The following is a 55021-nucleotide window of genomic DNA, read 5'->3' as shown; positions in this document are numbered from 1 at the left end:
ATGAGCTCTCAGGGTGCTGAAAATTGGTTAAGATGAAATTGCATAGGCTGAACAATGGATTTTTCGCTCCCTTGACTTGGGAATATTCTAGGGATGATAGAAAGCTATTAGGGTGCAATTGTTGAGAATAGCCCAATGCTTTTCTCCTTTTGGTATCAGAATTGCATCTCCTTCGCCTACATGAAATTCCTCTCCCTCTATTGTTATCTTAGCTATTCCTTTCTGCACATAGGCTATCTCATCCACCTCATGTGTGTGCTCAGGTATTGTCTCCTCTCCCTCTGATTCCACTCTTACTACCCTCACATTGCCCTTTTCTAGTATAGGAGTCCTTCTCATAACCCACGTTCGTGCCTAAAAATTATAAAGCTTTCCTTCATGAGATCCTACTTTTTCATTCCAATTCTAGATTAGATTTCTTTTCAAAGATTCTTCAATTTCTAGCCATTATCTTGTACACATTAATTTGTTTACATATAATTATAGAATACTTACTTTGGCAGTTTCGATAATAAGCCTCGTTCTGGGGCAGAAGTTGACTTCTGGGGTAGAAGCACCATTCAACGGGAGGATAAAAGGAGAAAGAACCTGTATAATACAGAAAGAGAGCTTATGAAATAAGGAAGGAGTATTAGAAGACCTCCTGTCCCAATAATTGGTATAAGAATGATCCTCTGCTTTTGATCTCAGTAATGCAGAAAATTTAAAAACAATGTTTATAACTAACGAGGGGGGTTAGTAACTAACGAGGGGGGTTAGTAATGTACTTCGATGTCAACCCGAAGGAGAGAAAAGAGGATCTTTTTAACAGGGAGAAGGAGCTAAAAAGCATTATAGAGGCATTAAATCTGAGAGAGAGGCTGATTGTGGTCTATGGAATAAGAAGGATCGGGAAGACAAGCGTAATAAGGGTTTCCCTGAGGGATTTTCCCCATGTCCTTCTGGACATAAGGCAGCTGTACTTCAGTGAGAACATTGTGACAATGCCTCTCTTAGTAAAATATGTTCTAGAGGGATTTAGGGCACGCATGAAGACAAGTGAAAAGCTTTATCTTGGCCTAAGAGATGTTATGAGCAGGATAAGAGGGCTGAGAATTGGAGAGATTGGGATTGAGATCGAGCCAAGTGCCAAGATATCCCTTACAGATATCCTCTCCAGAGTTGATGAGTGGTGCGAGGAGAAAGGAGAGAGGTTTGTCTTTGCATTCGATGAAGCACAGTATCTGAGGTTCTCAAATGTCAGATATGATGGTATAATTGCATGGGCAGTTGATAACCTGAGAAATCTGAGCTTTATGCTTTCTGGAAGCGAGGTTGGGGTGCTGAAGGAATTTCTCAGGGTTGATGAGCCGAGCTCACCTCTTTATGGGAGGTACATGAGGGAGGTCTATGTCGACAGGTTCACCGATGAGGAGAGCAGAAAATTCCTTTATGCTGGCTTCAGGGAGCTTGGAATGGAGCCAGATTCAAGTGAGATAGAGGATACTTTGAAAGCCCTTGATGGAGTAGTTGGATGGCTCACCCTGTATGGCTACATTAGGGCTGTGAGGAAATTCCCACATGAGGATGCGCTGGCCAAGGTGTTCGAGGAGGGATCAAGGCTTGTGATGGAGGAGCTGGATAAGGTGATCTCCCCATCCAGAAAAAGATATTTAGCAATAATGAAAGCTGTTGCCCATGGCTCAAATTCCTGGAGCGATATAAAGGCATATGTAACAGTTAAAACAGGGCCCATTCCTGATAGCAGGCTCAACGAGCTCATAAAGAACTTGGTAAGATATGGCTATCTGGAGAAAGAGGATGACAAATACAGAATACCGGATCCTGTTGTGAAGCGGGCTGTCATGCAGTAGTTGCATCACAGCGCTAACAAGGATTCGGTTTAAACTAGATCACTTGAAAAGCCTTTAGTTATTCAAAGAGGGAGCCAAGAATACTTATTTCAATAGAAGAACAGATGCAAAAATCTTGTTGATAAGTCCATAAAATTTAAATTTTCCACGAATATCTATCAGCAGGTGTCTTCTGTGAGTATGAAGACAACAAGAAAAGGTGTTCTCATCCCAGAGGAACTTTTCAAAGAGATGATAGGCGTATTCACTAGGATAGAGCAAATTCTAGCTACATTGGAAACGCTTGCAGATGAAGATACTCTGGAGATCATAAAGAGGAGCAGAGAGGAGATTGCTAAAGGGAGATACGTAGAGTGCTCTATAGAGGATCTTGAGAGAGTTTTGAGGTAGGATCTGCAGAGTTTTATTTCAAGGACTTCCTATAAAGCTTAAAGAACTTTTTATAGCACCTTATCTCAGTTCAGCTGTGGAGAGAGGGTACGATCCAATTGCTCTTGCTGAGACCACAAGGAAAATTGTGGAAAGAGACGGAAAAAGGAAGTACTACAGGTTCAGAGGAGGCAGGTGGTATGGAGGAATAGCAACTGCTGATTGTGTTGGCTGCAACCTTAGGTGCATCTTCTGCTGGAGCAATGTGCCGAGGGACAATCCGACAATGAGCTGGAAGTTCTACAGCCCTGAGGAGGTATATCGCAATCTAGTAAAAATAGCTGAGAGAAGAAAGTACAGGCTGATCAGGATATCGGGGAATGAACCAACGATATGCTGGGATCACCTAATAAAAATTCTGGAGCTTGTTGAGCAGGATGGCCGCTTCAAGTTCATCCTTGAGACAAACGGGATCCTGATAGATAAATCAAAAGCTGAAGATTTATCCAAGTTTAGAAGAGTTCATGTGAGAGTATCGCTAAAGGGGACATGTGAGGAAGAATTCAGTCTTCTCACAGGGGCAAGGCCTGAGGCATTTGAGCTTCAGCTTAACGCACTGAAGCATTTGGCAGATCACAGTGTCCCAGCCCATCCAGCCGCAATGCTCTCCTTCTCAAGCAGGGAGAACATAAGCAAGCTTATAAAGAGGCTTGATGAGATAGATCCTGTTTATGTAAGGGAGTTCGAGGAGGAATATGTGTTTCTGTATCCCCATGTTAAGGATAGATTGAGAAGAGCTGGAATCACACCAAAAGTGGCGTATGAGCCGGATAGAGTGCCCGAGGATCTTGTTTAGTTTCTGAAATTTTTGTCAATAGACGAGCTGAATATCGTCATTCCAAAAAAAAGTAAATAAAGAAAAAAGGATTTTATTACAGGATCAGATATGAGGGGCAGGTTGGGCCTGTGCCTTGTGGTTTTCCTTCTGGCCATCGGGATCTCGACAATCCTCATAAATGCCCAGTACTCCGACCCAGCTGCACCCACATGGGAGCGCTACAGACCCCTGATAGGGGGAATTCAGTATTATGCAGATAAAGGCGCATGCACATTAAGTTATGCTGCAAGAGATTCAACCGGTAGAGTAGGTATGGTGACAGCCAGACATTGTGCCTCACAGTCTTCGCCTCTCTATCAGCCTGATGATAGCTCTATCAGCTACTATATAGGGACACCAGCTATTTGGACCTATGATATCGACGCGATGTTTGTCCGTTTCAGTAACTCAGTTCCATATGTTCTTCATATAAATAACTTCTATGGTACATATTATCCAACCAAATGGAATGTATATGACTATGTTCCAGTACAGGACATTGGATACTTTTTCGGTGTACCTGTTTTCAAGACTGGCAGGACGACTGGCACAACACAGGGTACAATTGATCAAGTTTATTATACGTACATTATCGGAGCTAATCTATCTGCAGAGCGGGGGGATAGTGGTTCTCCTCTTTATGCTATCTCGCCACATGGAGATGGAGCTTTACTATTCGGACATCTGGTAGGGGGAAGCTCAGATTATACACTTTATATATCGGTCTCAGGAGTTATCGATTACTTGGGAATAAAACCTCTAACATATCCGTAGAGAGGTGATATCAATGAGATTTATCTATCTTGTTCTGCTCACGCTTCTTCTGATCCCCCTGAATTACTATGTTGCCGATCCAGAAAGGGAGATGCAGCTCTCAGTAGGGGAGGAGAATGGCATCTACTATTTGGTGTTCAACCCAAGGGCATATGACTACGTTTACAGGAACTGCTACGTATGTATTGAAAGAGGGCATGGAAGAAGTTGCATCTACGATCTAGGAGGAGACGGGTACAAGATTTATAAGAGGCTGGGGATCATAGAGACAGACACAAATACCCCAGATTACAGAATATATGTCAGTGAAAAGCCGAATAAGAGCTATTTAGAGCCCATTCCTGATGAGATCGCTGAATATTTGTCAAAGCTGAACTTAAAGATCGATTATATTACGTCATTTAGAAATGCATTGATAATATATGCCTTTAAGGATTCATCTATAAAACTGCCCAAGAATCTCATCAGCAAGCTTGAAGAACTTCCTCCCAGAGCTGAGTTAAGGAGAAAGATAGCTGTTGTTGTGATACAGCCAGTTACAGAGGAGCAAGGTAAGAGGGCATTTGATATCATGAATAAAATAGGAAGGGAAGCTACCAATGGCAGCTTGAGGTCTTTCTGCGTCGTAACTTCCATGTTACAATTTGTTCCAGAGCTTGTTGGTGCATATGTAGATGGGAGATGCCTAGAGGAGAAGGGCATATCGGAGAGACAGGCAATAGATGCCATAAGGAATGTGGTTGATGAAAGCTATCCTCTTAAGGTGATAATAGACTACAATTCCACATTTAGTAAGATTTCTCCACTTCCGCTGGAGAGGAGAAACAACTCCACGCCAACCACTTCTTCAAACCATAATGAGATTTACATTATACCAGTACTGCTTTCCCTTGTGGCAATAGCAATTCTCGCCAGAAGGAAGAGGGCTATCTGAAACCTCAGGTAATCCCCTCTTTTTATTTTATTCTCAGATCTAGTTTATTAGAAACGGCTCTGTGGAAAATTCTTCTTGTTAATCTGCCTTCACCTCGGTTACAAGGAGTTAAAAACTGCTTCCACTTAGCGTAAAGTTTAATAACCTCAGTGATGTGATCAGTACTGTTAAGTTTAAATATAATCTCCCATTTTTTGAGCCGTGCCCGGTATGTGGGGAAAAAGCCCGAATGGGCACAGGCAGAGAAGATAGATGTGGGGGGCTTCATCCGTTCACCCCGAAGGCCCTCAAAAGGGGGAAGGGATGAAAGTATATAGACTAGAACGGTTATTAACTACCTGAAGGTGTATCCTGCGACATATCCTTGAGGTGATGAGATATCTAGTAAAAGTTGTCTAATTCTCCTTGTTCTGCTGGCAATTCTTATGATTCCACTGAATTATTATGCTGCTGATCCGGAGAGGGAGAAGAACTTCTTAATAAAGGAGGAGAATGGCATCTACTATTTGGTGTTCAACCCAAGGGCATATGACTACGTTTACAGGAACTGCTACGTATGCATCCAGAGAGGGAAGGACTTTAGATGCACTGATCTAATGCTCGATATATACAGAGCTCTTGAAGGGATAGGAGCTCTTAAGAACGATACATCCGATATTCCGGAGGAATCCAGAATATATGTCACCAGCGGAAATACAAGTCTTGAGCCTCTGCCCGAAAAAGTTGCCGGATATGCACTGAAGCTTGGCCTGAAAATTTATCAGATTACATCATCTAGAAATGCCCTGATAATACACGTTTTTAAGGACTCATCGATGGAAATTCCGGGGGATTTTGTCGCAATGCTCGAGAAATTACCTCCTAATGCCATGAATAGGAAAGTAGTTGTAGTGATACATCCAGTTACAGAGGAACAGGGAAGAAAGGGAGTTGAGGTAATGAGCAGGATATATAGGGAAGCTGTTAACGGGAGCCTCAGATCTTTCTGTGTTGCCACTTCCATGCTTCATGTCTCACAGTTAGTTAATGTATACGTGGATGGGAAATGTTTGATTGAGAAAAACCTCTCTGAAAAGCAGGTCATCGATAAGATAAGGGATTCTTTAGCTGATGAAAGTTATCCCCTCGAGATCTTTATAGATTACGACTTCTCGCCTGAGAAAATGAGAATTGTGCCGCTGGAACCTAAACCTGCTGATGACTACAGAAAGGAGGCAATTTTCATCCTAATCCTGCTCTCGCTTGTTGCCATAGTGATGCTGAGAAGGATCAGAAGATAACCTGCCCTCTCTTTTTTAATATAAACCTTTATACAGCTTTCCAAAAAGAATGACGCTTATCAGTGTCCGGCAGGATGCATGTACAGGATCATCCTTAAATATCTGTATTATGTCAGTTATATGATGGATCCCCAGCTTGTTGTGAAGAGGCTTCTTGAGTACGACCCGAACATAGTGGAGATAGTCCAGTTCGGCTCCTCAGTATACGCACCTGAGCATGCTAGGGATCTGGATCTCCTCGTGATAACAGAGAAGATGAAGGAGTACAGCGGCTATCTGGATGCAGTAGCTGATTTTAACGCCGATATCCTCGTCTTTGAGGTGGGAAAAATCCCAAAAGAGGATCTTCTCAGGGGAGTACTCGGGTCATTCAGGCTTCTTCATGGGGATGGAAGGTTTCTTCTTGAGTACGCAAGACAACTAGGTGATCCCTCATTCGAGGAGGCAAGGGCATCTTTAAGGGCTGCACTGGATTATTTTGAGCTCTCAAAAAGGACAGATAACAATTTAGTAAAGGAAAGACATATAAAGGAGGCGTTTGATGCACCTTTCCATGCAGCAAGGATTGCATCCATGGTCTATCTTTCAACAGAGGTGGGAAGATGGGGACTTATCAGAAGGGAGCTTGAGGAGCCCTACAGGACTGCTTTTAATAGTTTTGTGGAAATACTTCACATAAAGTACTTTTATAACGGGGAGTATCCAAGGGAAGGGCTTGAGGAGGAGTTCAATAAATGGTTTAAGAAGGTTGAAGAATATATCTCAAGCTTGGAGTCAAGGGTCAGATCAAGATGACATTCTATAGGGGGATCCCATGAAGCGAGCAATCAGGGAAGTTAGGCGTATATTTCTTGTATTTACCTATTTCCTTCTTGTCTTCCTCATCTCATACACTGACATTATAAGAGCGAACAGGATACCCCATATAAGACCCTGAAGTGCACTGTCCGCGATAGGACGAGGTTCCCCTAAAAGTTTTATATAATTAGGAATTATACTAAATATAGAAATATAAACTATAATACCAACTAAAATGGAAGCTATAAGATATGGTATTAAAAAGAAGAGAAAGGTATGTGATTTTTCCTTCATTTCACCACCTTGCCCATTCTGGTAGCCACTTCAAGAAGCATGAGACAGCTCCTTTTAGTTTCGAGCCTACAGGTCCAAGAGCTGCTCCAACAGCAACAGATATTCCAAAATCTCTCCAGCTCCATTTGCTCCTATCACATCCAGTTGTTATAGCCCATTTTATGGTATAGCTTAGGGCTCCCATAGCCGCTCCGACAAGCATTGATATAACAAAATCTGTTACTAGAGCATATCCTTTTATTACTCTTAGATTGTATCCTAGAGGTATGTTCTTAGATAGTATATTTAGGTATTTAGCTATTTGTGGATATGATGTAGGAACATATCCAGGGCTGGAGCCCTTGTAAACATCATTGTACAGGAACTGAACCGCATTCGCCACCATCTCATAGTACTGGTCCAAACTGTCAGCTCCTTCCGGTAAAATTATCCAGTCGCCGAAGAATGTGTTCTTGTCCTTAAACCAGTACATTGCCTCTGTGTACACATAGCTGTAGCTCGTGTCGTTCAGCTTCTCCCCTATAGTAGTTATATATACTTTGTGAGTATCACTTATATTTGCTATTAATTGTATCAAATTGTACTCGATAAGCTGCCCGCTGAAGTTTGCTTTTACACTTCTCCAATAGATCATAGTATTGTTATTCAGACTTGTGTTATATAGGGGTCCAAGCTCCATATCCCAAGATCCATTGTTAACGAAGAGCAGCGCATCTGATATAGTGCCGTTGTAAGCCACATAGATTCCAGTTTCATTCTTGAATGTAGTGAGAGTTCCATTCTCCATCATCCTTCTTGTCTCCAATGCATAGTTGAGCGGTTGTTCGAGCTCCTCGCCTGAGATATAAGGAGAATTAACGAGATTCAGCGTGCCATTTCTGTACATGTATACCGTGTGAAATAGCTCGTACTTCGCTGATGTATTGAGAGGAGTAGTGGAAAGGGCTACTCCGAGCATGTAGAGCATTATAACCCTGTTTCTGTCATCTAAGCTGGGAACAGCTATCTCTATATCCTCTGCTCTTACTAAGACAGGCTGTATTGAGGATGCTAGGATCAAACCAATGAGAAATGAGACCATAACATGCTTGAAAATTCCTGAGGCCCTCATTTCTTCTTCACCAAGAGTCGACGTGACCCCCTCTTATTATCTTTTTTTTAATTGTCGATTTTATTTTCGGCAATAGACGATCTCATCAAGATTTCCTGACTCATGAATGTTACAACAAACCTATAGGAGAGGCCAGAAGAGTGGGAATAATAAATTAAGTATTTTTTATAATTTTATTGCTTGTTTAACATTCTCCAGTAGGTTCTCACAGCATGCATCCCGTTTACAGCTCTTTCTGGAGTTGGAAACACGGGGAATCCTGCATTTCTGAACTTCTCCACCTCCTCTTTTTCCACATTCCCTCCCCCAAGATATGAGACGAAAATGGTCTTGTCCCTGTGCTTTTTAACGACATCAAAAGCCCCTGGTATTGGATCGCCGAATATCAACAGGTATGCATCCGCCTGTCCGATTATCTCCATCGCCTTATCATAAAGCTCAGCGTAAGCGCTTCCTGTCAGATCTAATGGATTTCTTAAGACAACAAAATCGGGCATCTCCTTCTTAAGCCTCTCTATCTTGTCATCTATTCTCTTCAATTTCATCCCTCTTGTCTCTATCGCATCGGATGCGAGTATTCCGCATCCTCCCGAGCTCGTTATCACAACAACCTCCTCAATCTTTCTTGGACCGTAGAAGGACAAAGCCAACGTGAAGTCCAGGAATTCCTCCAGACTGGATGCCCTTATAGCCCCAGCTTTCCTGAAGGCTGCATCATAAACCTCATCCCTTCCTGCCAGTGTCCCAGTGTGGGATTTTATCGATTCCCTTCCAGCCTCTGTCGTGCCACCCTTCAGTATGACGACGGGCTTCCTTCTTGAGCACTTTTCGACAGCATCCATGAACCTCCTCCCATCTCTAGTCCCTTCCATGTAAAGAGACACAACTCCTGTCTCATCATCCTCAGCTAGATATTCAAGAAGGTCTATCTCATCAACATCTGCCTTGTTTCCCAGGGCGATAAACTTGCTTATCCCCAAGAACTCACAGTTCATCTCCATGTATGCTCCTATTGTCCCGCTCTGCGATATCACAGCTACAGGACCTGACTTTCTTATCAGGGGCCAGCTAGCGCACAATCCAGCATGAGGGTTGTTTATTCCCTGGCAATTCGGCCCTATTAGCCTTCCTCCAGCTTTTCTAACTTCATGGACAAGCTCTCTTTCAAGATCCTCCCTTCCGGCTTCCCTGAACCCTCCTGATATGACGACAAAGCCCCTTGCCCCTTTCTTGATGCACTCCTTAACTACATCTATTACAGAGGAATATGGGACCAAGATGACAGCTAGGTCTATTCTATCAGGTATCTCCTCAACGGAGCTGTAGCATTTAAGGCCAAGGATCTCATCTGCCCTAGGATTTACAGGATATATTTTTCCCCTTAAATCCCTCCTTTATGTTCTTCAGCACTGTATATCCAAGCTTTCCCTCCGTCCTTGAGGCTCCAACAACCGCAACGGAATTGGGCCTGAATATGAAGTCCATATCCCTGCTCAGAAGGGGAAATTTTAAAAATATTGCAGAAGCTGATTTTTGTGTCCGCAAGATATCTGACAATTATATCCGGACTATCTGCCTTAATTCTCGCATGGGTGGTTATATTTCTGTCAATACAGTATAATCCTTGGTTCTCCATCACAAAAAATGCGTTTAGCGACCTAGGAGGACCTAATGCAAATATGCCATGGATATTCAACTATGGGCTAGTGGCAACAGGAGTTTTATCCGCTGTCTTCTCCACTTGTATCATAAATAGCTCGAGGAACAAGCTCGAGTGTGTGGCAGGCGCTTTTATGTTTATAGCAAGCATTTTCCTCATGCTGATAGGGATTTTTCCCAAGGGCATAAGACATCATCTCTTTGTATCCTTGTGGTTCTTTATCCAAGCAGATATATCAATAATAACATGGGGAGCAAGTTTTAGAGGAAAAGAAGGTGTTTTCTCCCTTTTAGCTGGGATAATAAGCCCTATAATAGCTGCTGTAGTAAAATGGCCTTCAACAGCGACTGTGGAGGCATTTGGAATAACAGTGATAGACTTATGGGTTATATTATACATAAACTCAATAAGACGTTATAAATAAATTTACCTCTATAAAAGAACCATGAAACTTATTAAGCACACAAGCACGAAAATACGATGGATCCCATATACTACGTGATCAGCATTTCGCTCACGATAGTAGGAATGCTTGCAGGAGTGACCTACTGGCTGGGGAGGAAGTTTTCTAAAATAGATTATAGGTTCGAGAACATTGAGAGAGAGATCTCTGGGTTAAGAGGGGAGATATCGAGAGCTTTTGATGGGATGAAATCAGCTACTATAACAATAAACTCCCTTATGCTGGACTTCCTCAGCCTTAAGGGCTTGATAAGGGATGATGAGGCAAGGATGCTCGGATCTGAGATGCAGAGGGTTTTCTCCATCGTGAAGCTAAATCCCATAGCAAAGGAGGACCTTGAGTATCTGAAGAAGATCTTTTCGAAGGATGTGGATGAGATAACGATAGAGGAGGCTGAGAAAGTGGCTGAGATAGGAAAGAAATGGTGGTATGAGGATGGAAGCGAGATAGCCTACAAGACTTTCTTAGCAGGACTCGTGATAAGAGGTTATCACATATCGAAGATGGTGAAGGAGGGAAAGAAACCGTGGCTTGAGCCTCCGTTCAGGATAAAAGAGAGCTAATTCAGAAATTCAGCTTATTTAAAAGTCAAGAAATTCTGAAAAATCACCCACGGAGTGGAAATCTATTTTACCTATCTATATAGAAAATTTAGGGTCAATATAGAATGTAGATAATGGTTATATACCAGCGTTGATATTATTAACCAAGAGGTGGCATGATGAGACCTGGAATATCCAAAGTAGTTGCAGGAGTAATAGTACTAGTGGTGGTAGTAGCCCTAGTACTGCTGATGTTCTCACCAATATCAGGGAGCAAACAGACAACACCAAAAGTCGTTCGTGTTAAATGGGCTGGTGCATCTTTTCCCTACCCTCTCTACTTGACATGGATAAAGGAGTACTCTAAGATAAACCCTAATGTTATAATAGACTATCAATCTGTGGGAAGTGGGGCTGGAATAAGGCTTTTAAACGAGAGTAGTATAGATTTCGCTGCATCTGACATGCCTCTCTATGATGAACGCTATGTTGTTATTCCATCGGTCACAGGAGCTGTTGTCTTGGCTTACAACCTTCCATGTGATGAGCTGAAGCTAACCCCAGATATTATAGCGGACATATTCCTTGGAAAGATAAAGAGATGGGATGATCCCAGGATAGCAAAGCTTAATCCTGGATTGAGCGGGGATATAACAGTGGTGCACAGGTCCGACGGAAGCGGAACTACTTATATCTTTACATCATACCTTTCTATAATTTCTGAAGAGTGGAATAAAACTGTTGGCAGAGGCCTTGTTGTTCAATGGCCTGTTGGAATTGGGGGAAAGGGAAATGAAGGTGTAGCTGCCACGATAAAACAGACCCCGGGATCAATAGGATATGTGGAGTACACCTATGCAGTTCAAGCAGGGATTAAATCAGCTATAATAAGGAACAAAGCCGGAAACTTTGTGAAAGCAAATGAGACCACTGTGAAAGCTGCCGTTGCATCCTTCTTGGAGAAGCTCAAAGCTGATCCAAGAGCCCCAATGCTGAACTCAGCGGATGCAAAAGCATATCCAATTGTCTCAAACACATACATAGTGATACCAAAGAAATTGAAAGGAGATACCGGTAAGGCTATATTGGACTTTCTAAAGTGGGCACTTAAATATGGACAGGCATATGCCACACCGCTGGGATATGTTCCTCTTCCGAATGAAGTTGTTGAGATCGATGAGAGGCTTTTGGAAGGGATAGAATGGATCCCGTAAAATTAATATCACTGTTCTCCTCTATCTTCATCCTTCTCTTCATTTTTACGACTTTCTCATCTCTCTTGCTTGCATCAAATGAGTCCATATCTAAGTTTGGATTCAGCTTCCTCATATCAGCTGATTGGGATCCAGTTGAAGGGAGGTTCGGGGCTCTTCCTGCAATAGCTGGAACTGCTATCACAACAGCAATATCCGTGCTTATCGCATCAGCAATAGGAATAGGGACAGCTGTCTACATCTCAGGAGGCTACTCACCATACTGGGTGAGAAGAATAATAGCTCCTCTTATAGACTCCCTTGCCGCTGTTCCAAGCGTTGTCATAGGGCTCTTCGGCCTTCTGTTTCTCTCCCCATTGCTGGAGAATGTGTATTCACTCATATCCTCCCATCTCTATTTTATCCCGATTTTCGGAGGACCTGTCAGGGGGATAAGCATCATGACAGCTTCCCTCATTCTATCAATGATGATAATCCCAACAATAGCCTCCCTCTCATCTTCTGCGATTGAGATGGTGCCAGTCGAGCTTAAAGAGGGAGCCAGAGCTCTTGGAGCAACCAGATGGGAGACCTTGAGGATTATCACGCTTCCCTATGCATCCAGCTACATAATCTCCTCTATCCTGCTGGCAACTGCTAGGGCATTGGGGGAGACCATGGCAGTGACCATGGTGATAGGAAACTCCCATGACATGCCGAAAAGCCTCTTTCAGCCTGGATGCACAATAACAAGCGTGATAGCATCAGAGTTTCTTGAGGCAACCTCCTCTCTCTATATCTCATCCTTAATGGAGCTAGGCTTGATTCTTCTGCTCATATCCCTTTTGGTGAATATCACAGCTATTTTTATGAGGAGGGGATTTTATGCGAGAGCTTAAGGATAGAATAGCGGCATCTGCATCTTTTATAGCGATGATATTGGCTGTACTTCCTATATTGAGCATAATAGCTGTTACCTTTGCCAAGGGAGCCTGGAGGATATCTCTACCATTTCTGATAAATGAGCCAGCACCTCCCGGACAGGGGGGAGGAATAGGAAATGCGATTATAGGGACGTTCATGATGATGGTGGTTGCATCTGCTCTAGGGATATCAATTGGAGTGCTCTCAGGCATATACATGGCTGAGTACTCGCAAAAAGCCCATATATTTGAGTTATTCACCGATGTGATGGCAGGAGTTCCCACCATAATACTCGGCCTTGTCGTGTATTTGATCCTCGTGAGGTTCATTGGTTTCTCGGCTTTAGCTGGAGGAGTTGCTCTTTCCCTTATAATGATGCCAATAATTGCTAGATCAACAGAGGAAGCGTTGAAGGAGGTTCCAAATGAGGTAAGAGAGGCAGCTGCTGCCCTGGGGATACCTAAGTGGAAGGCAGTGCTGCACATAAACCTCAGGGCTGCTGAAGAGGGGATAAAATCAGGTCTCCTTCTCTCGACAGCTAGGGCATTGGGAGAAGCTGCCCCTCTTCTTTTCACCGCATTTGGAAGCCAGTTCTACTCTGGGCTTAACCTCCTCCAACCTGCCTCCTCAATGTCTCTTGTTGTCTACACATATGGAGCCTCACCTTGGGAGGATTGGAGGGGTATTGCTTGGGGCACAGCCCTACTTCTTCTCCTTATAACTGCTTTTATGTCCGCTTTTGCGAGGCGATCAAGATGAAGCTGAGGTTGGAGAATGTGAATGCTTGGATAGGGAGGAAGCAAATTCTGTACGATGTGAACCTAGGGATAGAGGAGGGAAAGGTAACTGCTGTGATGGGACCGAGCGGATGCGGAAAAACAACACTTCTCAGGGTGATAAACAGGATGCATGAGGAGGTGAGAGGAGCTAGGGTATCCGGGACAGTTCTCCTAGATGGGGAGGATGTCTACAAGATGCCTGCATCTGTAGTGAGGAGGAGGATAGGCATGATATTCCAGAAGCCAAATCCGTTCCCAAACATGAGCATATTTGAGAACGTGGCAATAGGCCTCAAGCTCTCGGGGATCAAGGATAAGGAGCTCATAAGGAGGAAAGTTAGAGAGGCTCTTGAGGCCGCTGCCCTTTGGGATGAGGTTAAAGATGAGCTAGATAAACCGGGAACTGCGCTGAGCGGAGGACAGCAACAGAGATTGTGCATAGCAAGAGCTCTGGCTGTTGAGCCTGAGGTTATACTGATGGACGAGCCCACAAGTGCATTGGATCCAATAGCTACCAGCAAACTGGAAGAGCTTATAAGGAAGCTGAGCAAAAATTACACAGTGGTCATTGTGACCCATAATGTAAGACAAGCAGCTAGAGTATCCGATTATGCTGCCTTCATTTATGAGGGCAGAATACTTGAGTTCAACAGCACTGCTGAGCTTTTGAAGAATCCTAGGAACAAGCTAACGGAGAGCTTCATAACAGGGAGGTTTGAGATGCTCAGGGAGGTGGCATGATGTTCATTGAGGAGGGAATTGAGGATCTGATGGAGAGATTGAGAAAATCCTTCTCAACAGTAATCCTAACAATAGATCTAGCAGTAAAATCATATCTGGAGAATAATCCAAGAGTGGATGATGTCATGGAGATGAGCAGGGAGCTGGAGAGAGTCCACAACGAGATTGCCGACAGAACGTTTGAGCTAATCGTCAGATATCAACCAGTTGCCTCGGATCTGAGGAGGATAAGATCCTGCATGGAGATCTCATATGGCTTTATGAGGTTCGGCAGGTATGCAAAGGACATAGTTGAGGTCTTGAGGGATTTCGGGGAGCTTAACTGCAGCAGGGAGCCTGTTGAAAAAGCATGGAAAATAACAAGAGAGATGATGGAGAAAGCGTTCAGATCCTTTGAGGAGGTTAACGAGGATATTGCAAAAGAAGTAGCCAAGATGGACAATGATGTGGATGAGATATACTCCTCCTACTTGAGAAAGGCTATTTCCGGAGAGGAGTCAACTAAATGCGCTCTTGCCGTCACTCTGATATTGAGATATCTGGAGAGAATGGCCGATCATGCTGTTCAAATAGCTGATAAGACTATTTACATGAAAACAGGGGAATATGGAACCCTGAAATAGATTAAAGAAACTCATCAAGTCTTCCAATTCCTCTTGGGATCTCTATCCTTATTCTTGATCTCAACCCGGATAGGATAGAGCTTAAAGCTTCTCTCAGGCTATCGTATCTCTCCGGCTCTGATAAAAATGCTTTTCTCAACGACTCCCTTATCTGCCAGTTACCGACAGGTATGAAGTAGCCGGGACCAATTTCCCTTATGGCAATGCATGTCGCCTGTCTCCTCATTCTGATTAGATGCTCGAGAACAGGAAGCCTCATGGCATAATGACCCCCATCCATTAGCTCAAATCCCCTGACTGGATTCTCATAGTTCGTGATTACCTCTTCTTTATCTGATGTCCAGAGGCCTCTGGGAAGCCATACTTCGGCTATCTTAAGCTGATACACACCTGGAAGCAGGAGCACCATGTATCTGTTGTCGTTGAATTCATATTTGTATAGTAGTATATCTCCTGAGTATTCAGGAAGCTCAAGTACTTTTCTCTTCAGGAAATCCCCCAGCATTGAGTCGACAGCTGTTATGCTCCACCTAGTTGGAACAAGCCTCCTTCTTTCCCTTGTTCCCAGCATGCCCAAGCTTAGAAGCCTTGTTGAATGATATACGTCTATTCCTGAGAGATAAAGCTCTTTGACAGCATCAACTGCCCTCAGATCCGTGTCATAAACCACCTTCTCTATTTTTGATGGAACCTTCGGCTCCTCCGATAGCTTCACCGATTTTGCATCAGCAACAGGACCTACAGGCGGGACTATGCTGTCAAAGAAGGATTTTCTCCTAAGTTTCTCTATCTCAACCTCCAGCTGCACAGGTCTCTCGCTCATAGATGAAAGCCTGATCTCCTCCAGATCCCTTTCCCTGCTCAGCTTGGCTATTATGTGAGATGTCCTTATTCTAGCTATTTCAAGCAGATTTCTCTCTAGGAGAAATCTGTGATCCTCTGCTTTCACAGCAAGCTCTGGGTCTCCAGCAACAGCTGGTCCAACTCTCACATTGGGATAGTTGTACTCGCCAACTAAAACAAACGGCGGTGTTGCACCGAGAAAGCTTTTCTCCGCCTTTGTCCCAAATCTCTCCATTATATCTGAGATTATGGGGCATCTATCAAGCCCGCAAAGCCTCTTATATCCCTTACAGATTACACACTCAGATCTTGGTAAGTCCCTCAACTGTCCTCTCATCAAGCCTCATCACTAGCCCCATGAGAAGCCTGATCGTGTTCTCCAGATCATCAAGGCTCATTACCGATGTGTGCGAGTGTATATGTCTTGTCGGTATCCCTATCACGAGGCTTGGACACCCAGCTTTGTACAGATGAAATCTTCCAGCATCCGTGCCTCCTGATACTGTGGAGAGCTGATATTTTATCCCAAGAGATTCAGCTACCTCTATAGCCAGCTCCTTAAGCCTTTGATTTGGTATCATGCTCATGTCAAATGTTATTATCGAGGGTCCTTTTCCTATTGCTGAAACAGCCTCAGAGGGCTGTATTCCGGGCACATCTCCGGCTATATCAACGTCAACAGCTATTGCCACATCCGGTTCAACTACAAAGGCTGAGGTCTGAGCTCCCCTTAGGCCAACTTCTTCCTGAACTGTTGCAACCCCATATATTGTTCCCGGAAAGTCAGATATATTTCTCATAGTTTCCAAAACTGCGAAAAGACCAGCTCTATCATCGAATGCCTTTCCGAATGCTATTTTTCCGTTAAGGGTGAAAGGGGACCAAGGAGCAGCTGGATCTCCTATCCTCACTCCCATGGACTCAGCTTCCTCCTTGCTAGTGGCACCTATATCTATATACATCTTATCCTTTGTTATCAGCTTGTTTCTCTCCTCAGGGCTGAGGAGATGGGGAGGTTTTGAAGCTATAACCCCATGGATATAGCCCTTCTTCGTCCTTATCATCACTCTCTGTGCTAGGAGAACTTGATCAGCCCATCCACCTATGGTCCTGAATGTGAGAAATCCCTCCTTCGTTATGCTGGATATCACAAATCCTATCTCATCCGCATGCCCTGCTATCAGTATCCTAGGTCTCTCACTTCTCCCCCTTTTCACTATAACCAAGGAGCCCAATTTGTCCATTTTTATCTCATCCGCAAAGCTGGCATTGTTTTTTACAGTTAAAAGAACCTCATCCTCGAATCCAGATGGACCGAATTTCTCGGATAACTCCTTTAATAGATCCAAGTTTGATAGTGTGTACATACGCTATCTAGAGCGAATCTTATTTTAACTTTGTGATTGATTCTGAAAGCTTATCTTTAAATTTTTCCTCTCATTGATTTATGGTAAGGGTGAGGGGATGAAGTGGTTTGGAATAGGCCTGGGCGGGGCTGGAGGAAATATAATGGACTCCACATACAGTGCTATGAGGGATGACTTTGTCGGAGCTGTTGTCTTCAATACAGCTGAAGCTGATAAGGCAAAGCTCAGCTTCTTGAAGGACAGGTTTTATGTGTTTGGGGATTTTGGAGGGGCTGGAGTTGGATCTAAATGGAGAGATGCGAGGGATTCTATAAGCTCGGAGAAGTGGAAAAGCTTGGTTATCAAGACAATAGAGGAGCAGGGAATAAAGAACAGCCAAGTCTTGCTTCTGACAAGCTCTTCTGGAGGAGGAACTGGGAGTGGATCCATACCTGTTGTCGCCTCCTATGCAAAGGAGCTTCTCTCCTCCGATGGCAGGGTTGTTCAGCCTGTTATAGCTGCTATGGTGCTTCCATTCAGATACCCGATGGAGACAATGAGGTTCAGCTATAACTCTGCAATAGGCTTGGCAAACCTTCTGGACAAGGTGGACTCAATAATACTCTTCGACAACGGCTATATGAGGGAGAAGATAGTGAAGGAGAATCCTGAGATAAGCGATGTTGAGCTGCTGGACAGGATAAATCACAGCATAGCTGAAGCCATAAGGGTTATCTCTGCTGCCTCCGAGACCCCGATGAAGGGTGGGTTTAAGACCACATTTGACTCTCAAGATCTCAAGAATGTTCTGAGCATGTTTGAGGCATCTTACGTTGTTCCCTGCTATTTCAGGACAAGAGTCGATGTTCTAGGGGGAAGTTTAGAGTTTCTAGTGGAGATAGCCTTGGAGGAGGGAAAGTTCGTTGATGTAGATCCAAAAACAGCCCTAAAAGCTGCTTTTGTTGTAAGGGGACCGGAAGATCTCATGAAGACGGATAACATATTCAGTGCTAAGAGCTTACTGGCTGAGAGAATAGCAGGAGTTGATGTAAGGGAGGGAATTGCCATAACTCCTCCTGACTCGAAGTATGTCGAGATAACGATACTTCTGATAGAGCCGGAGGTACCGAGAATAAAGGAGCTAGCAGAACAGGCTTCTGTTTACTATGACCTGTTTGAGGAGGATCTTAAGACAAAGGAAAATACTCCAAGAGAGGAATTCGAGGGATATCTGAGGAAGCTGGAGGATCATGCTAAGAAAATAGCTGAGAGAAAGGAGAAGATCAAGAAGACTGCTTAATGCAGTTCAGTATTTGGAAAACTCATGCCCGCATCTAGGACATTTTATCAGGTTACATGACAGGTTATTTGATAGAACAGGACAACCTGAACAGGATTTCATCCTGCTGTAGGATACATCAAATCTGAAGCCACAGTTGGGGCATGTGACTAGCATAAGAAGAGAAAGCCCTGAGGAATATATCTCTTTCTAATGTTAGTCTCTAAGCTATTATCTGTTGAGCTTTTGTCGAGCAAACTACTAAAAGGTTATTTATGAATTTGTCCTCAATGGAGAACTTAGCTCTACCGATTGTAATAGCTCTCATGGCTACTCAGGGCCTTCAAGTGAATGTAATATGCCCGCAGGAGATCTATGCTGGCTCTCAGGCATCCCTATATATAATAGCATATAATCCGTTCAGCACAAATGTTTCCATAGAGATGCTTGAGGTCTCGACGCCCAACAGAACCTATTTTTGGATCATTGAGGGGAATAAAGTGGGAGTTGTGAGGGCAGGACAGCAGACGGGAATTGCCCAGTACACGATAATTGTCCCGAAGGAGGCTCCCTCTGGAACATATTTGATAAACATCTTGATGGAGTACAGAGCGGAAGGACAGGTGCAGTGGTATCAGCAGAACATTAAGGTAAAGGTAATCGGGTACTATGGGGACACAAGCATATTGATAATGAGAGCTGAGTCCCTCCTCTACAATACATCGATGAACCTCAGCATTCTAGAGAGGGAAAGGGATTTCCTCAAGGGAATAGGAGCAAATACATCATCTATTGACCTGATTATATCGGGGATAAGGGAGAATATAACATCAGCAGGAGAGCTTATTTCATCATCTAAAAACGAGCTCAACAGAGGAAATTATGGAGAGGCATCCTATCTAGCTGAAAAAGCCATTTCCATCCTAAACTCCACCTTGAATTCAATTAATATTGCCAAAGACGAGCTTAAAAATATATCCTCAGCTAGAAAAGCTGAAATAAAGAAAGAGGCAGAGAGCAGCATAATAGCAGCTAGATCAAGAGTTTATACAATCTGGAACGAGGCAGAGAAGCTGAAGAAGGAGAATATTATCTCAAATGACAAAGTTCTGAACAGCACGATGATGAAGCTATGGGGCATCATGTCAAACATAACCGCTATGATGGAGAGGGCAAATAGTGCATACTCAAGCGGAAATTACTCTCTCTCAATAGAGCTGTCTGAGGAAGTAATTTCTATGGTGGAAAGAGCGGAAAAGCTGATATCCGATATCTACGACAGGATAAACCTCTTAAATGTCAAGAACAAAGTTGAGGCCCAAGTAAATAGGACGGAGAGCCTAATTGCTTACTGCAGGGAGAGCTTGAGATCAATTTATCCGACCATTTCTTGGAATAAAACTGCTGTTTCAGCAATGGAAGAGATAAACAGAACGCTTGATGAAGCTGAGGCTGAGCTGAGAAAGGCTAGGTCCCTGATTGAGTCAGGGGATTATTACAGTGCATATTCAATAGCATCAGAACTGAGCAACAGGATATCCTCTGTTTTAAGTAGCCTTGATTCGCTTAAGAATATAGAAAGAGCTAAAGTTGAGACTGAAAGCCCTAGTCCATGGGGATATATAGCTGCTATATCTGCTCTATCTGCTTTTCTTGCCATTGTAGCAGTCCTCCTGAGGATCAGGAGATGAGGCTGCTTAGATGTCATGCTGATTTCAGAGAGGTTGAGGAAGTTATCAGAGGAAGGAAGGCAATACATCTAGGCGTTGGAGATTCCACTCCAGAGCTTATCTGGAGCAGCAGGTTCTTTGAGGAAATTCTGATGACTGATATAAATGAGAAGTTCCTCTCCAAGCTCAGAAATATTGCTGAAAAACACCTGAACGTTGAGACATATGGAGTTCCTGCATCAGATGAGGATGACTATGATGAGTCACTCTCTTGGCTTATGACCATCAGGAGGGAGATGGGATTAACAGATCTTCCACCAGCTAGGGCTAAAAGAATAGGGTTTCTTGTAATGAATGCGTTTGAGCCGAATGCGTGCTGCTTTGATATAGCTCTGGCGTTCGGCTTCACCGACATATTGAAAAAAGCAGGAGGTATAGGGAATCTAGGTCTTTTAATAAGAGGAGCCAAGCGTGTTTTGAAGCCGGGAGGAATTCTTGTCATGTCTGACATGAATCCACTGATTGATTTCAACCTTCTCGAGCTTTTCGGCTTGAGAAGAATAGGAGATCACACCTTCATTCTAAGATTATGACCTTACAGGATGCAAGCTCCTTGAACCTCTCCGCATCTCTCCTGCTCCCGACTATGGAGCCATAGTGCATTGGTATGGCAATCTTTACCCTCATGACCTTTGTTGCCTCTGCTGCATCCTCCGCTGTCATTACATAGGTTCCGCTCACTGGGAGAAATGCTATATCCACATCTATGCCTGACATCTCCGGTATCAGATCCGTGTCTCCCGCAAAATACAGCTTTTTCCCGAGGAAATCCACAATATACCCAAGCCCACCATAATCCTTGGGATGAAATCTCAATCTGGATTTCTCAACGTTATAAGCTGGAACTGCTTTTATCTTCACATCATCAATTACCTTCTCATCTCCTGATCTCATGAAAACAGTTTTAAGCCCTTTTAAGCATGATTTACAGTTCTCCGGAGCCACTACCACAGTTCCCTCATGAGATACCTTTTTCACATCCTCCGGACTGCAGTGATCATAGTGATTGTGGGATATCAGAACTATATCTGCCTTTGTCCTCTCCTTAATATCGAATGGATCTGTAATCAGGACCTTTCCATCTGATATTAGGAAGGTATCATGACCTAGCCACCTTATCTCCAGTCCTTCTACCTGCATACTATTTTCATGTTACAAGAAGAATATAAATACTGCTGAAGGATTTATATATAGAGGGATCCCCTTCTCTATGGCATTCGATCCATCTGCCCTTGTCCTCTCAGCAGTTGCTGAGATAAGATCATTAGTTGGAGGGGAAAGGATAATATCAGCTGTATCAGGTGGAGTGGACAGTGCTACAGCAACTGCAATAGCGTGGAGGGCTGTTGGAAATTCCCTTCATGCTGTCTTTTTGGACACTGGATTCATGAGAGAAGGAGAGCCCGAGGAGGTTGTGTCGGAGTTTAGAAAAATTGGCATAAACGTGGAGATTGTAAGAGTATCTGATAGATTTTACAGGAGCTTATCAGGAATATCTGATCCAGAGGAAAAGAGGAAGGTGTTTAGGAGGGAGTTTTACTCAGTATTGTCCTCTTTAGCTAGAGAGAGAGGATGCAAATTCCTCCTCCAAGGTACGATAGCACCGGATTGGATAGAGACAAAAGGAGGCATAAAGACTCAGCACAATGTCCTAGAGCAGATAGGGATAGATCCAGAGAGGGAATTTGGTTTCAGGGTTTTGGAGCCCCTGAAAGATCTGTACAAGGATCAGGTCAGGGTTGTTGCCCACTATCTGGGACTTGATTACTTCGCAAGAAGACAGCCCTTCCCCGGGCCGGGTCTCCTTGTGAGAGTTCCTGGAGCGCTTGATCTGGACAGATTGAGAGTTTTGAGAAGAGCAACCTCTTTAGTGGAGCGGTATTTACAGGCATATTCAACTCAGTGCCTAGCATCTGTGTTCTCTGGCATAAAGGGATCTGCGAAGACTCCGATTGGGGATGGACAGATTCTCTCAGAAGGAGCCACTGGCGTAATGGGGGATTCAAGAGCATTTGGTGCTGTCATAAGCCTGCCATTAGAGGCTTATAGGAGAGAAACTGTCCAAGAGCTGTCCCCTTTTATGGCAGATAATGGAATAACAAGAGTTCTTGTCAAGCTTATCGAAAAAGGGGAGGGGTATGCTGTCGTCATAAGAGCAGTGCTAACAGAGGACTTCATGACAGCGGATGTTCCCATGATAGAGAGGGATGTACTCATGGATCTTGCCAATAAAATAGCTGAGATAGATGGAGTTGGCTCCGTCCATTATGACATAACTCCAAAGCCCCCTGCAACAATAGAGTTCGAGTGATTGATATGATAGTAGTTCTGGGGCCCGGAGGACAGTACAACCACTTGATAGCAAGGAGAGTTTCTGAGCTGGGATTCAGCGTGAAGCTTCTTCATCTAGGCTCTCCAGTTGAGGATGCTGATGGCATCATAATAGGGGGAGGGCCCGGAAGCACTGTGGAATCTGCACCTTGCATAAAGTTGCCTGATGTGCCTCTGCTTGGTATATGCTACGGGCACCAGCTAATAGCAAAGCTCATGGGAGGAGTTGTTGAGAGAGCAAAAAGACCTGAGTTCGGCCCGTTTGAGATAACAGTATTGGAGAAGGATGTCATATTCCAAGGAATTCCTGAAAGATTCACGGCATGGCTGAGCCATAAAGATGAGGTTTCTGTCATTCCTCCAGGATTTTTAAGGCTTGCTAGCTCAGAAAACTGCAGATATCAGGCTATAAGACATGAGAAAAGGGATATATTCGGCGTCCAGTTCCATCCGGAGGTATCCCACACTCAGCATGGGATGATGATTCTGAAGAACTTCCTTGAGATCACCAAGAGGTAACAACGATATTTTTTCCTAGATGAAATAGAGGGAAGTTTTCGCTACCTTTATAAGTGCGATATGATTCAGAAGAGAGCTGCTATTATTATTCCGGAGACTATCATCAATGCTCCTATAACGCTTCTCCTATCAGGTCTCTCTCCCATCAAAAATGAGACAAGCTGGTTCACTAAAGGACTTATGGACGTGGATAGAGTGGGGAAGAATATTCCTATCTCCCCGATAGAGGTGAAGAAGAGGAGAACCCCTAGGCCGACCCCCATCATCCCGCCGAAAAATGACAAAGATGCTGCTTCTCTGCTCATATTTCTCCTCAGAAGGGATGCCACCAGAAAGAAGGGCATTGGGATGAGGGAGTTTAGGAGAAGCATCTCCACAACAGTCGATATCGAAAGAGCCCTCTGAATAACTAATGGGGAAAAGGAGAAGAGAAACATCGATATAACAGCTGATAGAACCCCTATTTTATCTATGCTTCCCTTTCTCCAGAGCATGACCCACACACCCATTATGGAAAGGGCTGCGCCGAGCACGACAGCTCTGCTCGGTTGTCTACCCTGTAGAGCTGAGCTCCATATATAGGAAAATGCTATGTATGTATATGATATGGGGACAGCCCTGTAGGCAGAGAGTCTGTCTATTGCCACAAAGTAGAGGTAATCTCCCAGCCCACTTGCTAACAGCGAGTTAAGGGCCATGAGAAGGACCAGTTCAGCGGATATATTGAGCTTGGATCCGGAGAACAGGATTATCACAAGGGCAAAAATGATAGCTCCTACGCTCTTGAAGAGGTTTGAGAAGTAGGAGTTCGATCTTCTCACTGCTCTTTCATAGAAAAGGGGGGTGAGGCCCCATATTATCCCGGTTGCGACAGCTTCGAGCTCAGCAAGCATCCGAAGCCAGATCCCCTCCCTTTAAAAAGATTCTGAGAGCATCTAGAATATAAATCAATTTTATGAAGATTTATTGTAATATTAGAAGAAAAAGTTTATTTTTTAAACGAAATCGTACGAATTATGCCGTTTAAGATAGATATCGATAAGGAGCTCTGCAAGGGATGCGGTATATGCACATCCATCTGCGGAAGATCCGCTATAAGGATGGAGAGTGGATTTCCAAGACTTGTTGGAGAATGTGTTGGATGCAGACTCTGCGAGTTTTACTGTCCTGATTTCGCCATATCAGTTGAGGTGATTGTATGAGGGAGTTTATCTCGGGGAATGAGGCTGTTGCAGAAGGAGCTCTTCTTGCTGGATGCAACTTCTACGCAGGTTATCCTATAACGCCCTCAAGCGAGATAATGCACATAATGGCTAGGGAGCTGCCAAGAAGAGGAGGAAACTTCATACAGACTGAGGATGAGCTTGCAGCAATAAACATGGCTGTTGGAGCATCTATAGCTGGGGCTATTGCAATGACTGCAACAAGTGGTCCAGGCTTCTCCCTAATGCAAGAGGGCATAGGATATGCCATAATGACAGAAGTTCCTGTGGTTGTGGTAAATGTGATGAGAGTTGGTCCCTCCACAGGTCAAGCAACAAAGCCAGCTCAAGGAGATCTGATGCAGGCAAGATGGGGGAGACATGGAGACCAAGCTCTTGTTATTTATGCCCCATCCTCCCCTCAGGAGGCGTTATACATCACTTACAGGGCATTTGAGACAGCGGAATGGCTTAGAACACCAGTTATAGTGCTTACAGACGAGTTTATAGCACATGGAAGGGAGGTTGTTGAGTATGATGATCTAAAGCCTGTTAAGAGGAGGCTTCAGACAAAGCCAGAACCTCCCTTTGGATCTGAGGATCCAACAAAGGTTCCACCTCTCCCCCCTCTAGGAGAGGGATTCAACGTGATGTTCACAGGCTCAACCCATGATGAGTGGGGCTACAGAGATGTCCACAGGCAGGATGTTCATTTCAGGCTTGTTAAGAGAATATGGGACAAGATCTGGATGAACTGCAAGGATCTATTTCTCTATGAAGTATATGGAGATGAGAAAGCTGATGTCACTTTTGTCTGCTATGGATCCGTTTCGAGAGCTGTCAAAAGTGCTGTCGACATGCTGAGGTCCAGAGAAGTTAGGGCAAAGCTTCTCAGGCTGATAACAGTGTGGCCTGTGGACTGGGATGTCCTAGAAAAGGAGATAGAAGGACATGTATTTGTGCCTGAGATGAGCTTGGGACAGCTTTCATTCGATATTGAAAGGTTTTCCAAAGTTAGGAAGATAAACAAGGTTGGAGGAGGGGTTCCAATATATCCCTCTGAGATTGTAAACGCTGTGATGGAGGTGTTAAGATGAGCAAGCACTTTGCCAGGAAATACCTTAGAGAGGAAGTTCTTCCGTCGACTTTCTGTCCTGGATGCTTCAATGGAATAGTGATAAATGCATTTCTCAAGGCAGTAGAGGAGCTGAATGCCAATCTGAGAAAAGTCGTTTTCGTTAGTGGAATAGGCTGCTCCTCCTGGATACCAAGCCCTCATATAAAGGCTGATTCAATACATACACTTCATGGCAGAGCCATAGCTGTTGCGACAGGTGTTAAGATAGTAAGGCCTGATCTGAACGTTGTTGTCATATCGGGAGATGGGGATCTGGCATCAATAGGGGGAAATCACCTCATCCATGCAGCTAGAAGAAATATGGATCTCCTCGTTATAATGGTGAACAACTTGGTTTACGGGATGACAAGGGGTCAGGCATCTCCCACAACCCCAATTGGTCTCAGGACAACCACAACTCCATATGGAAACTTTGAGCTGCCCATGGATGTGTGCAGGATCTTGGAGCAGACAAATGCAAATTATGTGGCAAGATGGTGCATATCAAACTTCTTCAAACTGAAGGACAGCATAAAGGAGGCATTTTTCATGAGGGGATTCAGGTTCATAGAGGTATATGCTCCCTGTGTCACATATGTAGTGAGATATGAAGGAAAAACAGCTGGGGAGAAGATAAAAGAGCTATTCTCAACATGCATCCCAAGGGAGTTGGTAGATAAGGCTCCCCAAGGTAAAAAAGTGATTGAAGTGGGAGTGTTCAAGAAGGAGGACAAGCCCGGATATATTGAGATGTACTCAGATTACAGGAGGTCGATAGCATGAAATCAGTATGTTTTATAGGAAGGGGAGGTCAGGGTATTGTTTTTTCAGCTGAAGTTTTGGCAAGAGCCGCTTTTCTTGAGGGAAAATATGTAGCACAACTGCAAAGCTATGGAGCTGAGGTAAGGGGAGGCTCTGTAATGGCCTATGCTGTTATCGATGAGAAGCCCATAGATAACCCGTTCATAGAGGATTTCGATCTCATAGTTCTGCTCAGCCATCCTGAGGAGTGGATGTACATCGTGAGCAAGGGAAAGCATGTGATATCAGATGAACCTGTGGGAATTGGCATGGCCTTCCCCTTCTCAAGACTTTCAAGGAATCAGAACCTCAAGGAGAACTCTCTTGCTTTAGGGCTTGTCTCTGCATTGGGCTATGCTAGCCTTGACTCCATTGAAAAAGCTCTTCCAAAAGGAAAAGATTTTGAAGAAAACATGAGAGCTGTTAGAATAGGATTTGAGGAGGCAAAAAAGTTATATAAGAGCTCTTTTCAGGGAATCTAAGTATAATTTTGCGATAAAGCAATCTCTCATGACCTTTATTCAGGAGCTTCATGGCTAACAACATGTTTTTATGTGTTCAGCATAGGAATGCATGGTGATGATACTTGGAGGAGCTTCTCAAAAGAATAGTTGTTGATCCACAGGTCATGACAGGTAAGCCGGTGATACGCGGCACTAGAATAACAGTTGATCTTGTGCTGGAGCTATTGGCTGCTGGAATGAGTCCAGAGGAAATTGCTCAAGACTACAGAATTAGCATTGAGGATATACGTGCTGTACTGCTGTATGCTGCAAGAGTGCTTGGAAGAGAGGAGGTTCTTGTTGTCGGAAGATCTTAAGCTCCTCTTGGATGAGAGCTTAGGAATCAAGGTTTATGAGAAGCTGAAAAGCATGAATTTCAATGTGCAAAGTGTTATAGCGGAGAGAAGAGGGATAAAGGATATGGAAGTTGTCACGATGGCTAAGCTTCACAACAAAGTGATAGCCACAATGGACAAGGATTTCGGCTACTTAGCACTCTCTTATAGTCCACCTGGAGTGATTCTCCTAAGGCTTAGGGATCCCAGAGTGTCAAATAGAATCAGGGTTCTTCTGAGGGTAATGGAGCTGAGGGAGAAACTTTACGGATTCTTAACAGTTGCAACAGATACTGAGATCAGAAGAAGACCTCTAGAATTTGATTTAAAAGAATGAGAAAATTTGCTGCTTACTTTCGAGAAAACTATATAAGAGCTCTTTTCAGGGAATCTAGGTCAAATCTCGTGAGAGAGCAACCATTCTTCACAAGGGGGATGCCCTGTGCAGGAATGTTGCTGAGAAATTTAGAGGCAAGCTTCAGCTCCATCCCGCATGCAACTCCTACAACAGCATCATATCCTCCTCTCTCCAGAATTTTAGGTATGCACGAGCCTCCGGGAACTACATAGACATCGTACCCTCTCTCCTCAGCTATCTCAATAGCCCTTCTTATGAGGCAGTCAGAGGAGCATTTCTGACACAGATATGAGGGTATGCTCTCATCAAAGATGGCCTTGCATCTGCTGTCCATGTACTTTCTTGAGCAGTGAGGGAGGAAAAGCGCTTTTCTTTTCGCATTTCCGAATTTCCTTCTTCCCATCTCGCTCATTATGCATATCTCAAGCATGTCCTCCACTACTGTTATAGCGTTTTGGAGGTCCAATCCGGTTAGCTCATCCAGCTTAAACATCCTGACAAGGTACATCGCTTTATTTGCCATTCTTTTGTGAATTCCCCTCTCATAAGATGCCCTCAGAATCTCCTCAAAGAACTGCCTTGGCACAGCTGATAGATCAAAGTTGAACCTGTAGGGCACCTGTTTTCTGTTAAGCTTTTTCTTAAAAGATTTTACTTTCAAATTAATAAATAGGAAAGTTTGTCAGATTTTCAGGAGGTCAGTCCTCACTGAAATTCTAATAAAAGAGATCGTCAAAATCAAAAATACGATCTTTCTACTTTTTCCTTTTAACTCAATTCTAACGCATATCCGTGCAACCTCCATTTCTGAGCTTATTCCTCTTTTTTATAGCTAAAGCCTTGACAATCTAAGCTGCCATACCTAAAACTTTTTCTAACATTCATAGTCCTTTTGACAGGAGATCTTTTTCCTCGAAAAGTATATTAATTAAAGGTCTTCATGTTGAATGGTGATGTTATGAGCGAGAGGAAGTTGTTCTCAGCAACAACTCTCGTTGCCATGGGGATAGGAACTGCGCTATATGCAGCATTTAATGTGTTCTTCAATATATTACAGATTCCCGGAACTCAGCTAGTTGCTGTTAGACCGAGTGTCTCCATACCGATGTTTTTCGGTTATATCTTCGGCCCAGTAGTTGGATTCGTATCTGGATTTCTGGGGAACGTGATAAGCGATGCAATAAGTTGGGGAGGATTCTGGTGGAACTGGGATGTTGGAAACGGTCTGCTCGGGCTCATTCCTGGACTGGCATCTTATCTTATCTCAAAGGAGGATATCTTCAAGAAGAAAGGCTACATAACATGTATATTACTTGTAGTGATAAGCTCGATAGTTGGGATGGGCTTCGCTGCATACACAGACTACATATTTGGCTATGGAATCTCCACGATAGAGGAAGCTACTTATGCTCTCTTCCTGCCAGCAGCAGTGACTGATGCAATAAACGGAGCGATAATAACTCCAATACTCGTAGCTGCGTACGCCTCAGCTGCTAAGGGAAGGGCTAGAAGGGTTTAAGATGTCAACTAGGTTCATAAAATACGTGGAGGGAGATAGCACAGTACACAAGCTAGATCCCAGAGCCAAGCTCACATTCCTCTTTTTTCTTGTATCGAGCCTGACAGTCTCATATCATATATTCTTGGTAATTCCACTTCTCCTGATATCCCTTTTATTTTACTTCCTAGCAAAGCTTCCCTGGAACAAGACTAAGGGGACTTGGAAATTTATACTTACAATAATACTAGTTCTTTCACTACTAAATTATCTAACAATAGTCCTGCTGTACAGTAAGGGGCCCTTAACGGAGGTGCTGACATCCCCGGATGCTTTAAGGAGAGCTCTCACTCCGGTGCTGAAACTTCTTGCTCTAGCAGTAGCCACAGTCACTGTGGTCTTCACGACTCCACCCAATCTCTATGCTCCAGCTCTTGGACAAATGGGTTTCCCTTACAAGGCTGCTTATATAATACAGCTTGCTCTCAGGTATATACCTGAGTTCATAGCTGAGATGAACAAAACTCTCGAAGCCCAGATGGCGAGGGGCTTCAGGCCAAGAGGAGGAAGAAATCCCCTAGCCAAACTTTTCTCGATAATACCTCTCGTGGTCCCAGTAACGATCTCTGCAACACTTTCCATATATGATATAGCTGATTCAATGGAGCTGAGGGGATTTGGGGAGGAAAGCTGCCACACTTGGTACAGGGAGCTCAAGCTAACTGGAAAGGATAAATTCCTAGTGATAGCATCCTATTTTCTGGGAGCCGTATATATAACCCTCTTCATACTGAATCTAATTTCCTCTCCTTCGTGAAGGACTTTCCCGTAGGAAGTCGCTTGTTCTATCTTAGAGCAGATTCTATTTTTATGAGCAGATCTCCAGAATCTCCTTAAGGCTCAACACCATCTTACCACTGGTTATTCTTTTTCCTGTTTTTATCAAGCTCGTCTCCCTTATCCTCCCGGAACTCAAATAATCCTCATTCGCTAGAACATACCTAGTTGGGCCATCAGCAATAACACGACCGCCGGATAGTATTACAGTCCTATCTGTGTACTCAATAGCAAGATCTGTATCGTGAGTTATCAATATAAGGGTCTTTACATCGCCGAAAAGTCCCATTATGAAGTCCATGAACTGTCTGCAACTTGCATAATCCTGACCCGCTGATGGCTCATCTAGTATCAGGATCTTAGGTCTCATCGTTAGGATTGATCCGACAGAGATTCTCTTCTTCTCCCCATGACTTGTTGCGAAAGGGGAGTACTTGAGCAGATGATGTATCCCGCATTTGAGCGATGTTTCCTCAACTCTCTTAGTTATCTCAGCAATATGGACTCCAAGATTTCTTGGACCGTATGAAAGCTCTTCTTCAACACTCCTAGCAAAGATCATGCTGGATGGATCCTGAAAGACAAGACCAACATAGTTTGCGAGCTCGTATACCTCCTTCTCCTTCGTGTCCATCCCATATACCAGCACTCTCCCCTCCTTTGGCTTCAATATACCAAGGATTAGCTTCGCTAAGGTGCTCTTTCCAGCTCCGTTGTTGCCGAGAAGGGCAACCCTCTCCCCTTCTCTTATCTCCAGATTAACATCTTTAAGCGCTTGCTTCCCATCATAATCAAAGCTAACATTCTCTATCTTTACAGAAACCGACCCAAGTTCCCTCTTCTTGCTCTCCACATGGAATTCTCTGCATTCTTTTACCATTACTGTTAATGGGACTTTTATTATTCCAAATAAACTCTTAAGCTCATCTTCCCCCTTAATCTCCCTCAAGATCCTCCCATCTTCCATGTAAAGGATCCTATCAACTCCAATCTCTAGTATTTCTTCGGTTCTGTGCTCAGCAATAATGATAGTCTTCCCTCTCTTCTTCATCATCTTTATCTGCTCTTGGACAAGCCAGACTCCTTCGCTATCGAGGTTAGCAAGGGGCTCGTCCATCAGAACTATGGGAGGATCAAGAGCCAGAATGCCTGCAATAGCTATCCTCTGCTTTTCCCCTCCACTCAGCTCATTCACATCTCTTCCCCTCAAATGAATCGCGTTAACTCCCCTTAGCGAATCCTCTACCCTTCTCCTAACTTCCTCTCTTGGGAAACATAGATTACATGGTCCAAATGCAACATCATCCTCAACATTAGGCATAATTAGTTGCTTTCCGACCTCTTGCATAACAGTTCCAACAAGCCTTGAGAGATAGGAGAGACTTGCACCTTTCACAACTACCCCAAGAACATTGACCTCGCCCTCATAGAAGCCCTCGTATCTATTTGGAATTAGGCCATTTATCGCCTTTATAAGGGTTGATTTACCGCTTCCGCTCCTTCCAGCCAGAAGAACAGTTTCTCCTTCCCTAATTCTCATATTAACTTTCCTTAAAGCTGGCTCCTCCTTATTAGCATATCTGAACGTCAGATCCTTGATCTCTATTGCCACATATTGAAGTGGGAGGAGATAATTAAAAACATGTCCGATCTAGCAGCTCATGAAGCAATGAGAACATAAGCATTAAGATTGATCTACTTTAAAAGCAATGTATATGGGAACCCTTCTTCATGCAACAGATTCCAGAGCTTATAATAAACTCCATCTATATTTGCATTAGCTCTATTTCTTTATTCTCTGGACTTTTATGTAGTGGACGACATTGAGAGCAGAATACCTGCTGCCGTTCTCTTTCTAATTAACTTTTCACTTTTCTCACTTAAATACCTCTTCTTAGACTTGGACATGTAGAGTTTCTCCATCAGCACTCTGCTTTTTAAGCCCTGAAGCTATCTACAATACCTGCTTTCAGGAAGTTTCTTAAAAGATTTTACTTTCAAATTAATAAATAGGAAGGTTTATCAGCCTGCATTACATAAAAAAAATGGGGAGATTGATGCCAGCAATACCGGAGGAAACCCTTGTTTCCACCTTCATAAACATAATAATAGCCCTTGTAGTTGCTTGGATCCTGATAACTTTTCTAAAAGCAGCTATAAGGGTTATAAGAGAGTATGAAAGAGCTGTTATATTCAGGCTTGGCAGGCTTTTGGGTGCAAAAGGTCCCGGCCTGATATTCCTAATTCCCTTTGTCGACAAGCCAAGGATCATAGATCTGAGGCTCCTCAGCTTCGATATACCGAGGCAGAGGATAATAACAAAGGACAATGTCACAGTTGATGTTGACGCAGTTGTGTACTACAGAGTTGTGAACCCAATAGATGCAGTTGTTAAGGTCCAAGATTACATAACAGCATCGAATTTCATAGCCCAGACAACGCTCAGGGATGTCATAGGCCAAGTTGAGCTTGATGAACTGCTTACGAGGAGAGATGAACTTGGAAAGAGGATACAGGGCATAGTTGATGAGATAACTGAGGGATGGGGCATAAAGGTGACTCAAGTAGCGTTAAGAGATGTTGTTCTGCCTGAGGAGATGTTAAGAGCCATAGCAAAACAGGCTGAGGCTGAGAGGGAGAAGAGAAGCAGGATAATAACAGCTGAGGGAGAGCTATTAGCTGCTCAAAAGATGGCTGAAGCAGCTGAGTTCTATGCAAAGAATCCACAGGCTATGAGGCTTAGAGAGCTCCAGACATGGGTTGAGATAGCTAGGGAGAGAAATCTGATAATAATAACAGAGGGAGGTGTGGCAACAGGACCTTTAGCATATGCACTAGCTGCGAGAAAGGAGGAGAAGAAATGAGGATCCCTCTCTGTCTCATAATCCTCCTTTTTCTTCCCATTCTATCAGTTGGTGCTGATGAGAACAGAGTTCTGGTAGTGAACATAACTGGCTATATATCCCCTGCAACAGTAGAGCAGGTAAAAGCAGCGGTAATTGAGGCTGAAAATGGATACAGCGCTTTAGTTCTGCAGATAAATACCTTTGGAGGCTCTGCAGATTCAACCTTCAGCATAGCAGACATACTTCTTTCCTCAAAAGTCCCAACTATAGGGTATGTGTACCCGATGGGCGGACAGGCCCTGTCAGCTGGATCCTACATCCTTATGGCAACTGATTATGCAGCAATGGCTCCTTACTCAACAATAGGATCTGCACAGCCCGTTGTCGGCTACACGCCCCTGAATGAGAGCAAGTATCTGAATGCCTATTCAACTAAGATGAGGAGCTATGCTGAGATGCATGGAAGAAATGGAACTGCTGCCTCCCTGATGGTGACAAAAAATCTCAACTTCATGCCGGAAGAAGCACTTAAATCAAAGCTTATAGAAGCCGTTGAGCCATCCCTCGACTCCCTTCTCAGAAATGCAAATGGAAAAACAGTTAAAAGAGCTGACAAGCTGTTTGTCCTCACTACATATCCTGCTCTGATTGAGTATATGCCAACCAGCCCCAGAGTTGAGGTGATGAGACAGCTCTCGGATCCGGTTATCTCCAGCCTTCTCTTCAGCATAGGATTCATGGTCCTTTTAGTGGGCCTCATGACACCGGGATGGGGAGCTGAGGTCGCTGGAGCCATAATGATACTGCTAGGATTGATAGGAATGGGAGTTAGTGTTGATCTGGCAAGCTTGATCCTCTTAGCGGTATCAGCTGTCCTATTTATAGCTGAAGTGAAGAAAGGATTGCATGGAATTGGGGCAATTGCTTCCACAGCCCTTCTAATAATGGCTGTTCTTTTGATGATAGGGAGTCCTTGGAGACCAACTCTCATATCATCGAGCTGGATGTTCGACACTATGGTCAAACTCATCTTATCAATAGGAGGAGTTGGAATAGCTATATCCATAATCTTCATAAAGGGGATATCATCTATAATAAGGAGAAGGCCTGTTGAGTGGCTTCCAACTGGAACTGGAGTTGCTGTAGACGACATAGCTCCAGGAAAGGAGGGGTATGTGAGGATAAAGGGTGAGCTCTGGAAGGCCACATCGGATGAAGAGATAAAAGCAGGAGAGAAAGTTGAGGTCGTGGGAAGAAGAGAAGGAGTTCTAATGGTGAAGAAGAAGGGGACATAATCTGTTGCAGAGGCCGCAAGAATTGCATCTATCTGTTATGAATGCAAGTCCATTCCTGATCTCTATTGCATCACAGTAAGTTGAGCATACACCGCAGCCAGCGCAAAATGAAGCTCTTATCATCACAGCTGGATCCTCTGGACTTGACGTCTTTGCTAAGTTCATCAGCCTTTCTCTCGGTATTTTTGATGCCTCAGATAGTTCAATTCTTTTTCTTCCTTCTCCGAATATTCTGAACCTTTTCGGCACATCAATCCATCTCCAGAGCCCGTATTTCACCTGATTCTCGCTCCATCCTGTGGAGAAAAGGAAATCCTCCCATCTCTTCCAGAGCTCTGGGTGGATCTCCTTTACTTTCAGGAAGTCTGATATTCTAGCTGATGGGCAGAGATAGCATCCTATTCTCTCAAAACCCATGAAGTACAGCTTGTTGACCTCTACCTTCCTGCTCATGACATACAGCCATGCATCCAAAGCTGTCCACTCATTTATCGGAGCTGCTGTAAGGATTCCTGGAAGCCAATCATTCATCCACACTTTCTTGCTTCTCATCCTGTCGAGGGATTCGAACCTTCTCTGTCCCACAAGCGTCATCTTGGTAACTCCTTTCAATGCTTTATAAGTTGGTACCAGCTTTAGCACTTTGCAGCACCACCTGTAGTCCCTTGCAGGAGGTCCGAACTTGGGGACGTACCTCCAGAAGGAATCGCCAGCAGAGCCCACTATATCTGCTTTCTTGGACTGCTCAACTGTCTCGGGCATCTCTATTCCCGTGTCATTGAAGTACACAATATAGTCGCATCCGCTTTTCTCAGCAAGATCCAGAATCACTGCGCTGTCCTTTCCCCCAGAAAATGATACAACAAGTTTTCCATGCTTCCTCCACATTCTGTAGATGAAAAGGGATGCTCTCGATCCCTTCAGCCCTATCTCCCTCTCATTAGCCTCGAACAAGAGCTTTCTATCCTGTTTCACATCGATTGCTTTCCTCCCCTTGAACACTCTTGTGATGACATACTTGTTCCCAATTTTACAGGCTATTCCATTCAGAGTTAATTTGAAATCCGGATCTCCCTCCTTTGCCTCTCCAACAACCTCTCCTTTATCAGCAACACGGTTTATTTTCTCCATTCTGTGCTCTATTCTCACAGCTCCTGCCTCCGAGGGCTTAAACTTCCAGGAGAAGGAGAAGAGATCGAAAAAGAGATGCCCTAAAACAGCTCCATCGGATATAACCTCATAAGATGTGTCCATGTAGGGTGCTCTTCCGAATAGGACAACGGAATCACCGTTTCTAAGAAGGTCAGCGTAGCATCCAGCCCCATATTCCTTTTCCAATACCTCTCTCAGCAACTTTAGGTCTGATTCCCATGCAGGTCTTGGATCAGATGTTCTGGATATCGGAACCTCAAGTCCAAGCTCTCCGCATGACTCGCATCTATCTGAGATCAGCGGGACATTGCAGTTCCTGCACCACCTGAGTTTCATCGAGCAACAAAGTCAATTAAAAAGAAAAAGGTTGTTATCAGTAGTATATCTTCCCCTTAGGAGGTTTCTTTATGATGCCTGACTCCATGAGGACCTTCATCTGGCTCTGCGCTCTTCCTATCATCTCCCTTGCCCTCTCCAGTAGCTCATCTCTAGAGAGCTTCTTTCTAGCAACTCCCTGCTCTATTGCCTTGAGACCTGTTGCAGCTGCCACATATGGGAACACCTCTGCCTCCGTCATGGTGGGTATTATGTAGTCCTCTCTGAGCCCTTTCTCTTCTGCATATTTTGCCAGAGCTCTTGCTGCTTCGGCAGCCATCTCATCTGTTATTGTTCTAGCCCTGACATCAAGAACTCCTCTGAAGACAGCTGGGAACACAAGGCTGTTGTTCACCTGATTTGGAAAATCGCTTCTTCCAGTTGCAACTATCCTAGCCCCTGCTTCCTTTGCCTCCCAAGGCCATATCTCTGGCACTGGATTTGCCTCTGCAAAGACTATCGGGTCCTTGTTCATCTTTTTTATCCACTCGGGTTTTATCACTCCAGGCCCCGGTGTGCTAGCCGATATTACAACATCCATCCCCTCTAATGCCTCTGCTATCCCTCCCTTTCTCTCCTCAGGATTGGTCTTAATTGCCATCTCATACTTCCATGGGTTCTCCTTCTTCATCTCCTCTATATCAGGTCTACTTCTGTAGAGTATTCCCTTTGTATCGGTCATTATCACATTCTCAGGTCTTATTCCTATGACAAATGCGAGTCTTGCGTTTGCTATATTGGCAGCTCCACAACCTATGAACGCTATTTTCGTGTCCTTAACGCTTCTTCCCGTGAGTTTTAACGCATTTATGAGACCTGCTATCGTTGCCCCAGCAGTTCCCTGCTGGTCATCATGCCAAACTGGTATATCCATCTCCTTTCTGAGCCTCTCCAAAATGTAAAAGCAATCCGGAGATCTTATATCCTCAAGATTTATCCCTCCTAGGGCTGGTTCAAGGAGCTTAGCTGTCTCTATGAACTGATCAGGATCCTTTGTTCTTATCGGAAGGGGAAATGCATCCACTCCGCCCAAGTATTTGAAGAGGAGCGCCTTTCCCTCCATCACAGGAAGAGATGCCTCAGGTCCTATGTCCCCGAGCCCAAGCACTCTAGTTCCATTTGTCAGAACAGCTATAGTGTTCCATCTATTTGTGTACTCAAGTGATAGATCGGGATCCTTCTGTATCTCCCTCGATACCTGAGCAACTCCGGGAGTGTACCAAACAGCAAAGTCCTTCAGCTCATAAACCGGAACTCTAGGGGCTATCTCCACCTTTCCCCCGTAAAACTTGGCATATTCCATTGCAAGTTTGTACGGCTTGTTCACATCCTCAGACAAGATCCCACCAAATTTTTCTGTTGCTCTACTTAAAAAATATTTCTGTTAAAGTCGGATTGGGAAATATGATAGCATTAGTAAAGATATAGAAGAAGGATACAGAGAGCTAGGGAATTTACTAAATCATTCTGATTTTGAGCTATTTACTATATTTTAGGATCAGTCTATAACTCTCTCCCACATCTCCTTTGCCAACTTCCCATCATACTTGAACGTATTTATAAGCTCCTTTGCCTCCTCCCTTCTCTGCCTGTGAATCTCAAGATATTCATTCACCTTCTTTATCAGGATCTCCTTCAGCTCCCCTGTCAGCATCCTTCCGGATCTGTACTCCTCCCTTATTCTCTCCACCTCGGAGTCATCCTCCTCCAGAAACATGTAGAGCCATTGAAACGGGACATCTATTTCAGGATTTCCTCCAAGCTTCCTGTGAAGCTCAGCTGTTGGCTGACCTCCGGAGAAAGCATACTTCATCACCTTTGTCCTGACGACATCAGGAGGATCGCTCAGGTATATAGCACTTTCAGGAGCTGAGGAGCTCATCTTTCCCTGAAACCCTGTCAGAGGAGGAATAAACTTGCTGTGTATGGCAGCCGCCTTTTTGTATCCAAGGGATTCAGCTATATCCCTCTGAACCCTCCAGTACGGGTCTTGATCTATGGCAGCGGGTATCAGACATCTTTTTCTTTCAAAGAAAGTTGGAACTATCTGTATTGCTGGAAACAAAATTAAGCCTATGTTTGTGCTGAGGGAAAAGCCGAAAACTGCTCTAGCAGTGCTTAGATTCACCTTCTTGGCGACCTTGAGCACTGCTGGATAGATGTTTCTTATGTACTCAGTGTCCTGAAATATGAAAGTCCTATCTGGATCGAACCCGACTGCTATTATGTCTAGGGCATTCTCGTAGGACCATCTCCTCGTCTCCTCGAGGCTCAGCCTTCTTTTCTCCTCCAAAAACTTCTCATCATCTGTTAACTGTATGTAAACATTTACCTTAAACCTTTTCTGAAGCCACTGAGTGAAGTGGAAAGGTATCATGTGCCCTATGTGCATTGGCCCGCTTGGCCCCCTCCCAGTGTAGAGAAAGAACCCTCTTCCCTCCCTGAAGTCTTTCAAAACAAGATCCAGATCCCTGTGAGAGTAGTAAATCTTTCTTCTTAACATGTAGTGGCTTTCCCCAGCAAGGGACTCCAGCTCTTTCACCAGATTTTCATCCAGCCTCTGAGTTCCGAACTCCTCTATAAGCCTGTCGTAATCGACAGGACCTGTGACCTCCCAAGGACTAACGCTGCCAAAGACGATCCCCCATCATATCACCTTTTCCTCCGCCTTTCTATTTGCTTTTAAAGCTTTTGTCAAGAAAATAAAATGGGGGATTTCAGGGCTTTTCCTCCTCCTTCTTCTCAAGCTCCTTCGCATACTCCACTGTGACAACATAAGAAGCGCCATTGTAGTAAAAGCTCAACTTACCTTCATCCACAAGCATGGAGACCGCTTTATCGACCAGAGACTTCTGAACATTAAGAGCCTCGGCTATCTCCTTGCTCTTCACCTTTTTCTTCTTCTGAACATACTCATACACCTTCTGCTTCAGCTCCTCTGTTACCTCCATTCTCTCCCCCGATAAAGCTTGATGTTTTTACGTTTAAATTTTTCTCAAAAGAATTTGAAAAATGATCTTCCTTGGTGAAGCAAGGAATCAATAGCGAGACCGAATTTTTATTAGATGAAGGGCTCAGGACGATTTCACTATGTTGTAATAGGATCTGAGAGCTCCTCTGTTCAACAGCAAGTGAAGTACTAGCACTGCCACAGTAGCGAATGCTGAGAACAAGTGGATCTGTCTCCATGCCTCCTTTCCATAATAATAACCTGATCTAGGACCTCTCGGAGCAAAGTAGAGAAAAAGCCCGCTAAATATAGTTGAAGTTCCAAGAATGAGAAGGATGAGAAAGACCGCAATCCTCAGATGAACTGAGCTCATATGCTGTAGGATAGAACAAATTTTATAAATTTTTTTATCCAACGTTCAGCGTGCCCGGCACTGTGAAGTTCAAGTTCTACTTGACAGCTAGAGAGGTCATAGGATCAAAGGAACTCCTGATCCAGTTGGATGAGATGAAATTGAGCAAAGCAATGGAGCTTCTGAGAGAAAGACTTGGTGATAAGGCATCTGTCATATTCAACAGTGATGGAAGCCTAAAATCCCATTATACTGTCATAGTGAATGGAAGAGTTGCCAGATCCATGGATCTGGAGCTCTCCGATGGATCTGAGATACAGCTTCTCCCACCAGTTGGAGGAGGCTAAATTAGATACAACGGAGCTCACCGAAAAATTAACAAGCTTAATTATTTAGAAAGGATTGAAAACTTTCTAGATCGAGTGAACGCTTCCACAAACAATTGAGGAGAAAAGATTATAAAACAAGTAAATCTAGTTTACCTAGTGTAACTAGATGAACCAGTCTAACCAAGGAAAGAAGAGGCTCGTTGCTATTAAGAATTTTGACATTGAGACCTACAGGCTGGTCAAGACCTATGCTTCCCTAGAGGGAAGAACTGTTGCATCCATATTTGAGGAAGCTGTCAGTTCATGGCTTGAGAGCAGAGGAAATTATGAGGAGATTAGACTTTGGACAGGGCTTGAGCAAGCTTACAAGGAAAACTTTGAGGTATTTAGGGAGAATCGATCGATTTTTAAGAATCATGGAGAGGGATATGTTCTTATATGCGACCAGCGGATTATCGGGATATTCAGCGACTATGATGAAGTTCTGAGGAATTTTAGGGAAAATTGCAGGAGGAATGCTCTTGTAATAAAGCTCCCTTATGAGAAGGAGGAGTTGGAGCTGGGCTTGCCATGGTGAGGTATATGTCGGCGTACTTTAAGAATGATAAGCAGAACTTCCTGCCTGTTGTCAGGGCCATTCTTCGCAGTCCATTGAACGATAAATCTCTAGAGATGGAGTTCATAATTGATACAGGATTTCAGGGAGGGATACTTGTGCCTCTCAGTACGTATATAGACCTCGGACTTAACAGACTTGAGGAACCAAAGGTATCAGCCCGAACAGCTGTTGGAACAGTAGTGGAGCTTAGGACTTCCAGAGCAATAGTTAGGATTGGTGATCTAGAGTTTATGTGTAGTGCATACACAACACTCGGCGTGAAAAACCCCCTGATAGGAAGAGAGGTCCTCAAAAAAGCAGGTCTGCTTTACAGACCACCAACAGAAATAAGAATAGGGATTTAATAAATTCAAGTATATTAGCAGGAAGGTTTATTGATAAAGCATGGGCCTGGAAAAAGGCTATATTCCTGCTGAATAGCAGCTATTCACCTTATTGAGGCAAATCAGAAGGAACACATGCGCACACATGAGAAAAATTCATCCCATCCTCAGAATCTTTATCTCTTCTACCTCAACATCCTTATTTCCATTCAGATCTTGCCACTTTATTATTATATAAGAAATTGGGCGCTGACTAAAAGTAGGGATCCTAGAAAGGAGCAAAAGAGCTGCCCTCGTGCCATATCTGTGAGTTCCCATTACATATATTTTTCCTCCCTTCATGAGTATAACTGCATAATCCACCTCCTGCCACTTGCTCCTGTAAATAGCCCCTTCTACGATCAGCTCATCTCTTCTGAAGCTTATGTCCGATTCCTCTGCTGCAGCAGCGCTCATGTAGTTTACAAAGGGTCCACCGACTATTATATCTCCGCTCGGCATGAACACAGGTGATTCGAAGCAAAGCCTGACGGATTGGGCGTCAGCTGATGAGAATACAGTGAATGTAGATTGCAGGACGGATATGGGAATGCTTATAATGTTATTGTTCTCATCGAGCTCTTTTATGCCATTTGTGTCGTCAATGAACACGTTTACAAAGTATTTACCAGGAGGGAGACCGAAAATAACGAAAGATGCTGTGTATTCCGCCCATGTTTCTGCCTTCAGACCAATTCTCTGGAAGGAACCAAGAAGATAACCTGATCCCTCCGTCTCCCCTATGTAAACTCCAGTTCTGTACGGCCCCGATGCCTTCTTCCCTGCATTAGACTCGATCCACTTTACTGTTATAGCTCCTCCCTGATGAATTGAGGAGGGTTGAACCTCCACATTATGCACTCTCAGATCTGGATATGCCTCTACTACAAATATTGGGCATGTTGCCCTATTGTTGTCCTTGTTGAGTTCTGCGGTTTTGTTGTCGTCATTAACAAATACAGTTATATAATACTTTCCAGGTGGAAGCTCTAGAGGAATAGTGAGATTGACAGAATAACTCATCGAACTTCTTGCAAGCAAAGTGTGCTGAAAATGAGCTAGACAGATACCTTTTTCATACTCCTTTGTTTCCAGATAGATCCCAACGCTATAAGATGCATCTGCATCTCCGATGTTCCTTTCAGTCCACTTAACGGTCAGAGTATCCCCTTGATGGATGGTAATGGAAGGCTCCAAGCTCATGTCGCTTACCTCCAAATCTGGCATTGCCTGCGAAGTCATGATCTGGAGGGGAAGGAACAAGGGAATGAGGAAAAGCATCCAGATAAATGCTGCTTTCACTCAGTCACCATTCGGTTCTGAACTCAATAGCTTATAAGCTTTTCATTTAAGATTTAATAGTTGGGAAATTAGTATTTTTAAGGCACTTGAATAGGAACAAAACTGATCAAATATTTCTGTCATTCATTAGTGCACTGCAGTTTCTTCATAATCTCCTCTATGCAGGATATCCTGAAGTTAAATGGCTCTGGTAGATCTTCCCTAACTCCAACTCTCCTTGACCTGATGATGCAACTAGGATCAATTCTCAATCCATCTCTTAGCTGAAGTTCCTGATCGCAACTGCATAAAAAGGCCTTGTGATAACGCTTGTCCACATCCAGATATTTGGTAACACGACCGGGTCCCCATATCGGCTTGTCAAGAGGCCTGAATGTCATCGGATCCATCGGAATTATCCCTCTTATCAATACTGCTCCCAGCTTTTCATCCTCATGGGCAACTATGTTGAGAAGCCACTGTTTGTGAACTCCATAAACAAGAGCGGTGCAGGGCTCTCCCTGCATTGTTTTAGCCAGATCTCCTCCCTTCCTAGCCCTAGATGCCGGATCCTCTGGACCAAAATAGGGCTCCACTTCAATTATCATGCCCGCAACTCTCCTTCTCTTGTTCAGAATAACCTTGCCCAGCAGATCCATTGCAACTAGATCAGGCCTCCTCCTGAAGAATTCCTGCCCAAGTATCTTTTTCATAAAATCCCTCTTTTTAAGATCTCAGCCTCCTGGCATCTCCTTTTCCATGAGCTTGAGCATCTGCTTCATAGTTTCAGGCATTGTGGAAAGGCCTACTGATATCAGATGGAGCGAAGCTATGTAGAGGGCTGCAAGAAGAGTTCCTATGCTCTCCTCCTCCGGAAGACTTTTAAGGACTCTTTCGGCTATCTCCACGGCCTTATTTCTGTCTACTCTCTTCCGAATACTTGGTGAAGGGATCTGAATGGAGAATATATATAAATCTTCCTCGAACATTTTAAACTTTTTCCTTCATTATTCGAAAGAGGAATCTGTGGAAAGGATTAAATAGAAGTCCTTCACCATAGATAGATTGTTAGAGTACACGTCTCAATGCAAAGAGGATTGAAAGATCCCAAAAACCTTTTTTAAGAAAAGCTCCCTGGCCTCCCAGATGTCCCCCACCGCCATTCTCTTCAAGGTGAAAAGATAGATTTTAATACTTTTCTCGAGTCATGTATTGTCAGTATACTGACAAAGCTTTTTATATATCTTGTCAGTTAACTGACAAGATGGAGGAGCTAATATATTCCCAGAATCCCTGGTGGGAGTGGGAGAACTGGGAAACAAGAGACAGAGATCTGAGGAAATACAATGAAAGCAGGGTGAAATGGAGGCCCTCCTGGATAGATAAAATCTCTCTTGAGCCCTTCTCCATGAACATAGTGATGGGACCTAGACAGGTGGGGAAGACAACAGGAGTGAAGCTTCTCATATCGGAGCTCCTGAAGGGAAGAAGCTCAGAATCGATCTTCTACTTCAGTTGCGATCTTGCCTCCGATGCAAAGGAGCTGAGGAATGTCCTGAACTTCTACAGGAGGTTTAAGGAGAGAAATGGGGTGAAGAGCTCTGTTATCTTTCTGGATGAGGTCACAGGGTTGGAGGGCTGGTGGAGGATAGTGAAGGGATATGTTGATCTGGGCCTTCTGGAAAGGGATGTCTTGGTTCTTCTAGGCTCCGCTTCATTCAGGTTCAAAGGGTTCTCTGAGGCCTTTCCCGGGAGAAGAGGGATGGGAAGAACTGTAGAGGTCCTTCCTCTCAGCTTTCCGGAATATGCAAAGGTGAGAGGGGTTGAATTAAGGATCAGCGAGTACAGCAGAATTCTCTCAACTTTTGATGAATATCTTGAGACTGGAGGATTTCCCAGGAGCATAAATGGGGATGAAAGGTTTTCAGAGGATCTAATTGCCAGCATTGAGATGGACTCAGTTAAGGCAGGGAGAAATCCCAAGCTTCTAAGGCTTATAGCTAAATCGATAATAGAGAAGGCTCCCAGTGCCATCAGCTTCAACTCAATTGCAGGAGATCTTGGAATATCGCACAACACTGTCCATGATTATGTAAGGCTGATGGAGGACATGTTCCTCCTAGGAGTAGCTTACTTAAAGGAAGATGGGAAAATCCTCTACAGAAGGGAGAAGAAGATCTTCATCAGGGATCCATTCCTCGCAATATCTCTCTCAAAGCTTCTTGGGGCAGATCTCTCAAGAGCAGCTCTTCTTGAGTGGGTTGTTCAGGAGCATGTCCTCAGGGAATTCGGAGAAGTTTACTTCTGGAGGAATGGACTTGAGGTGGATGTTATCTCTGGAAAGCTGAAAGTTGAGGTTAAGGCTGGAAAGCCTCACAGAAGATATCCCAGAGATGTTACAGTTCTTTCTGAAGAGGATATACCGGCTTTCCTCCTGAACCTGAGGAGATAAAAGATATTGTTACAATAGAAGTATTATTTAGCAAGTTATTTCCAGCATGGAAGGCCTTTTTAGGTAGCATAAATCCATCCTTCAGCTCGCGAAAGAGTTATATGTTTGCATTCCTCTAAAGCTATTATGGAATATGAGATAAAGTACAGGCCTTCTTACAGCATGCTGGTTGTCAAGATGAATCCAGGTGAGACGATAACAGCGGAGGCAGGTGCGATGACCTACATGTCTCCCAACATTCAGATAAAGACGAGGGCAAGAGCCGGCATACTCGACACGATAAAGGTGGGAGTCCTAGGAGGTCAATCATTGTTTGTGAACGATTACACTGCAGTTGGAGGGCCGGGGGAGATGGGGCTTGTCGCAGCCCCTCTTGGGGATATAGAGAGGCTTGTTCTAGATGGCCACAACGGCTACATAATACAGAGATCCTCATATATAGCATCTGATCCAACTGTTGATCTGGACATAAAGTGGCAGGGCTTCACAAAGGGAATATTTGGACAGGGCCTTTTCATGATAAAGACATCGGGAAAGGGGAATTTATTCATAAACACATTTGGAGCAATAGATAGGCATCATCTATCGGCAGGGGAGAGCCTCATAGTTGACAACTTCCATTTAGTCGGCTTCTCCGACACATGTTCTTACAAAGTTAGAAGAATAGGTGGGTTGAAGGAGTTTGTGCTGAGCGGAGAAGGCCTTGTTGTGGAGATCACCGGCCCTGGTGATGTCCTTATCCAGACAAAGAATCTGGCTGAATTTGCCGACTGGCTCTGGCATGTTTTTGAGCCGAAGATAAGGGCAATGATGAGGTCTAGATGATCAGAACATCATCTCTTGGATCCCAGAACTTGAAATTCCAGAAGCTATGAATTTAGTTCTAAAGAGCCTAAAATTTCCTTGATATCTCGCTTTTCCTTGTCCTCTCTTTTGGCTCCCATCTGAACCTCCAGAGACCCTCCAAAAAATCCTCAACAGCAATGCTGAGCTTGCCTGCCAGAATATTGCTGATAAGAGGCTCGCGATGAGCTGTGATATCACAATGTCAGCTTCAACGGGACCTGATTCAGCATCTTCAGCTATTGCCTTAATTCTAGCTGCAGATCTCACGATCCACACCCTGACAGGTCCTCCTGCTGTGTCGAAGAAGTCCTCCTTTGCATCCGGAGAAGGCCAGAGGCCCCAGTTCCCTGCCACTCCAGCAGGGATCATTAACTGTGGTGTATCGGCCTCATATCCGCTGTTGACAAGGGCCACGACCTCTCTAGCTTTCTCCCCTCTCTTCACCCTTAGCCTCACTCTTACCGCCATGGGAGATTCCCCTCACCCAGCCCACTCTCATCTCTTCGCTCTAATTCTTCCAACTCTCGCCATCAAGCCTCATAATGAATCTATTTAAGCATTGAGATTATTGTCCAAAACTTCCCGGAATCCAGTAAGATCTTAAAGTCACCTCTAAGGGCCAAATACAGAAACTGTAGGAGTTAGCAAGGAATCTTATCTAAGAGAAGGAGCTCAGTCCACCGGGAATCTCTGTAGCTTCTGCCAACTTTCCCATCAAAGTTTTTTAGCTAAGCAAGGGAAAATATTCATGTGAGAGCTGAAATTCTCTGGTGGCTTGAACAGGCCAAGAGGGACTTAAGGATGGCTGAGGAGCTGTTGAAATTGGGATTCTTTGAAGGAGCCGCATATCACTCCCATCAAGCCGGGGAGAAGGCTCTTAAAGCATTAGTAATAAAGAAAGGAGGTTATCACCTAACCCATTCATGTAAGTTCCTTCTTGATCAGCTCAAAGCTCAGAAAATGGATGTTGATGACATATACAACGATGCAAAGGAGCTTGATATCCATTATATGACCTCAAGGTACCCCAATGCAGCCAGTGCCCCTCCTTATGAGCTTTATGATGAGCTAAAGGCCAAAGAATTGGTGGGCAGAGCAAGAAAGCTGGTAGATTTCGTCGAGAGGAACCTAAAATGACCGAGCTAATGAGGGCCATAACAGGGCTTTTGAGAGAAATTCCCCTCAAAATAAACTCGGCTGTTCTCTTCGGCTCTCTAGCAAGAGGAGAGGATCTTCCATGGAGCGATGTCGATCTCCTGCTCATATCCAAGGACTTCTCAGGGATGAGAAAAGAGGATAGAATACGCCTTGTGCTCGACAAATGGGATTATATGAGGCCTTTAGAGCCAATTTGTCTATCTCCTGATGAGATATCGGAGGAAAATCCTCTTATCTGGGAGATCTGTATGGATGGAATTCCAATTGTGGATGATGGGACCTTCCGAGAGCTGAAAAAGAGGTGTATTGACCTCCTGCGGAGGAAGAGGATTGGGAGAAGGTGGTATGGATACGTACAGATGGAGCGATGAGGAACTATTACTTTTTAAAAGCAATCTAAAAATTGTTATTCTAAAGTTAAGACTTCAATATTAGTTTATCAGAAAGTTTCAGCCCTCTTTTCAGATATTCTCCCCAGCTTTCACAGTGCCCAGACTGAGCAAAAAGTTTTAATTTATAATATAAGAACTGAGACTAGAAGGAATCCGCTGACCCCATCGAAGCCAAAAGGTTTATTAGGAGCTTTCTTCAGTATGAGCCATGCGCTCTGGATTATCCTCAGGACCTGATGCCGGTCTTCTCTTAAGTATTACTGGCATTGTCCTATCCCTTCTGACCATGTTATCATCTAGCTGGCTCTCATTAGTCCCCCTTCTTCTAGTGGGATTTTCAGCAGGCTTTCAAAAGCCTCTTCTCAGGATAAAAGGCGGATTCAGGCTGAAATTTTCCTTATTAGGTCTAATTCTCACTGTTCTCCTGGCAACAGCCTTTATCCTTGTGTCCATACCGCCGATATACCTCTCCTGGATCTCTCTCTTCGCTTACATCTTCCTGCTGTCCCTGAGGGATCTCAAGCTCACAGCCGCATTCATTGTTGCAATAACGCTCTTTATTCCAGCTCTTTTCTATCTTGGAGGCTACATCACAGTGAGCAGCTACAACATAATCAGGGTTGCCGATCCTGAGGAGCTGAAGGGTGTGTTCAGAAGCAGAGAGTCTGTGGTCCTTGTCGGTCATGCGATGGCTGAGGTCCTGGCCAAGACAAGGCTAACTCCCAACGAGAAAATTGTTGATTGGGAGGAGATAGCGATAAATGGGACTCCCTACTGGATATTCGCAGTTACACCGGCCAATACAATTGCTCAGAACTATGTGAGCAAGCTGATACTTGTTCATGTCCAGACGGGTGAGGTTCTGGTGAAGGAAGTTCACATGACAGTCGGCTCGGGGCTTTGGTGGACGAACAATGTCAGGTGGAGGACCTACCTTCTGACAGCCCAGCCAATCGGGAATGTATACCCATTTGTCCTCGGGGAAGAGCCATACTTTGCAGCATGCTCAAATAAGCCCATCAACTTGGGCCTTTCCATCATTCCGGGGGATGTATATGTCTACAGGAGCGATGGAAGCCTTAGGGTTGTGCAGCAGTTCAGCGAAGACAGATCCCTTCCTGAGGACTATGATTGGGATTACTTAGATGGATACATAAAGGATTGGCTATACTTCTTGGCTGAAACAAACCCTGTTAGCTTCACCATCATTCCTAGAGGTTTTCTCTGGATACCTGCGAGCCAGCACAGTCAGGATCTCCTGAACATGACGCTCCTCATTCCAGGTAAAGAGGGAGGGACTTTGAGGGTTTACTTTGGCATAAGTCCGGCAAACCCGAACAGCATCGTATCGATACTGATAGCAAACAACACAGGAGTTTACTACTATGATGTCAAGAGAATCGGGATATACAGCCCCCACTATGTCCAGTCCCTTGTCCAGAGCAAGCTTCCAGCGATAAGCGGCGGCCGCTTATACGCGAAATATGCCCAGCTTGTCTACATTGATGGATACCTATGGATTGTTCCCATTTATGCCCTGACATCTGTAACTACTCTGTGGGGAGTGGCTGTTGTGAACGCGACAAGCCCTCAGCAGATGCAGATATACCAGTACAGCCCTTCTTATGGAGCTTACACAGATTTTCTCAGGGCTGTTTTCAGCATAAAGCTTTCTTCTCAAGGGAACATGACATGCAGGATTGTTGAAGGGATAATATCCCAGAGGATGGAGTTCGTCTACAGAGGGGATACGTATCTGGCTCTTACAGTGGGAAATTCGACATATTATGCAACGCCTGACATCGGCTTGAGGGACTTCCTTAAACTTCTGGCTGTCAGAACAGGGGATTATATCAAGCTTTGCGTCTCAGATGACAGAATAGTCCATGTTATGGAGGGCTAACTTATCTTCTGTTTTTCCCTTTTAAAGATCCATATCGTGGGACTATTAGAAGAACGAAGAGAAAAGCAGGAGGAATTTTCATGAGAAGTTCCAAGGGAGAGAGGGCTATCGTGAGGACTGAGCTGCAGAAAAACACTGCAGCACAGCGGGCTCAGGATTTTTCTCTCTATCTTAGGAGCACCGGAGATTATTATTCGATCCCCTTCATCCCTTACTCTGGCATTTGTCCCTGCCAATAGGAGGAATGCGTAGAGATCAGCGCCCATTCCTATCGAGTTTACCAGATACATGGAGAGAAAGAAAGAAGATAGTTTTATGAGAGGGATTAGCTGGAGGAATGAGACGATATTCGCCCCATCTCATAGGGAATTGATATAATCCCCCTTCTCTCCATGAAAACGATAAGACCGAATAGATCGGATGGAGAAAGACCATGTTCTAAGGAATCCTTGAGCGTTATCTTCTCCTTCTCCCTGAATGTTTCGGCAGCTTTCAAAAGCTTCTCCGAATTAGGTAGAAAAGCGAACTCTTTCTTGGAGAATGGTCTCAAAAATTTCACATCTAATCCATCGGAGGCAATTTTTCTGGCTAAATCAATTATCAGGAGCCTCTGGCTTAGAGGGGGATGAGCATTTCTCTGGGGGATTATCAGATAGCGGGCTTTTGGTGTAATATCGCTGAGTCTTACAGCTTTTTTCTTCTCTCTTCTTGGGAGAAAGAAATAAAGCTCGGAAAAGGTGCCAAAATCAAACTTTCTGGACCTAGATAGCTTTAGAAGGGCACTTTTCAGGCCTTTATGATGCGACAGAGCTGAGATAAAATCCGCTCTAGCTTCACGTAGCTCCAATGGTACACCTGTACTCGTGAGAGCAAGGTAGGACATCATTAAAGAAACTGCTACGATTAAAAAATAAATACCAGCGCTCACTATTGAAGAAATAATCGTTGTTGAGGCAGGGAGAGAGTATTTTCCGATGAAAGTAAAGATGATCGGTAATAAAACAAATAACTGAGACCATGAAATTGCAAGAAGCTTCGAAAATCTTGGCCTAAGACATTCGTAAAACCTAGCTAAGCCGTCAAATTTCAGGTGCACGAGCTCATGCAAAGCTATTGCTTCTAATTCTTCCTTACTAAAAAACTTTAGAGAAAGGTTAGAAAAGACCAATAGATTAGATTCTTCTGTGGAAAGAGAAAATATCATATTAGGAGATCCTGATGTTAACATTGCCCTTACATTTTTGATTGCCATTCTTTCACTCAGTTCATTTATAATCTCCTTTAGCTTGGTAGGAGCTTCTTCTAACTTACTCCTAGGGAATAAAATCTGTATGAGAGTTTTTACAATATATAGAGTTGGTATACTTCCGACAATTAGTAGCGGATACGTTGATATAAAGAAATCAATAGGGAATGTGCTGTATTGTATTAGTAAAAATATAATAAAAAAATACCAATAAGCTGCTAGCAATAATGCCAATATAAAGAAAAGAATTAGGAAACCCAGCCTCGCCATTGTAGCTTCTAATGGTTTAGCTGATCCGAATGCATAACTTTTCATAGTTTTTTGTTTATAAAGACTAAGTGTAAATATATATGCAGACAATAAGATGCAATTGAAGATAAAATCTGGTAGCGGTAGAAGTGTTATTATTATTGCTATTAACGAAATAGCAGCTAAATGTATTAGACTAGTTATTAGTTCATATTTTCCTAATTTTGATATATTCATCTTTTTTAATCCATTTATGATATCTTTTGTACTATACCCTGCATATCTAGTTATTTCAATAACAAGAGGGAGGGATAATATAAGACCAAAAGTAATATATAATATATCATTAATATAGCCAGATAGAAGCATAAATAGAAATATTAAGATCTCGAATGCAAGTGTCAGTATAGTTATTTTAAATGGAAATAGTAGTATGCGACGAAAACGGCGAAGCATAAAGGTAACCTTTCCCTACGGTTAAGATCTAAAAATACATGTTCACTGCCTCCTCCACTTTCTTTCTCTTCTCCTTTACCAAGAATTCTGCAGCCTTCTTAATAGCCTTTCTTATCTCAATAATATACTCCTCTGTCCAACGTGGTGATACAAACTTCAAGGATGGGACTCTTTCAGTCTTACGAGATATCTCCTCCATCAAATTTTCAAGGAGTTTACTGAGCTCCTCCTCACTCAGAATTCTCTCTATATAACCTATGAAGTTCCTTAGTCTCTCTTCGATTTTATCATCCACTAAGGAGAGAAGATCCTGGATTAAGAGGGAAAGATCTCGGGATCGATCCACAGAAGATCTTTAGGAGAGACTATTTAAAAACTTTTCTCCGCTTCCAGCAAATTTTCCATGTCCAACACGACTAAAAGCGAGAAAATCTCCTCTAATTTAAATCCCGCTTCTCTCAAATCGTTCATCGATATAATTCCTCTTTTCACCAGCTCAGCAGCCTTAGCAGCCATATAAAGCCTATCTGCAGGGAAAGCCCTTAAAAGTACCTTTAAGAGCGATCTATCATCGAGGACTTTTGATACTCTCAATCCCTCAGTTAGGAGAGCATCTGCAAGATGTGTAATGAATGCTCTATCATTGACCTCTGGATGCCTTTTCATAGAAGGAAAGATTAAATCTTTTAGGCTTATTTCTGGAGATGAGATATCTTTAAGTCTTCTTCCGGTGTACTTGAACTCCTTGACCCCATAGATCTTCGATAAGGCTTCTCTCATCCACCTTCCCCCAGCGACCAAGGAAGCTATGAAGTTAGCTCTCATTTCTCTGAAGGACAGGGTTCTCACATCCGGCTCAAGACCTATCGCTATGGAGAGAATCAGGAGGAAAAGGGAAAGGGACATTACCAAGGACTCAAGGTCTAAATCCACTAAAATTGAAACATCCTCTGTTAAATGGAACAGTAGAATTCCGATTAGAGAAAAGAAATTAAAAAGAAAGGAATAAATGGAGAACTTTAGGAGCTCAGACTTTAAGAACTCAACAGTTCTGGCCTCAGCATCCAGCTTAAGATGAACGAGTTCATGTGCTATCACAGTTTTTATCTCTTCCCTTCTTAACCTCAGTAAATCTAGGGGAAGGCGTATCAAAAAGCCTTTTTTTGCAGACGGACACTGATATATCCCTTATTGAAGAATTTTCGACTTTTATTAGAGGAATTTCAACCTTAATCTCCTCAGAAACCTCCTTTATAATGGATTTAAGCTCCTCAGGCACGTTGGTATTCAAAGGTATGCTATCAAAAATTCTCATAGTATGCAGGATCCTCTTCCCCATCAGAAGAAGAATTGCAACTGGAGGAAGAATTAACAAAGAGAATAGGGAGAAGAAGGAATTGGATAGCATGAGATCAAGGAAAAGTGAGAATAAAAAATAAATTCCAGTCCCTAAGAAGAGTCCCACAGGTAAACTCCATATTACAAGGTTTCCTTGCCTGAAGAACTTGGAATAACGGGTTTCAGAGAGATAATGTCCTCCTCCTGCCATGAGTTGAGTTAAAATTGATGCAAAAAGAACGACAGCAGAAACATTAAAGATAGGATAGGTAAGAAAGGGCACTGGAAAAATGGCACAACGGAGAGAGAGTATTGATGCAACAAGAAGAACAACAAGAAATGCAAACATTGAAAGAAAATCCCTTTCATACCTTGCCCTTATTCCCAGCTCTGTCAGCAGATCCCTCAAAAACTGAAAGAGCTCTGAGGATCGCATCAATGATATCTCACATAAAGTTTTAAAGAGATCTCTGGCTGGTGTTCTGTGAGCTCCTCTCTTGATGCACCGAAAGAACCTCCTTCAGTTAACGAAAAAGCACTTATGGATTCTTATAAGATGCCCATTTTGTTTCTTCTCCTTCCATTGAGAGGGAAAGTGAGGCAGATCAGCGAGAAAAGAGAGCTTTCTTTGACCTTAAAAATCGGGAAGTATCTTAACTCTAGTTATTTTAAGCTTGGTGAGACTTATTTGCCAGATATTAAGCAGAGAGCCATTGTAATAAGGAAGGATGAGGAAAAGAGCATCATTGTAATTCCGGGTTACGGAATAGAGGAATCTCTCTCCTTTAGGGAGTTCTTGGAGAACTGTTATAGTGCACTGAGGGAATATGAGCCCGATGAAGAGTTCGAGTGCATTGTCTACATAACGAATAGCGAGGAGAAGTTCTGGAATGTGACAAAATTGCCAGGAGATCCGGAATTTTGCAGGATGAAAGAATACTACATACCTCTTAGAAAAATGGGAAGGATTCTGATGGGATTCAGGAGGATCGGAGCTGTGGTCTCAGATGAGGAAGTGGAGGAGATATCAGCTCTCCTCATATCAGTAGTAGCAATAGCTATAATAATGGATATGGATCTCTTTGACGTCAGGAGAAAGCTGGATTACTGGATCAAAAGACTGAAAGAGGAGCTTAGAGCCGAGGACTACAGGAGGCTTTCGGAGGATATAATCTCCTTCTCCAATATCACAGAGGAATACATCTTTCTGAGACAGTGCAGATCCGAGATATGTGCAAGGATTCTGATGGAGTTCAGGGAGGTCAACGGAATCGACATGATATGGAATGAGGTTAAGATGAAGCTTGACATGCTAAGAGGATACATGAGCTCAGCTCTCAGCCTGAATGCTGAAGAGAGCTCAATGGAGGTTCTTAGGGAGGTTGAGACTATCAGCAGACTTTCGAATGCAGTGAATGATGTGATGAATCTAGTGAATCTAATAGCAGCTGCGGGAGTGGCATTTGGGCTATCTGGGAGCGTAAGTTCTCTTCTCAGGGTTCTCCCAGGGGCATGGAATGATCTTCTCTGGGGCATCTTTCTTTTTCTTCTCTCCTTCCTCACAATATACTCCATTGCTAATGCATGGAGAAGAAGATCAGAGCCACTTGTTAGGCTTGAATTCGACGAGGGGGAGCTTATAAAGATCAACAACGAGGAATTCGGAAAGATGAAGGAAGGAAAAGCGGGAGATATAAAGTTTCATGAGATTCTATGCGATTTTTCAGGCATAAGCAGAAGAATAGTCTGGAGGGCGAGAAGAACAGGATGGAGAAGTCTTATCCTAGGAAGCGAAGCCACTATATCAATGTACGTGGACAGGAACATGAGGGTCTATAAGGTGCTGTGCGAGATGAGTGGTCGCTATGCAAATACTGAAACTTCTAGGGAAATTGTGACATCCCTCTTGTACAAACTTAAATCCTCAAATCAGTTGGAGGAGAGGGAGGAGGGGGTATTTTTGAGGGATTACAGAATGTACTCAGCGAAGATAAAGGACGATAAGCAGGAACGATAGAATCACGATGATATTCGCAAACTCCTTCAGCAAAGGTTTTTTATTAAATGCTTGTTCATGGATGATAGAAAGACTAGAAGTATATTAAATCAATTATCTTTCCGGAGGCGAGAAGAAGGGATGAGGACGAGCTTATGATAAGGGAGCAGAGGAGTAACATTATCTGGATGGATCAAGTGCATGCACATCGAAACTTGTACTAGGAAGAATTAGTTCTAAGGACAGTCTTTAACTTATGTTTGCTTCTGCACCTCTAATGTGACATTTTCCAGCTACTCTTCTATCACTATCTCGAACGGAGGCTTTAGAACCTCTATTGAAAAGTAAACATCGCAATCCTCACATTTGTATACGACTTTCCCATCTTTTGTCTTTCCAATAGGTCTTAAGTTCTCATCACTTCCGCAAAATGGACAATTGCTTATCTCATACGACATTAGAAATCACCTAGTGTTGGAATGATGGTTATTTATAAAGTTTTCGCACGCAAAATTTTTGAGGAATTGCAGAAAATGTTTGCTTTCACGTAAGCTCTGTAAGAATTCTTTCTAATGCCGTTAGAAAGCTTTTAAAAGATAAGAAGATTAAAATAAAATTTTAGTTTTATTTAAATAAATAACAGTTAATAAGGGACAAGGTGCTGGAATTGTGATGAAAACTCGCATCCACCTTGTTGTCCTCATCTCCCTTCTTCTCCTAGGCACATCAATTGCTGAAGCTCAGGAGGTAATTTGGAAGCTAAAGTTGGGTGGAATTCCGACAGCAATCTCAATCTCGCCCGATGGATCCAAGATAGCAGTGGGCACAGACAACGGCTATATCTACTTAATAAGTGCTGATGGAAGCATTATCTGGAGCTACAGATTGGGAGATCAGATAGGCTCTGTCTCCATCTCCCAAGATAGAGTTGCTGTTGGATCCAGATATCTATACGTGTTCAGCACAAGCGGCCAACTGATCTGGAAGTATACAGCTGGCGGAGGCGTTTATCCGGTCTCCCTGTCCTCAAGCAGCTTGAAAGTGGCAGCAGGGGCAGGGGATTGCTGTGTGTATCTGCTGAGCCCCAGCGGAACGATTCTGTGGAGGTACAATGTAAGCGATTCAATATGGTCAGTCTCAATATCATCAGATGGCTCCAGAATAGCTGTGGGAACAGATGGCGGCAAAATTTACCTTTTCAGCGGAAACGGGGGGATTATCAGAGTGTATGATGTTGGTTACACTGTGTACTCAGTCTCCCTTTCTCAGGATGGCTCAAAGCTGGCCGCAGGCTCCAAGGATGGCTATGTCCAATTATTCGATATCAATGGGCTCTTGTGGAGGTACAATACAGGAGATTCTGTTGGCTCCGTCTCCATTTCACCGGACGGATCCTATATAGCTGCCGGATCCGGACGCTATGTTTACCTATTCAATGAAAGCGGGAAGGTCATCTGGAAGTATGACCTAGGCAATGTCTGGTCCGTGTCCCTCAGCAAAAGGATAGCCG

66 protein-coding genes are annotated in these 55021 nt (G+C 43.7%); 40 read left to right on the top strand and 26 right to left on the bottom strand.

The features are described from left to right. Positions 1–87 precede the first annotated feature (87 nt). A complete protein-coding gene (locus D6D85_RS06375) occupies positions 88–339 on the bottom strand; it encodes a cupin domain-containing protein (protein WP_125671239.1) in 252 nt (83 codons plus the stop codon). A gap of 422 nt (positions 340–761) precedes the next feature. On the opposite strand from D6D85_RS06375, the gene D6D85_RS06370 reads away from it, so the two are divergent. The 5 genes from D6D85_RS06370 (at position 762) to D6D85_RS06350 (ending at position 4807) form a co-directional block, all read left to right on the top strand. Then, entirely contained in the window at positions 762–1853 is a 1092-nt protein-coding gene (locus tag D6D85_RS06370) for an AAA family ATPase (protein ID WP_125671238.1), read from the top strand. Positions 1854–2018: 165 nt separating this feature from the next. Further along, a complete protein-coding gene (locus D6D85_RS06365; protein WP_125671237.1) occupies positions 2019–2243 on the top strand; it encodes a hypothetical protein in 225 nt (74 codons plus the stop codon). Positions 2244–2319: 76 nt separating this feature from the next. Beyond that, positions 2320–3078 carry a radical SAM protein gene (locus D6D85_RS06360; RefSeq protein ID WP_125671236.1) on the top strand — a complete coding sequence of 253 codons (759 nt, stop codon included), beginning with the start codon at positions 2320–2322 and terminating at the stop codon, positions 3076–3078. 90 nt (positions 3079–3168) lie between these two features. Then, positions 3169–3873, top strand: a complete 705-nt coding sequence (locus tag D6D85_RS06355) for a hypothetical protein (RefSeq protein WP_125671235.1) — start codon at positions 3169–3171, stop codon at positions 3871–3873. 13 nt (positions 3874–3886) lie between these two features. Beyond that, positions 3887–4807 carry a hypothetical protein gene (locus tag D6D85_RS06350; protein WP_125671234.1) on the top strand — a complete coding sequence of 307 codons (921 nt, stop codon included), beginning with the start codon at positions 3887–3889 and terminating at the stop codon, positions 4805–4807. A gap of 22 nt (positions 4808–4829) precedes the next feature. Here D6D85_RS06350 and D6D85_RS06345 read toward each other — a convergent pair whose 3' ends face one another. Beyond that, on the bottom strand, positions 4830–5075 hold the full coding sequence (locus D6D85_RS06345; RefSeq protein WP_125671233.1) for a hypothetical protein: 246 nt from the start codon (positions 5073–5075) through the stop codon (positions 4830–4832). Between the two features lie 157 nt (positions 5076–5232). Between D6D85_RS06345 and D6D85_RS06340 the strand changes: the two genes are divergently transcribed. The 3 genes from D6D85_RS06340 to D6D85_RS17000 all read left to right on the top strand — a co-directional run bounded on the left by D6D85_RS06340 (position 5233) and on the right by D6D85_RS17000 (position 7024). Beyond that, positions 5233–6087 carry a hypothetical protein gene (locus tag D6D85_RS06340; protein ID WP_125671232.1) on the top strand — a complete coding sequence of 285 codons (855 nt, stop codon included), beginning with the start codon at positions 5233–5235 and terminating at the stop codon, positions 6085–6087. Positions 6088–6210: 123 nt separating this feature from the next. Continuing rightward, positions 6211–6882: a hypothetical protein gene (locus tag D6D85_RS06335; protein WP_125671231.1), complete on the top strand. Its 672-nt coding sequence runs from the start codon at positions 6211–6213 to the stop codon at positions 6880–6882. A 19-nt stretch (positions 6883–6901) separates the two neighbouring features. After that, the gene (locus D6D85_RS17000; protein WP_272914419.1) at positions 6902–7024 is read left to right on the top strand and encodes a hypothetical protein; all 123 of its coding nucleotides are present in this window, start codon (positions 6902–6904) and stop codon (positions 7022–7024) included. Between the two features lie 156 nt (positions 7025–7180). On the opposite strand, the gene D6D85_RS06330 is transcribed toward D6D85_RS17000, so the two are convergent. The 3 genes from D6D85_RS06330 to D6D85_RS16995 all read right to left on the bottom strand — a co-directional run bounded on the left by D6D85_RS06330 (position 7181) and on the right by D6D85_RS16995 (position 9775). Continuing rightward, entirely contained in the window at positions 7181–8290 is a 1110-nt protein-coding gene (locus D6D85_RS06330; protein WP_125671230.1) for a hypothetical protein, read from the bottom strand. 173 nt (positions 8291–8463) lie between these two features. Beyond that, positions 8464–9633 carry an acetate--CoA ligase family protein gene (locus D6D85_RS06325; RefSeq protein WP_237558776.1) on the bottom strand — a complete coding sequence of 390 codons (1170 nt, stop codon included), beginning with the start codon at positions 9631–9633 and terminating at the stop codon, positions 8464–8466. A gap of 10 nt (positions 9634–9643) precedes the next feature. Next, positions 9644–9775 carry a hypothetical protein gene (locus D6D85_RS16995; protein WP_272914418.1) on the bottom strand — a complete coding sequence of 44 codons (132 nt, stop codon included), beginning with the start codon at positions 9773–9775 and terminating at the stop codon, positions 9644–9646. A gap of 50 nt (positions 9776–9825) precedes the next feature. Between D6D85_RS16995 and D6D85_RS06320 the strand changes: the two genes are divergently transcribed. The 7 genes from D6D85_RS06320 (at position 9826) to D6D85_RS06290 (ending at position 15215) form a co-directional block, all read left to right on the top strand. Next, positions 9826–10374, top strand: a complete 549-nt coding sequence (locus D6D85_RS06320; RefSeq protein WP_125671228.1) for a DUF998 domain-containing protein — start codon at positions 9826–9828, stop codon at positions 10372–10374. A gap of 56 nt (positions 10375–10430) precedes the next feature. Then, complete coding sequence (locus D6D85_RS06315) at positions 10431–10976, top strand: hypothetical protein (RefSeq protein WP_125671227.1); 546 nt, start codon at positions 10431–10433, stop codon at positions 10974–10976. Between the two features lie 158 nt (positions 10977–11134). Next, positions 11135–12169, top strand: a complete 1035-nt coding sequence (pstS, locus tag D6D85_RS06310; protein WP_161969721.1) for a phosphate ABC transporter substrate-binding protein PstS — start codon at positions 11135–11137, stop codon at positions 12167–12169. Continuing rightward, a complete protein-coding gene (pstC, locus tag D6D85_RS06305) occupies positions 12157–13047 on the top strand; it encodes a phosphate ABC transporter permease subunit PstC (protein ID WP_125671225.1) in 891 nt (296 codons plus the stop codon). Before pstS ends, pstC begins: the two co-directional genes overlap by 13 nt. Further along, the gene (gene pstA, locus D6D85_RS06300) at positions 13034–13831 is read left to right on the top strand and encodes a phosphate ABC transporter permease PstA (RefSeq protein ID WP_125671224.1); all 798 of its coding nucleotides are present in this window, start codon (positions 13034–13036) and stop codon (positions 13829–13831) included. Before pstC ends, pstA begins: the two co-directional genes overlap by 14 nt. Continuing rightward, a complete protein-coding gene (gene pstB / locus D6D85_RS06295) occupies positions 13828–14592 on the top strand; it encodes a phosphate ABC transporter ATP-binding protein PstB (RefSeq protein WP_125671223.1) in 765 nt (254 codons plus the stop codon). Before pstA ends, pstB begins: the two co-directional genes overlap by 4 nt. After that, positions 14592–15215 carry a phosphate signaling complex PhoU family protein gene (locus tag D6D85_RS06290; protein WP_161969720.1) on the top strand — a complete coding sequence of 208 codons (624 nt, stop codon included), beginning with the start codon at positions 14592–14594 and terminating at the stop codon, positions 15213–15215. The genes pstB and D6D85_RS06290 overlap by 1 nt, the downstream gene beginning before the upstream one ends. A 1-nt stretch (position 15216) precedes the next feature. On the opposite strand, the gene D6D85_RS06285 is transcribed toward D6D85_RS06290, so the two are convergent. Both D6D85_RS06285 and D6D85_RS06280 read right to left on the bottom strand, forming a co-directional pair. Beyond that, positions 15217–16395: an Nre family DNA repair protein gene (locus tag D6D85_RS06285; protein ID WP_125671221.1), complete on the bottom strand. Its 1179-nt coding sequence runs from the start codon at positions 16393–16395 to the stop codon at positions 15217–15219. Continuing rightward, complete coding sequence (locus tag D6D85_RS06280; RefSeq protein WP_125671220.1) at positions 16361–17425, bottom strand: M42 family metallopeptidase; 1065 nt, start codon at positions 17423–17425, stop codon at positions 16361–16363. The genes D6D85_RS06285 and D6D85_RS06280 overlap by 35 nt, the downstream gene beginning before the upstream one ends. Positions 17426–17522: 97 nt before the next feature. Between D6D85_RS06280 and D6D85_RS06275 the strand changes: the two genes are divergently transcribed. The 3 genes from D6D85_RS06275 to D6D85_RS06265 all read left to right on the top strand — a co-directional run bounded on the left by D6D85_RS06275 (position 17523) and on the right by D6D85_RS06265 (position 20946). Further along, entirely contained in the window at positions 17523–18704 is a 1182-nt protein-coding gene (locus D6D85_RS06275) for a hypothetical protein (RefSeq protein ID WP_125671219.1), read from the top strand. 260 nt (positions 18705–18964) lie between these two features. Then, positions 18965–20374 (top strand): hypothetical protein, encoded by a 1410-nt coding sequence (locus D6D85_RS06270; RefSeq protein ID WP_125671218.1) that lies wholly within the window; start codon positions 18965–18967, stop codon positions 20372–20374. Then, positions 20371–20946: a hypothetical protein gene (locus tag D6D85_RS06265; RefSeq protein WP_125671217.1), complete on the top strand. Its 576-nt coding sequence runs from the start codon at positions 20371–20373 to the stop codon at positions 20944–20946. The genes D6D85_RS06270 and D6D85_RS06265 overlap by 4 nt, the downstream gene beginning before the upstream one ends. On the opposite strand, the gene D6D85_RS06260 is transcribed toward D6D85_RS06265, so the two are convergent. Then, the gene (locus tag D6D85_RS06260; RefSeq protein WP_125671216.1) at positions 20930–21553 is read right to left on the bottom strand and encodes an MBL fold metallo-hydrolase; all 624 of its coding nucleotides are present in this window, start codon (positions 21551–21553) and stop codon (positions 20930–20932) included. The two genes, D6D85_RS06265 and D6D85_RS06260, sit on opposite strands and share 17 nt — an antisense overlap. Before the next feature lie 70 nt (positions 21554–21623). Between D6D85_RS06260 and D6D85_RS06255 the strand changes: the two genes are divergently transcribed. After that, entirely contained in the window at positions 21624–22724 is a 1101-nt protein-coding gene (locus D6D85_RS06255) for a GMP synthase (glutamine-hydrolyzing) (RefSeq protein WP_125671215.1), read from the top strand. A 5-nt stretch (positions 22725–22729) separates the two neighbouring features. After that, a complete protein-coding gene (locus D6D85_RS06250) occupies positions 22730–23263 on the top strand; it encodes a GMP synthase subunit A (RefSeq protein WP_125671214.1) in 534 nt (177 codons plus the stop codon). Positions 23264–23328: 65 nt separating this feature from the next. Here D6D85_RS06250 and D6D85_RS06245 read toward each other — a convergent pair whose 3' ends face one another. Continuing rightward, positions 23329–24156 (bottom strand): DMT family transporter, encoded by an 828-nt coding sequence (locus tag D6D85_RS06245; RefSeq protein ID WP_125671213.1) that lies wholly within the window; start codon positions 24154–24156, stop codon positions 23329–23331. A 123-nt stretch (positions 24157–24279) separates the two neighbouring features. Here D6D85_RS06245 and D6D85_RS06240 point away from each other — a divergent pair, with 123 nt between their 5' ends. The 6 genes from D6D85_RS06240 to D6D85_RS06215 all read left to right on the top strand — a co-directional run bounded on the left by D6D85_RS06240 (position 24280) and on the right by D6D85_RS06215 (position 27558). Then, positions 24280–24465 carry an ATP-binding protein gene (locus D6D85_RS06240; protein WP_125671212.1) on the top strand — a complete coding sequence of 62 codons (186 nt, stop codon included), beginning with the start codon at positions 24280–24282 and terminating at the stop codon, positions 24463–24465. Then, a complete protein-coding gene (locus tag D6D85_RS06235) occupies positions 24462–25562 on the top strand; it encodes a 2-oxoacid:acceptor oxidoreductase subunit alpha (RefSeq protein ID WP_125671211.1) in 1101 nt (366 codons plus the stop codon). Before D6D85_RS06240 ends, D6D85_RS06235 begins: the two co-directional genes overlap by 4 nt. Further along, positions 25559–26365, top strand: coding sequence for a thiamine pyrophosphate-dependent enzyme (locus D6D85_RS06230; protein WP_125671210.1), 807 nt, complete (start codon positions 25559–25561; stop codon positions 26363–26365). Before D6D85_RS06235 ends, D6D85_RS06230 begins: the two co-directional genes overlap by 4 nt. Then, positions 26362–26865 (top strand): 2-oxoacid:acceptor oxidoreductase family protein, encoded by a 504-nt coding sequence (locus D6D85_RS06225; protein WP_125671209.1) that lies wholly within the window; start codon positions 26362–26364, stop codon positions 26863–26865. The genes D6D85_RS06230 and D6D85_RS06225 overlap by 4 nt, the downstream gene beginning before the upstream one ends. A gap of 104 nt (positions 26866–26969) precedes the next feature. Next, positions 26970–27203 (top strand): DUF433 domain-containing protein, encoded by a 234-nt coding sequence (locus D6D85_RS06220; protein ID WP_125671208.1) that lies wholly within the window; start codon positions 26970–26972, stop codon positions 27201–27203. Continuing rightward, positions 27187–27558: a DUF5615 family PIN-like protein gene (locus D6D85_RS06215; RefSeq protein ID WP_125671207.1), complete on the top strand. Its 372-nt coding sequence runs from the start codon at positions 27187–27189 to the stop codon at positions 27556–27558. The genes D6D85_RS06220 and D6D85_RS06215 overlap by 17 nt, the downstream gene beginning before the upstream one ends. 28 nt (positions 27559–27586) lie before the next feature. On the opposite strand, the gene D6D85_RS06210 is transcribed toward D6D85_RS06215, so the two are convergent. Further along, positions 27587–28198 (bottom strand): DUF116 domain-containing protein, encoded by a 612-nt coding sequence (locus D6D85_RS06210; protein WP_125671206.1) that lies wholly within the window; start codon positions 28196–28198, stop codon positions 27587–27589. A gap of 339 nt (positions 28199–28537) precedes the next feature. Between D6D85_RS06210 and D6D85_RS06205 the strand changes: the two genes are divergently transcribed. Together D6D85_RS06205 and D6D85_RS06200 are read left to right on the top strand one after the other, a co-directional pair. Beyond that, positions 28538–29098: an ECF transporter S component gene (locus D6D85_RS06205; RefSeq protein ID WP_125671205.1), complete on the top strand. Its 561-nt coding sequence runs from the start codon at positions 28538–28540 to the stop codon at positions 29096–29098. 1 nt (position 29099) lies between these two features. After that, complete coding sequence (locus tag D6D85_RS06200; protein ID WP_125671204.1) at positions 29100–29894, top strand: energy-coupling factor transporter transmembrane component T family protein; 795 nt, start codon at positions 29100–29102, stop codon at positions 29892–29894. Between the two features lie 51 nt (positions 29895–29945). Here the strand turns inward: D6D85_RS06200 and D6D85_RS06195 are convergent, their stop codons facing one another. Next, positions 29946–31526, bottom strand: a complete 1581-nt coding sequence (locus D6D85_RS06195; protein ID WP_125671203.1) for an ABC transporter ATP-binding protein — start codon at positions 31524–31526, stop codon at positions 29946–29948. Between the two features lie 433 nt (positions 31527–31959). Between D6D85_RS06195 and D6D85_RS06190 the strand changes: the two genes are divergently transcribed. After that, complete coding sequence (locus D6D85_RS06190) at positions 31960–32778, top strand: slipin family protein (protein ID WP_237558775.1); 819 nt, start codon at positions 31960–31962, stop codon at positions 32776–32778. Then, positions 32775–34055 (top strand): NfeD family protein, encoded by a 1281-nt coding sequence (locus tag D6D85_RS06185; RefSeq protein ID WP_125671202.1) that lies wholly within the window; start codon positions 32775–32777, stop codon positions 34053–34055. The genes D6D85_RS06190 and D6D85_RS06185 overlap by 4 nt, the downstream gene beginning before the upstream one ends. Here D6D85_RS06185 and D6D85_RS06180 read toward each other — a convergent pair. The 5 genes from D6D85_RS06180 to D6D85_RS06160 all read right to left on the bottom strand — a co-directional run bounded on the left by D6D85_RS06180 (position 34029) and on the right by D6D85_RS06160 (position 38905). Next, positions 34029–35543, bottom strand: a complete 1515-nt coding sequence (locus D6D85_RS06180; RefSeq protein WP_125671201.1) for a phosphoadenosine phosphosulfate reductase domain-containing protein — start codon at positions 35541–35543, stop codon at positions 34029–34031. The genes D6D85_RS06185 and D6D85_RS06180 overlap by 27 nt on opposite strands. 37 nt (positions 35544–35580) lie before the next feature. Continuing rightward, the gene (locus D6D85_RS06175) at positions 35581–36885 is read right to left on the bottom strand and encodes an NAD(P)-dependent malic enzyme (protein WP_125671240.1); all 1305 of its coding nucleotides are present in this window, start codon (positions 36883–36885) and stop codon (positions 35581–35583) included. Positions 36886–37080: 195 nt separating this feature from the next. Continuing rightward, positions 37081–38223: a tryptophan--tRNA ligase gene (locus tag D6D85_RS06170; RefSeq protein WP_125671200.1), complete on the bottom strand. Its 1143-nt coding sequence runs from the start codon at positions 38221–38223 to the stop codon at positions 37081–37083. Between the two features lie 76 nt (positions 38224–38299). Beyond that, on the bottom strand, positions 38300–38533 hold the full coding sequence (locus D6D85_RS06165; protein WP_125671199.1) for a FeoC-like transcriptional regulator: 234 nt from the start codon (positions 38531–38533) through the stop codon (positions 38300–38302). Between the two features lie 123 nt (positions 38534–38656). Continuing rightward, entirely contained in the window at positions 38657–38905 is a 249-nt protein-coding gene (locus D6D85_RS06160; protein ID WP_125671198.1) for a DUF4405 domain-containing protein, read from the bottom strand. Positions 38906–38955: 50 nt separating this feature from the next. Between D6D85_RS06160 and D6D85_RS06155 the strand changes: the two genes are divergently transcribed. The 3 genes from D6D85_RS06155 to D6D85_RS06145 all read left to right on the top strand — a co-directional run bounded on the left by D6D85_RS06155 (position 38956) and on the right by D6D85_RS06145 (position 40176). Beyond that, positions 38956–39231: a MoaD family protein gene (locus tag D6D85_RS06155; RefSeq protein WP_125671197.1), complete on the top strand. Its 276-nt coding sequence runs from the start codon at positions 38956–38958 to the stop codon at positions 39229–39231. Between the two features lie 148 nt (positions 39232–39379). After that, the gene (locus D6D85_RS06150) at positions 39380–39790 is read left to right on the top strand and encodes a hypothetical protein (RefSeq protein WP_125671196.1); all 411 of its coding nucleotides are present in this window, start codon (positions 39380–39382) and stop codon (positions 39788–39790) included. A gap of 5 nt (positions 39791–39795) precedes the next feature. Then, positions 39796–40176, top strand: coding sequence for a clan AA aspartic protease (locus D6D85_RS06145; RefSeq protein ID WP_161969719.1), 381 nt, complete (start codon positions 39796–39798; stop codon positions 40174–40176). Between the two features lie 135 nt (positions 40177–40311). Here the strand turns inward: D6D85_RS06145 and D6D85_RS06140 are convergent, their stop codons facing one another. From D6D85_RS06140 to D6D85_RS06130, 3 genes are all read right to left on the bottom strand, one after another. Further along, positions 40312–41421, bottom strand: a complete 1110-nt coding sequence (locus D6D85_RS06140) for a CARDB domain-containing protein (RefSeq protein WP_272914420.1) — start codon at positions 41419–41421, stop codon at positions 40312–40314. Positions 41422–41615: 194 nt separating this feature from the next. Then, the gene (locus D6D85_RS06135) at positions 41616–42188 is read right to left on the bottom strand and encodes a DNA-3-methyladenine glycosylase (protein WP_125671193.1); all 573 of its coding nucleotides are present in this window, start codon (positions 42186–42188) and stop codon (positions 41616–41618) included. A 21-nt stretch (positions 42189–42209) separates the two neighbouring features. Then, the gene (locus D6D85_RS06130) at positions 42210–42464 is read right to left on the bottom strand and encodes a hypothetical protein (protein WP_125671192.1); all 255 of its coding nucleotides are present in this window, start codon (positions 42462–42464) and stop codon (positions 42210–42212) included. 275 nt (positions 42465–42739) lie between these two features. Here D6D85_RS06130 and D6D85_RS06125 point away from each other — a divergent pair, with 275 nt between their 5' ends. Further along, positions 42740–43927, top strand: coding sequence for an ATP-binding protein (locus tag D6D85_RS06125; RefSeq protein ID WP_237558774.1), 1188 nt, complete (start codon positions 42740–42742; stop codon positions 43925–43927). 126 nt (positions 43928–44053) lie between these two features. After that, positions 44054–44752, top strand: a complete 699-nt coding sequence (locus tag D6D85_RS06120; RefSeq protein WP_125671190.1) for a TIGR00266 family protein — start codon at positions 44054–44056, stop codon at positions 44750–44752. Here the strand turns inward: D6D85_RS06120 and D6D85_RS06115 are convergent, their stop codons facing one another. After that, positions 44753–45241 carry a hypothetical protein gene (locus tag D6D85_RS06115; protein WP_125671189.1) on the bottom strand — a complete coding sequence of 163 codons (489 nt, stop codon included), beginning with the start codon at positions 45239–45241 and terminating at the stop codon, positions 44753–44755. A 282-nt stretch (positions 45242–45523) separates the two neighbouring features. On the opposite strand from D6D85_RS06115, the gene D6D85_RS06110 reads away from it, so the two are divergent. The 3 genes from D6D85_RS06110 to D6D85_RS06100 all read left to right on the top strand — a co-directional run bounded on the left by D6D85_RS06110 (position 45524) and on the right by D6D85_RS06100 (position 48226). Beyond that, positions 45524–45910 (top strand): HEPN domain-containing protein, encoded by a 387-nt coding sequence (locus D6D85_RS06110; RefSeq protein WP_237558773.1) that lies wholly within the window; start codon positions 45524–45526, stop codon positions 45908–45910. Further along, on the top strand, positions 45907–46302 hold the full coding sequence (locus tag D6D85_RS06105; protein WP_125671187.1) for a nucleotidyltransferase domain-containing protein: 396 nt from the start codon (positions 45907–45909) through the stop codon (positions 46300–46302). The genes D6D85_RS06110 and D6D85_RS06105 overlap by 4 nt, the downstream gene beginning before the upstream one ends. 229 nt (positions 46303–46531) lie before the next feature. Beyond that, positions 46532–48226, top strand: coding sequence for a hypothetical protein (locus D6D85_RS06100; RefSeq protein ID WP_125671186.1), 1695 nt, complete (start codon positions 46532–46534; stop codon positions 48224–48226). Here D6D85_RS06100 and D6D85_RS06095 read toward each other — a convergent pair. The 5 genes from D6D85_RS06095 to D6D85_RS06075 form a co-directional block, all read right to left on the bottom strand. Further along, positions 48223–48516 (bottom strand): hypothetical protein, encoded by a 294-nt coding sequence (locus tag D6D85_RS06095; RefSeq protein WP_125671185.1) that lies wholly within the window; start codon positions 48514–48516, stop codon positions 48223–48225. The genes D6D85_RS06100 and D6D85_RS06095 overlap by 4 nt on opposite strands. 35 nt (positions 48517–48551) lie before the next feature. Further along, complete coding sequence (locus D6D85_RS06090) at positions 48552–50090, bottom strand: hypothetical protein (protein ID WP_125671184.1); 1539 nt, start codon at positions 50088–50090, stop codon at positions 48552–48554. 115 nt (positions 50091–50205) lie between these two features. Beyond that, the gene (locus D6D85_RS06085) at positions 50206–50523 is read right to left on the bottom strand and encodes a hypothetical protein (protein ID WP_125671183.1); all 318 of its coding nucleotides are present in this window, start codon (positions 50521–50523) and stop codon (positions 50206–50208) included. A gap of 23 nt (positions 50524–50546) precedes the next feature. After that, positions 50547–51275: a hypothetical protein gene (locus D6D85_RS06080; RefSeq protein WP_125671182.1), complete on the bottom strand. Its 729-nt coding sequence runs from the start codon at positions 51273–51275 to the stop codon at positions 50547–50549. Next, a complete protein-coding gene (locus D6D85_RS06075; protein ID WP_125671181.1) occupies positions 51262–51951 on the bottom strand; it encodes a hypothetical protein in 690 nt (229 codons plus the stop codon). The genes D6D85_RS06080 and D6D85_RS06075 overlap by 14 nt, the downstream gene beginning before the upstream one ends. A 48-nt stretch (positions 51952–51999) precedes the next feature. Between D6D85_RS06075 and D6D85_RS06070 the strand changes: the two genes are divergently transcribed. After that, entirely contained in the window at positions 52000–53532 is a 1533-nt protein-coding gene (locus D6D85_RS06070; RefSeq protein WP_125671180.1) for a hypothetical protein, read from the top strand. A gap of 272 nt (positions 53533–53804) precedes the next feature. On the opposite strand, the gene D6D85_RS16210 is transcribed toward D6D85_RS06070, so the two are convergent. Beyond that, complete coding sequence (locus D6D85_RS16210; RefSeq protein WP_161969717.1) at positions 53805–53969, bottom strand: hypothetical protein; 165 nt, start codon at positions 53967–53969, stop codon at positions 53805–53807. A 214-nt stretch (positions 53970–54183) separates the two neighbouring features. On the opposite strand from D6D85_RS16210, the gene D6D85_RS06065 reads away from it, so the two are divergent. After that, positions 54184–55021: WD40 repeat domain-containing protein (locus tag D6D85_RS06065; RefSeq protein ID WP_153184004.1), on the top strand; the 838-nt coding region annotated here is incomplete at its 3' end.

Source organism: Candidatus Methanodesulfokora washburnensis (assembly GCF_003947435.1).
Classification (GTDB): Archaea; Korarchaeota; Korarchaeia; order Korarchaeales; family Korarchaeaceae; genus Methanodesulfokora; species Methanodesulfokora washburnensis.
Note: the sequence above shows the minus strand (reverse complement) of the source record. Positions and strands in the feature narration are given on the sequence as shown.

What these genes read in the sequence shown, in the direction of transcription:
- D6D85_RS06375 (WP_125671239.1), bottom strand. Translation starts at nt 339, where the DNA reads ATGAGAAGGACTCCTATACTAGAAAAGGGCAATGTGAGGGTAGTAAGA.
- D6D85_RS06370 (WP_125671238.1), top strand. Translation starts at nt 762, where the DNA reads ATGTACTTCGATGTCAACCCGAAGGAGAGAAAAGAGGATCTTTTTAAC.
- D6D85_RS06355 (WP_125671235.1), top strand. Translation starts at nt 3,169, where the DNA reads ATGAGGGGCAGGTTGGGCCTGTGCCTTGTGGTTTTCCTTCTGGCCATC.
- D6D85_RS06350 (WP_125671234.1), top strand. Translation starts at nt 3,887, where the DNA reads ATGAGATTTATCTATCTTGTTCTGCTCACGCTTCTTCTGATCCCCCTG.
- D6D85_RS06345 (WP_125671233.1), bottom strand. Translation starts at nt 5,075, where the DNA reads ATGAAGCCCCCCACATCTATCTTCTCTGCCTGTGCCCATTCGGGCTTT.
- D6D85_RS06340 (WP_125671232.1), top strand. Translation starts at nt 5,233, where the DNA reads ATGATTCCACTGAATTATTATGCTGCTGATCCGGAGAGGGAGAAGAAC.
- D6D85_RS06335 (WP_125671231.1), top strand. Translation starts at nt 6,211, where the DNA reads ATGGATCCCCAGCTTGTTGTGAAGAGGCTTCTTGAGTACGACCCGAAC.
- D6D85_RS17000 (WP_272914419.1), top strand. Translation starts at nt 6,902, where the DNA reads ATGAAGCGAGCAATCAGGGAAGTTAGGCGTATATTTCTTGTATTTACC.
- D6D85_RS06330 (WP_125671230.1), bottom strand. Translation starts at nt 8,290, where the DNA reads ATGAGGGCCTCAGGAATTTTCAAGCATGTTATGGTCTCATTTCTCATT.
- D6D85_RS16995 (WP_272914418.1), bottom strand. Translation starts at nt 9,775, where the DNA reads ATGGACTTCATATTCAGGCCCAATTCCGTTGCGGTTGTTGGAGCCTCA.
- D6D85_RS06315 (WP_125671227.1), top strand. Translation starts at nt 10,431, where the DNA reads ATGGATCCCATATACTACGTGATCAGCATTTCGCTCACGATAGTAGGA.
- pstS (WP_161969721.1), top strand. Translation starts at nt 11,135, where the DNA reads ATGAGACCTGGAATATCCAAAGTAGTTGCAGGAGTAATAGTACTAGTG.
- pstC (WP_125671225.1), top strand. Translation starts at nt 12,157, where the DNA reads ATGGATCCCGTAAAATTAATATCACTGTTCTCCTCTATCTTCATCCTT.
- pstA (WP_125671224.1), top strand. Translation starts at nt 13,034, where the DNA reads ATGCGAGAGCTTAAGGATAGAATAGCGGCATCTGCATCTTTTATAGCG.
- pstB (WP_125671223.1), top strand. Translation starts at nt 13,828, where the DNA reads ATGAAGCTGAGGTTGGAGAATGTGAATGCTTGGATAGGGAGGAAGCAA.
- D6D85_RS06290 (WP_161969720.1), top strand. Translation starts at nt 14,592, where the DNA reads ATGTTCATTGAGGAGGGAATTGAGGATCTGATGGAGAGATTGAGAAAA.
- D6D85_RS06285 (WP_125671221.1), bottom strand. Translation starts at nt 16,395, where the DNA reads ATGAGAGGACAGTTGAGGGACTTACCAAGATCTGAGTGTGTAATCTGT.
- D6D85_RS06280 (WP_125671220.1), bottom strand. Translation starts at nt 17,425, where the DNA reads ATGTACACACTATCAAACTTGGATCTATTAAAGGAGTTATCCGAGAAA.
- D6D85_RS06275 (WP_125671219.1), top strand. Translation starts at nt 17,523, where the DNA reads ATGAAGTGGTTTGGAATAGGCCTGGGCGGGGCTGGAGGAAATATAATG.
- D6D85_RS06265 (WP_125671217.1), top strand. Translation starts at nt 20,371, where the DNA reads ATGAGGCTGCTTAGATGTCATGCTGATTTCAGAGAGGTTGAGGAAGTT.
- D6D85_RS06260 (WP_125671216.1), bottom strand. Translation starts at nt 21,553, where the DNA reads ATGCAGGTAGAAGGACTGGAGATAAGGTGGCTAGGTCATGATACCTTC.
- D6D85_RS06255 (WP_125671215.1), top strand. Translation starts at nt 21,624, where the DNA reads ATGGCATTCGATCCATCTGCCCTTGTCCTCTCAGCAGTTGCTGAGATA.
- D6D85_RS06250 (WP_125671214.1), top strand. Translation starts at nt 22,730, where the DNA reads ATGATAGTAGTTCTGGGGCCCGGAGGACAGTACAACCACTTGATAGCA.
- D6D85_RS06245 (WP_125671213.1), bottom strand. Translation starts at nt 24,156, where the DNA reads ATGCTTGCTGAGCTCGAAGCTGTCGCAACCGGGATAATATGGGGCCTC.
- D6D85_RS06240 (WP_125671212.1), top strand. Translation starts at nt 24,280, where the DNA reads ATGCCGTTTAAGATAGATATCGATAAGGAGCTCTGCAAGGGATGCGGT.
- D6D85_RS06235 (WP_125671211.1), top strand. Translation starts at nt 24,462, where the DNA reads ATGAGGGAGTTTATCTCGGGGAATGAGGCTGTTGCAGAAGGAGCTCTT.
- D6D85_RS06230 (WP_125671210.1), top strand. Translation starts at nt 25,559, where the DNA reads ATGAGCAAGCACTTTGCCAGGAAATACCTTAGAGAGGAAGTTCTTCCG.
- D6D85_RS06225 (WP_125671209.1), top strand. Translation starts at nt 26,362, where the DNA reads ATGAAATCAGTATGTTTTATAGGAAGGGGAGGTCAGGGTATTGTTTTT.
- D6D85_RS06205 (WP_125671205.1), top strand. Translation starts at nt 28,538, where the DNA reads ATGAGCGAGAGGAAGTTGTTCTCAGCAACAACTCTCGTTGCCATGGGG.
- D6D85_RS06200 (WP_125671204.1), top strand. Translation starts at nt 29,100, where the DNA reads ATGTCAACTAGGTTCATAAAATACGTGGAGGGAGATAGCACAGTACAC.
- D6D85_RS06190 (WP_237558775.1), top strand. Translation starts at nt 31,960, where the DNA reads ATGGGGAGATTGATGCCAGCAATACCGGAGGAAACCCTTGTTTCCACC.
- D6D85_RS06185 (WP_125671202.1), top strand. Translation starts at nt 32,775, where the DNA reads ATGAGGATCCCTCTCTGTCTCATAATCCTCCTTTTTCTTCCCATTCTA.
- D6D85_RS06180 (WP_125671201.1), bottom strand. Translation starts at nt 35,543, where the DNA reads ATGAAACTCAGGTGGTGCAGGAACTGCAATGTCCCGCTGATCTCAGAT.
- D6D85_RS06175 (WP_125671240.1), bottom strand. Translation starts at nt 36,885, where the DNA reads ATGGAATATGCCAAGTTTTACGGGGGAAAGGTGGAGATAGCCCCTAGA.
- D6D85_RS06165 (WP_125671199.1), bottom strand. Translation starts at nt 38,533, where the DNA reads ATGGAGGTAACAGAGGAGCTGAAGCAGAAGGTGTATGAGTATGTTCAG.
- D6D85_RS06160 (WP_125671198.1), bottom strand. Translation starts at nt 38,905, where the DNA reads ATGAGCTCAGTTCATCTGAGGATTGCGGTCTTTCTCATCCTTCTCATT.
- D6D85_RS06150 (WP_125671196.1), top strand. Translation starts at nt 39,380, where the DNA reads ATGAACCAGTCTAACCAAGGAAAGAAGAGGCTCGTTGCTATTAAGAAT.
- D6D85_RS06145 (WP_161969719.1), top strand. Translation starts at nt 39,796, where the DNA reads ATGTCGGCGTACTTTAAGAATGATAAGCAGAACTTCCTGCCTGTTGTC.
- D6D85_RS06140 (WP_272914420.1), bottom strand. Translation starts at nt 41,421, where the DNA reads ATGCCAGATTTGGAGGTAAGCGACATGAGCTTGGAGCCTTCCATTACC.
- D6D85_RS06135 (WP_125671193.1), bottom strand. Translation starts at nt 42,188, where the DNA reads ATGAAAAAGATACTTGGGCAGGAATTCTTCAGGAGGAGGCCTGATCTA.
- D6D85_RS06130 (WP_125671192.1), bottom strand. Translation starts at nt 42,464, where the DNA reads ATGTTCGAGGAAGATTTATATATATTCTCCATTCAGATCCCTTCACCA.
- D6D85_RS06125 (WP_237558774.1), top strand. Translation starts at nt 42,740, where the DNA reads ATGGAGGAGCTAATATATTCCCAGAATCCCTGGTGGGAGTGGGAGAAC.
- D6D85_RS06120 (WP_125671190.1), top strand. Translation starts at nt 44,054, where the DNA reads ATGGAATATGAGATAAAGTACAGGCCTTCTTACAGCATGCTGGTTGTC.
- D6D85_RS06115 (WP_125671189.1), bottom strand. Translation starts at nt 45,241, where the DNA reads ATGGCGGTAAGAGTGAGGCTAAGGGTGAAGAGAGGGGAGAAAGCTAGA.
- D6D85_RS06105 (WP_125671187.1), top strand. Translation starts at nt 45,907, where the DNA reads ATGACCGAGCTAATGAGGGCCATAACAGGGCTTTTGAGAGAAATTCCC.
- D6D85_RS06100 (WP_125671186.1), top strand. Translation starts at nt 46,532, where the DNA reads ATGCGCTCTGGATTATCCTCAGGACCTGATGCCGGTCTTCTCTTAAGT.
- D6D85_RS06095 (WP_125671185.1), bottom strand. Translation starts at nt 48,516, where the DNA reads ATGTATCTGGTAAACTCGATAGGAATGGGCGCTGATCTCTACGCATTC.
- D6D85_RS06090 (WP_125671184.1), bottom strand. Translation starts at nt 50,090, where the DNA reads ATGCTTCTATCTGGCTATATTAATGATATATTATATATTACTTTTGGT.
- D6D85_RS06075 (WP_125671181.1), bottom strand. Translation starts at nt 51,951, where the DNA reads ATGCGATCCTCAGAGCTCTTTCAGTTTTTGAGGGATCTGCTGACAGAG.
- D6D85_RS16210 (WP_161969717.1), bottom strand. Translation starts at nt 53,969, where the DNA reads ATGTCGTATGAGATAAGCAATTGTCCATTTTGCGGAAGTGATGAGAAC.